General features: G+C 61.2%; 51 protein-coding genes (2 of these 51 running past the window's edge). 28 read left to right on the top strand and 23 right to left on the bottom strand.

The features are described from left to right. From I6L40_RS01550 to I6L40_RS01540, 3 genes are all read right to left on the bottom strand, one after another. Positions 1–82: the 5' portion of a LysR family transcriptional regulator gene (locus I6L40_RS01550; RefSeq protein WP_216994899.1), read on the bottom strand. The gene continues 848 nt to the left of window position 1, outside the view; 82 of the gene's 930 nt are visible here — the first part of the coding sequence; the start codon lies at positions 80–82; the stop codon falls past the left edge of the window. A 186-nt stretch (positions 83–268) separates the two neighbouring features. Continuing rightward, positions 269–1105 carry an S-formylglutathione hydrolase gene (fghA, locus tag I6L40_RS01545; protein ID WP_216994898.1) on the bottom strand — a complete coding sequence of 279 codons (837 nt, stop codon included), beginning with the start codon at positions 1103–1105 and terminating at the stop codon, positions 269–271. 48 nt (positions 1106–1153) lie between these two features. Further along, the gene (locus I6L40_RS01540) at positions 1154–2281 is read right to left on the bottom strand and encodes an S-(hydroxymethyl)glutathione dehydrogenase/class III alcohol dehydrogenase (protein ID WP_216994897.1); all 1128 of its coding nucleotides are present in this window, start codon (positions 2279–2281) and stop codon (positions 1154–1156) included. Between the two features lie 120 nt (positions 2282–2401). Between I6L40_RS01540 and I6L40_RS01535 the strand changes: the two genes are divergently transcribed. Continuing rightward, a complete protein-coding gene (locus I6L40_RS01535; RefSeq protein ID WP_005342034.1) occupies positions 2402–3307 on the top strand; it encodes a LysR substrate-binding domain-containing protein in 906 nt (301 codons plus the stop codon). 120 nt (positions 3308–3427) lie between these two features. Here I6L40_RS01535 and I6L40_RS01530 read toward each other — a convergent pair whose 3' ends face one another. Beyond that, complete coding sequence (locus I6L40_RS01530; protein WP_216994896.1) at positions 3428–4291, bottom strand: YicC/YloC family endoribonuclease; 864 nt, start codon at positions 4289–4291, stop codon at positions 3428–3430. A gap of 146 nt (positions 4292–4437) precedes the next feature. Between I6L40_RS01530 and rph the strand changes: the two genes are divergently transcribed. The 9 genes from rph (at position 4438) to I6L40_RS01485 (ending at position 13924) form a co-directional block, all read left to right on the top strand. Next, positions 4438–5154: a ribonuclease PH gene (rph, locus tag I6L40_RS01525; RefSeq protein WP_026080315.1), complete on the top strand. Its 717-nt coding sequence runs from the start codon at positions 4438–4440 to the stop codon at positions 5152–5154. Positions 5155–5229: 75 nt separating this feature from the next. Further along, the gene (gene pyrE, locus I6L40_RS01520) at positions 5230–5883 is read left to right on the top strand and encodes an orotate phosphoribosyltransferase (protein ID WP_216994895.1); all 654 of its coding nucleotides are present in this window, start codon (positions 5230–5232) and stop codon (positions 5881–5883) included. Positions 5884–6063: 180 nt separating this feature from the next. Then, complete coding sequence (locus I6L40_RS01515; protein ID WP_216994894.1) at positions 6064–8496, top strand: heavy metal translocating P-type ATPase; 2433 nt, start codon at positions 6064–6066, stop codon at positions 8494–8496. 10 nt (positions 8497–8506) lie between these two features. Further along, positions 8507–8896: a Cu(I)-responsive transcriptional regulator gene (gene cueR / locus I6L40_RS01510; protein ID WP_041209465.1), complete on the top strand. Its 390-nt coding sequence runs from the start codon at positions 8507–8509 to the stop codon at positions 8894–8896. An 83-nt stretch (positions 8897–8979) separates the two neighbouring features. Next, on the top strand, positions 8980–10134 hold the full coding sequence (locus tag I6L40_RS01505; protein WP_041209466.1) for a diguanylate cyclase: 1155 nt from the start codon (positions 8980–8982) through the stop codon (positions 10132–10134). Between the two features lie 30 nt (positions 10135–10164). Further along, positions 10165–10428, top strand: a complete 264-nt coding sequence (locus I6L40_RS01500) for a YihD family protein (protein WP_005339598.1) — start codon at positions 10165–10167, stop codon at positions 10426–10428. A 155-nt stretch (positions 10429–10583) separates the two neighbouring features. Continuing rightward, on the top strand, positions 10584–12035 hold the full coding sequence (ccoG, locus tag I6L40_RS01495) for a cytochrome c oxidase accessory protein CcoG (RefSeq protein ID WP_042031955.1): 1452 nt from the start codon (positions 10584–10586) through the stop codon (positions 12033–12035). A 74-nt stretch (positions 12036–12109) separates the two neighbouring features. Further along, the gene (locus I6L40_RS01490; RefSeq protein WP_208737576.1) at positions 12110–13099 is read left to right on the top strand and encodes a serine/threonine protein kinase; all 990 of its coding nucleotides are present in this window, start codon (positions 12110–12112) and stop codon (positions 13097–13099) included. A 216-nt stretch (positions 13100–13315) separates the two neighbouring features. Next, complete coding sequence (locus I6L40_RS01485) at positions 13316–13924, top strand: thiol:disulfide interchange protein DsbA/DsbL (RefSeq protein ID WP_041209469.1); 609 nt, start codon at positions 13316–13318, stop codon at positions 13922–13924. A 72-nt stretch (positions 13925–13996) separates the two neighbouring features. Here the strand turns inward: I6L40_RS01485 and pncB are convergent, their stop codons facing one another. Together pncB and I6L40_RS01475 are read right to left on the bottom strand one after the other, a co-directional pair. Then, complete coding sequence (pncB, locus tag I6L40_RS01480; protein ID WP_041209470.1) at positions 13997–15175, bottom strand: nicotinate phosphoribosyltransferase; 1179 nt, start codon at positions 15173–15175, stop codon at positions 13997–13999. A 1-nt stretch (position 15176) separates the two neighbouring features. After that, positions 15177–15812 (bottom strand): nicotinamidase, encoded by a 636-nt coding sequence (locus tag I6L40_RS01475; protein ID WP_216994893.1) that lies wholly within the window; start codon positions 15810–15812, stop codon positions 15177–15179. Positions 15813–15886: 74 nt separating this feature from the next. On the opposite strand from I6L40_RS01475, the gene I6L40_RS01470 reads away from it, so the two are divergent. Further along, a complete protein-coding gene (locus tag I6L40_RS01470) occupies positions 15887–16537 on the top strand; it encodes a DNA mismatch repair protein MutT (RefSeq protein WP_216994892.1) in 651 nt (216 codons plus the stop codon). Continuing rightward, positions 16534–17037 carry a DUF523 domain-containing protein gene (locus I6L40_RS01465; RefSeq protein WP_071913704.1) on the top strand — a complete coding sequence of 168 codons (504 nt, stop codon included), beginning with the start codon at positions 16534–16536 and terminating at the stop codon, positions 17035–17037. Before I6L40_RS01470 ends, I6L40_RS01465 begins: the two co-directional genes overlap by 4 nt. Here I6L40_RS01465 and I6L40_RS01460 read toward each other — a convergent pair. From I6L40_RS01460 to I6L40_RS01450, 3 genes are all read right to left on the bottom strand, one after another. Beyond that, complete coding sequence (locus I6L40_RS01460) at positions 16962–17927, bottom strand: acyltransferase (RefSeq protein WP_071913706.1); 966 nt, start codon at positions 17925–17927, stop codon at positions 16962–16964. The genes I6L40_RS01465 and I6L40_RS01460 overlap by 76 nt on opposite strands. Before the next feature lie 6 nt (positions 17928–17933). Beyond that, positions 17934–18833 (bottom strand): acyltransferase, encoded by a 900-nt coding sequence (locus I6L40_RS01455; protein WP_071913708.1) that lies wholly within the window; start codon positions 18831–18833, stop codon positions 17934–17936. A gap of 126 nt (positions 18834–18959) precedes the next feature. Continuing rightward, a complete protein-coding gene (locus tag I6L40_RS01450) occupies positions 18960–20474 on the bottom strand; it encodes a YifB family Mg chelatase-like AAA ATPase (protein ID WP_071913710.1) in 1515 nt (504 codons plus the stop codon). Between the two features lie 384 nt (positions 20475–20858). Between I6L40_RS01450 and ilvG the strand changes: the two genes are divergently transcribed. The 6 genes from ilvG (at position 20859) to ompA (ending at position 28570) form a co-directional block, all read left to right on the top strand. Continuing rightward, entirely contained in the window at positions 20859–22505 is a 1647-nt protein-coding gene (gene ilvG, locus I6L40_RS01445) for an acetolactate synthase 2 catalytic subunit (protein WP_071913712.1), read from the top strand. After that, on the top strand, positions 22502–22780 hold the full coding sequence (gene ilvM / locus I6L40_RS01440) for an acetolactate synthase 2 small subunit (RefSeq protein ID WP_005342011.1): 279 nt from the start codon (positions 22502–22504) through the stop codon (positions 22778–22780). The genes ilvG and ilvM overlap by 4 nt, the downstream gene beginning before the upstream one ends. A gap of 12 nt (positions 22781–22792) precedes the next feature. Next, positions 22793–23737, top strand: a complete 945-nt coding sequence (locus I6L40_RS01435; protein ID WP_216994891.1) for a branched-chain amino acid transaminase — start codon at positions 22793–22795, stop codon at positions 23735–23737. 143 nt (positions 23738–23880) lie between these two features. Beyond that, complete coding sequence (ilvD, locus tag I6L40_RS01430; RefSeq protein WP_071913716.1) at positions 23881–25722, top strand: dihydroxy-acid dehydratase; 1842 nt, start codon at positions 23881–23883, stop codon at positions 25720–25722. Positions 25723–25725: 3 nt separating this feature from the next. Further along, on the top strand, positions 25726–27246 hold the full coding sequence (gene ilvA, locus I6L40_RS01425) for a threonine ammonia-lyase, biosynthetic (protein WP_071913718.1): 1521 nt from the start codon (positions 25726–25728) through the stop codon (positions 27244–27246). A gap of 232 nt (positions 27247–27478) precedes the next feature. Next, positions 27479–28570 carry a porin OmpA gene (gene ompA, locus I6L40_RS01420; protein WP_216994890.1) on the top strand — a complete coding sequence of 364 codons (1092 nt, stop codon included), beginning with the start codon at positions 27479–27481 and terminating at the stop codon, positions 28568–28570. 373 nt (positions 28571–28943) lie between these two features. On the opposite strand, the gene I6L40_RS01415 is transcribed toward ompA, so the two are convergent. Next, on the bottom strand, positions 28944–29246 hold the full coding sequence (locus tag I6L40_RS01415; RefSeq protein WP_071913722.1) for a hypothetical protein: 303 nt from the start codon (positions 29244–29246) through the stop codon (positions 28944–28946). A gap of 438 nt (positions 29247–29684) precedes the next feature. Between I6L40_RS01415 and mgtA the strand changes: the two genes are divergently transcribed. Then, complete coding sequence (gene mgtA / locus I6L40_RS01410) at positions 29685–32444, top strand: magnesium-translocating P-type ATPase (RefSeq protein ID WP_216994889.1); 2760 nt, start codon at positions 29685–29687, stop codon at positions 32442–32444. A 128-nt stretch (positions 32445–32572) separates the two neighbouring features. On the opposite strand, the gene I6L40_RS01405 is transcribed toward mgtA, so the two are convergent. From I6L40_RS01405 to I6L40_RS01380, 6 genes are all read right to left on the bottom strand, one after another. Beyond that, positions 32573–33682 (bottom strand): YeeE/YedE thiosulfate transporter family protein, encoded by a 1110-nt coding sequence (locus I6L40_RS01405; RefSeq protein WP_201908947.1) that lies wholly within the window; start codon positions 33680–33682, stop codon positions 32573–32575. Positions 33683–33812: 130 nt separating this feature from the next. Further along, positions 33813–35432 (bottom strand): methyl-accepting chemotaxis protein, encoded by a 1620-nt coding sequence (locus I6L40_RS01400; protein WP_071913726.1) that lies wholly within the window; start codon positions 35430–35432, stop codon positions 33813–33815. A 142-nt stretch (positions 35433–35574) separates the two neighbouring features. Next, positions 35575–36477, bottom strand: a complete 903-nt coding sequence (rarD, locus tag I6L40_RS01395; protein ID WP_071913728.1) for an EamA family transporter RarD — start codon at positions 36475–36477, stop codon at positions 35575–35577. A gap of 113 nt (positions 36478–36590) precedes the next feature. Further along, on the bottom strand, positions 36591–36761 hold the full coding sequence (locus I6L40_RS01390) for a hypothetical protein (protein WP_005341999.1): 171 nt from the start codon (positions 36759–36761) through the stop codon (positions 36591–36593). Between the two features lie 125 nt (positions 36762–36886). Next, entirely contained in the window at positions 36887–38383 is a 1497-nt protein-coding gene (locus I6L40_RS01385) for an aldehyde dehydrogenase (RefSeq protein WP_043850693.1), read from the bottom strand. 124 nt (positions 38384–38507) lie between these two features. Further along, positions 38508–39050 carry a cupin domain-containing protein gene (locus I6L40_RS01380; protein ID WP_041209486.1) on the bottom strand — a complete coding sequence of 181 codons (543 nt, stop codon included), beginning with the start codon at positions 39048–39050 and terminating at the stop codon, positions 38508–38510. A gap of 186 nt (positions 39051–39236) precedes the next feature. Between I6L40_RS01380 and I6L40_RS01375 the strand changes: the two genes are divergently transcribed. The 6 genes from I6L40_RS01375 (at position 39237) to I6L40_RS01350 (ending at position 45815) form a co-directional block, all read left to right on the top strand. Continuing rightward, positions 39237–40568, top strand: a complete 1332-nt coding sequence (locus I6L40_RS01375) for an aspartate aminotransferase family protein (protein ID WP_204384684.1) — start codon at positions 39237–39239, stop codon at positions 40566–40568. Between the two features lie 91 nt (positions 40569–40659). Next, positions 40660–42156 (top strand): CoA-acylating methylmalonate-semialdehyde dehydrogenase, encoded by a 1497-nt coding sequence (locus tag I6L40_RS01370; RefSeq protein ID WP_201913327.1) that lies wholly within the window; start codon positions 40660–40662, stop codon positions 42154–42156. 83 nt (positions 42157–42239) lie between these two features. Continuing rightward, positions 42240–42968, top strand: coding sequence for a glutamine amidotransferase (locus I6L40_RS01365; protein ID WP_216994888.1), 729 nt, complete (start codon positions 42240–42242; stop codon positions 42966–42968). A gap of 155 nt (positions 42969–43123) precedes the next feature. Further along, a complete protein-coding gene (locus tag I6L40_RS01360; RefSeq protein ID WP_216994887.1) occupies positions 43124–44095 on the top strand; it encodes a LysR substrate-binding domain-containing protein in 972 nt (323 codons plus the stop codon). 106 nt (positions 44096–44201) lie between these two features. After that, positions 44202–45041 (top strand): PfkB family carbohydrate kinase, encoded by an 840-nt coding sequence (locus tag I6L40_RS01355; protein WP_019445767.1) that lies wholly within the window; start codon positions 44202–44204, stop codon positions 45039–45041. A gap of 321 nt (positions 45042–45362) precedes the next feature. Continuing rightward, positions 45363–45815 (top strand): Rrf2 family transcriptional regulator, encoded by a 453-nt coding sequence (locus I6L40_RS01350; RefSeq protein WP_033114760.1) that lies wholly within the window; start codon positions 45363–45365, stop codon positions 45813–45815. A 53-nt stretch (positions 45816–45868) separates the two neighbouring features. Here I6L40_RS01350 and I6L40_RS01345 read toward each other — a convergent pair whose 3' ends face one another. Further along, positions 45869–46390 carry a ferredoxin-type protein NapF gene (locus I6L40_RS01345; protein WP_033114761.1) on the bottom strand — a complete coding sequence of 174 codons (522 nt, stop codon included), beginning with the start codon at positions 46388–46390 and terminating at the stop codon, positions 45869–45871. A 141-nt stretch (positions 46391–46531) separates the two neighbouring features. On the opposite strand from I6L40_RS01345, the gene I6L40_RS01340 reads away from it, so the two are divergent. Continuing rightward, positions 46532–46747, top strand: coding sequence for a hypothetical protein (locus I6L40_RS01340; RefSeq protein ID WP_033114762.1), 216 nt, complete (start codon positions 46532–46534; stop codon positions 46745–46747). Then, entirely contained in the window at positions 46744–48084 is a 1341-nt protein-coding gene (gene rmuC, locus I6L40_RS01335; protein ID WP_216994886.1) for a DNA recombination protein RmuC, read from the top strand. The genes I6L40_RS01340 and rmuC overlap by 4 nt, the downstream gene beginning before the upstream one ends. A gap of 149 nt (positions 48085–48233) precedes the next feature. On the opposite strand, the gene add is transcribed toward rmuC, so the two are convergent. The 5 genes from add to glnA form a co-directional block, all read right to left on the bottom strand. Next, positions 48234–49235, bottom strand: coding sequence for an adenosine deaminase (gene add / locus I6L40_RS01330; RefSeq protein WP_216994885.1), 1002 nt, complete (start codon positions 49233–49235; stop codon positions 48234–48236). 141 nt (positions 49236–49376) lie between these two features. Next, positions 49377–50795: a nitrogen regulation protein NR(I) gene (gene glnG / locus I6L40_RS01325; protein WP_041209491.1), complete on the bottom strand. Its 1419-nt coding sequence runs from the start codon at positions 50793–50795 to the stop codon at positions 49377–49379. Between the two features lie 9 nt (positions 50796–50804). Continuing rightward, complete coding sequence (glnL, locus tag I6L40_RS01320; protein WP_043850701.1) at positions 50805–51860, bottom strand: nitrogen regulation protein NR(II); 1056 nt, start codon at positions 51858–51860, stop codon at positions 50805–50807. 80 nt (positions 51861–51940) lie between these two features. Beyond that, a complete protein-coding gene (locus tag I6L40_RS01315; RefSeq protein ID WP_071913742.1) occupies positions 51941–52522 on the bottom strand; it encodes a DUF4124 domain-containing protein in 582 nt (193 codons plus the stop codon). Positions 52523–52636: 114 nt separating this feature from the next. Continuing rightward, entirely contained in the window at positions 52637–54046 is a 1410-nt protein-coding gene (gene glnA, locus I6L40_RS01310; RefSeq protein ID WP_041209494.1) for a glutamate--ammonia ligase, read from the bottom strand. A 351-nt stretch (positions 54047–54397) separates the two neighbouring features. On the opposite strand from glnA, the gene typA reads away from it, so the two are divergent. Continuing rightward, entirely contained in the window at positions 54398–56209 is a 1812-nt protein-coding gene (gene typA, locus I6L40_RS01305) for a translational GTPase TypA (RefSeq protein WP_041209495.1), read from the top strand. 475 nt (positions 56210–56684) lie between these two features. Here typA and I6L40_RS01300 read toward each other — a convergent pair whose 3' ends face one another. Continuing rightward, positions 56685–57671 carry the 3' portion of a TrkH family potassium uptake protein gene (locus I6L40_RS01300; RefSeq protein ID WP_041209496.1) on the bottom strand. It continues 456 nt past the right edge of the window, so the window shows 987 of its 1443 coding nt (coding positions 457–1443); the start codon falls outside the window, past its right edge — the gene reads right to left on this strand; the stop codon is at positions 56685–56687.

Raw genomic sequence — 57671 nt, 5'->3', positions numbered from 1 at the left:
GACGCGCCACATCTGAAAAGCTGCCAAACCGGGTGGTCATCAGAAACAGCTTTATCTCCAACAACGAAACGTCGTAGTTCACGGGATACCTCCTCCATCGCAATCCTCAAGGGTAATCGGCTGACCTTGGCCAGGGCAAGCCGGTATCATGCGGAGGCCGCTGCCACTGATGCTCTGCTCTGGCATGCCGTTACCACGGGCAGCAAGGCTAATCTTGTCCGATCACCATAACTCCAACTGAAACAGGCCCGTCACGGGCCTGTGTTGATCAGAGGTGGCGGGCGTGAAAGCGCAGGTGCGCCTCGATAAAGCTCGCCACGAAGTAGTAGCTGTGGTCATAGCCCTCATGGCGGTTGAGCTCGAGCGGCCACCCCTTGCTGGCGGCCACTTCGGCCAGCGCATCGATATGCAACTGCTCGGCGAGGAAGGGATCATCCAGCCCCACATCTACCAGGGTGGGCAGCGGCGTGACCGGCTGGTGGCGCAGCAGCTGGCAGGCATCCCACTCCTGCCACAGCAGAGGATTGCTGCCGAGATACGCCCCGAGCGCCTTCTGGCCCCAGGGGCAGCGGCTCGGGTGACAGATCGGGCTGAACGCCGAGACCGAGCGGTAGCGACCGGGCTCCCGCAACGCAGCGATCAGCGCACCGTGACCGCCCATGGAGTGGCCACTGATGGCGCGTCGGGTCGAGACCGGGAAGTGGGTCTCTATCACATCGGGCAGCTCGCGGGTGACGTAGTCATACATCTGGTAGTGCGCCTGCCAGGGGCTCTGGCTGGCATTGACGTAAAAGCCTGCTCCCATGCCGAGGTCATAACCGGGGTCGTCGGCTACGCCGTCGCCGCGGGGGCTGGTGTCCGGCGCCACCAGTGCTATGCCCAGCTCGGCGGCGATACGCTGGGCACCCGCCTTCTGCATGAAGTTCTCATCGGTGCAGGTGAGGCCGCTGAGCCAGTAGAGTACTGGGACTTTCTGGCCGGTGAGGGCCTGAGGTGGCAGATAGATGGCAAAATTCATCTCGCAGCCGAGCACGCTGGCGTGGTGGCGATAGCGCTTGTGCCAGCCGCCGAAGCTCTTGTTGCTGCTGATAATCTCCAGATTCATCGAAGGACTCCTGCACCCCGCCCACGATGGCGGGCGGGGTGATCATGCTCAGTAGTGGATGACGGTGCGGATGCTTTTGCCTTCGTGCATCAGATCGAACGCCTCGTTGATCTGTTCCAGCGGCATGGTGTGGGTGATGAAGTCATCGAGGCGGAACTCACCCTGCATGTAGCGCTGCACATAGCTCGGCAGCTCGCTGCGACCGCGTACCCCGCCGAAGGCGCTGCCGCGCCAGACCCGACCGGTCACCAGTTGGAACGGACGGGTGCTGATCTCCTGACCCGCTCCGGCGACGCCGATAATGACCGACTCGCCCCAACCCTTGTGGCAGCACTCCAGCGCCGCACGCATCACCTTGACGTTGCCGATGCATTCGAAGGAGAAGTCGACGCCGCCGTCGGTCAGCTCGACGATCACCTCCTGAATCGGTTTGTTGTAGTCGTTCGGGTTGATGCAGTCGGTGGCACCCAGCTTGCGGGCAAGCGGAAACTTGCTCTCGTTGATGTCGATGGCGATTATGCGACCGGCCTTGGCCAGACGGGCACCGATCACCGCCGAGAGGCCGATGCCCCCCAGCCCGAAGATGGCGACGCTCTCACCCTCTTTCACCTTGGCGGTGTTCATCACGGCGCCGATGCCGGTGGTGACGCCGCAGCCGAGCAGGCAGACCTCCTCCAGTGGGGCGGCCGGATCCACTTTGGCGATGGAGATCTCCGGCAGTACCGTGTATTCGCTAAAGGTGGAGGTGCCCATGTAGTGATAGATGGGCTGGCCATCCTTGGAGAAGCGGGTGGTGCCGTCCGGCATCAGCCCCTTGCCCTGGGTGGCACGGATCTTCTGGCACAGGTTGGTCTTGCCGGATTTGCAGAATTTGCACTCGCCGCACTCGGGGGTGTAGAGCGGGATCACGTGATCCCCCACCTTGACGCTGGTGACCCCTTCGCCGACGGATTCGACGATGCCGCCTCCCTCGTGGCCGAGAATGCAGGGGAATACCCCTTCCGGATCCTCACCGGAGAGGGTGAAGGCATCGGTGTGGCAGACGCCGGTGGCGACGATGCGCACCCGCACCTCGCCCGCTTGCGGCGGCATGACTTCTACTTCTTCGATGGAGAGGGGCTGACCCGGGCCCCAGGCGATGGCGGCTTTACACTTGATGCTTTGAACCTGTGCCATGAATGACATCCTTCTTGTTGAGCAGGGTGAACAGAGATGAGTTCGGGCATTCAGTGTAGTTTCCTGCCGATTTGGTGATAATGAGGGCGAATCTCAAATCACTTTTACACACAGGTAATAATGTTCGGCTGGGAAGGGATCTGTGAATTTGTCAGCGTGGCGGAGCAGGGGGGCTTTACCCCGGCGGCGCGCAAGCTGGGAGTGTCGGTGGCGCAAGTCAGCCGTCAGGTGGCACAGCTGGAGGATCGGCTGCAGGCCAAGCTGCTGCTGCGCACCACCCGTCAGGTGCGGCTCACCGAGCTTGGCGAGATCTACTATCGCCACTGCCGTCAGCTGCTGGACAACCTCTACGAGGCGGAGCTGGCGGTGGGGCGTCATCAGGCGGTGCCGCAAGGCACCCTGCGTATCACGGCCCCTGTCTCCTACGGCGAGAGCCGCATCGCCCCGCTGGTGAACGACTTCATGGTGCGCTTCCCCCAGCTGGAGGTGACCCTCAACCTCACCAACCAGCTGCTGGATCTGGTGCACGAAGGCTACGATCTGGCGCTGCGGCTCGGCCATCTCAAGGATTCGACGCTGGTGGCGCGTAAGCTGGCGCAGCGGGTGCCCTATGTCTGCGCCTCCCCGGCCTACACCGCCCGCCACGGTATACCCAACAGCCTCTCCGAGCTGACTCGCCACACCTGTTTGGTGGGCAACAGCGACGAGTGGCACTTCACTCTGGATGGTCGTCCCCACAGCGTGCGGGTGCGCGGCCTGTTGCAGTGCAACAGCGGCCACGCTCTGCTGGATGCGGCGCTCAAGGGGATCGGCATCATCCAGCTGCCGGACTACTACGTGAGCGACCATCTGGCCCGGGGGGAGCTGATCGAGCTGCTGCCCGAACTGCGGGCTCCGGCAGAGGGGATCTGGGCCCTCTATCCCCATAACCGTCACCTCTCCCCCAAGGTGCGACTGCTGGTGGACTATCTGGCCGAACGGCTGAGCGACCCGCACCAACCGGCGCTGGTGATGCCGATAGGCTAGGGCGTTCCCCGCCCGTTGACTCACCGGCGGCGGGCGACAGGTGCGATGGCCGGAAAATAAAAGAGCCCTTGAGGAATCAAGGGCTCTTTTGCAGGTAACAACCGGAGAGTCAGCGACCCATCACTCGATGTTCTGAATTTGCTCGCGCATCTGCTCGATGAGGACTTTCAGCTCGACGGCGGACTGGGTCACTTCGGCGTTGATGGACTTGGAGCCAAGCGTGTTCGACTCGCGGTTGAACTCCTGCATCATGAAGTCGAGGCGACGGCCACAGGCGCCACCCTTCTTCATGATCTTGTTGGTCTCGCTGATGTGCATCTCCAGACGATCCAGCTCTTCGGCCACGTCGATCTTCTGGGCCAGCAGCACGATCTCCTGCTCGATGCGGGCCGGATCCAGCTCGACTTTGGCTTCGGCCAGCCGGTCGGTGAGCTTCTGACGCTGCCATTCGATGATCTGCGGCAGGTGGACGCGCACCTTCTTCACTTCCACCTGAATACCGGCCAGACGCTGTTCGATCAGCGCCTTGAGGTTGGCCCCTTCGCTGGCGCGGGAGGCGAGGAAATCTTCCATGGTCTGGTCAAAACCGCCGAGCAGCTCGGTGGCGACCGCGTCCATGTCCTGCTCGGCGGCAGCCATGACGCCCGGCCAGCGCAGTACATCGACCGGGTTGAGCTGGCCCTGGCCCGCCTCTTTCATTACCCAGCCGGCGCTGTCGATAATCAGCTTGGCCAGCTCTTCATTGATATGGAGCTGGCTGGCTGCGGCCTGAGCGGCCTCGAAGCGCAGGTTGCACTCCACCTTGCCGCGCTGCAGCTTGGCGCGGAAACGCTCACGCAGAACCGGCTCCAGGCTGCGCAGTTGCTCCGGCAGGCGAATGTAGGTCTCCAGATAACGCTGGTTGACCGAACGAATTTCCCAAACGGCTGTGCCCCAGTCGCCCTTGAGTTCCTTGCGGGCGTAGGCGGTCATGCTGTGAATCATTGATTGTTCCGGGCTTGATGAAGTGTGGCGGGATTATACCCAGCGGGGGCCGGTGCGTCAGCCGAAGTGTTGGTTTTAGCGGCTGATATTTGGGCCGCGATGGCTTATACTCCTGCGCCAATTCAGCCAGCCCAGAGGTCCGTCCCATGTCACGTCCAAGCGATCGCACTGCCGCGCAGCTTCGTCCGGTCACCATTACCCGCCACTTCACCAAGCATGCTGAAGGGTCCGTGCTGGTGGAATTCGGCAACACCCGCGTGCTCTGCACCGCCAGCGTTGACACCAGCGTGCCGCGCTTCCTGAAAGGGAAGAATCAGGGCTGGGTCACCGCCGAATACGGCATGCTGCCGCGCTCCACCCACTCCCGGATGAACCGTGAAGCGGCCTCCGGCAAGCAGAGTGGCCGCACTCTGGAGATCTCCCGTCTGATCGCCCGCTCCCTGCGCGCGGCGGTGGACCTGACAGCGCTGGGCGAGCACTCCATCACAGTTGACTGCGATGTGCTGCAAGCTGATGGCGGCACCCGTACCGCCTCCATTACCGGTGCCTGTGTGGCGCTGGTGGATGCGCTGAACTGGATGGTCGAGAAGGGCATGATCAAGCAGAGCCCGCTCAAGCAGATGATCGCCGCCGTTTCCGTCGGCATGTATCAGGGCGAAGCCATCTGCGATCTGGAGTACATCGAAGACTCCGCCGCCGAGACCGACATGAACGTGGTGATGACCGAAGATGGTCGCATCATCGAGGTGCAGGGCACTGCGGAGGCCGAGCCCTTCACCCATGAGGAGCTGCTGGAGATGTTGGCGCTCGCCAAGGGCGGCATCGCCGACATCATTGCGCTGCAGAAGCAGTCGCTCTCCTGATTTTAAAAACGCGGCATTGACCGCGTTTTTTTATACCCCCACACAAGACAACGACAAGCCAAGCAAGGAGCCAGAATGAAAGCCTACCAGCGTCAATTTATCGAGTTCGCCCTGGAGAAACAGGTCCTCAAATTCGGTGAATTTACCCTGAAATCCGGTCGTAAAAGCCCCTACTTCTTCAACGCCGGTCTGTTCAACAGCGGCCGCGACCTGGCCCGTCTTGGGCGTTTCTATGCCGCCGCCCTGATGGATGCCGGCATCAAGTTCGATGTGCTGTTTGGCCCGGCCTACAAGGGGATCCCCATCGCCTCCGCCACGGCCGTGCAGCTGGTGGAGCAGCACGATGTGGACGTGCCCTGGTGCTTCAACCGCAAGGAGGCCAAGGATCACGGCGAGGGCGGCAATCTGGTGGGCAGCCCGCTCAAGGGGCGCATCATGCTGGTGGACGACGTCATCACCGCTGGCACCGCCATCCGTGAATCCATGGATCTGATCCAGGCCAACGGCGCCTCGCTGGCGGGCGTGCTGATCGCGCTGGACCGTCAGGAGAAGGGCAAGGGCGAGCTCTCCGCCATTCAGGAGGTGGAGCGTGACTACGGCGCCCACATCATCGCCATCATCCAGATGAGCGACTTGATCCAGTATCTGGAAGAGAAGCAGGCCGAGCAGCCGGAGCTGGCAGCACAACTGGCGGCCATGAAGGCTTATCGCGCCCAGTACGGTATCTGAGTTCCGCTCACACCGCGCAATACCTGAATGCGGCGCCCGTTTGCTCTCTGGCAGCAAACGGGCGCCGTTTTTTTCATCTGCAAAAAAGTGGATCATGTGGCTTGAGCTTGCCCTTACAGTAAAGGTTAGGGTTTGCCAGTCGGCGTTTTGTGGTGCCGACGGGTTCCGGGGAGGAACAACATGACCACTCATCTTCAATTACCCATTCATCTGCAGTTGCCGCTGAGCGGCATGAGCTGCGCCAACTGCGCAGGCCGCATCGCGACCAGTCTCAACAAACTTGACGGGGTATCGGCCACCGTCAATTTCGCGCTGGAGCAGGCGGCCATCGAGCTGGCCAGCCCTGACCGCCTGCCTGCGGTGCTCGAAAGCATCAAAAGTCAGGGTTATGACTACGGTAGCGAGACCTTTTTGTTTCAAATTACCGGTATGACTTGTGCCGGTTGTTCGGCTCGACTAAACAAGATGCTGGTCACGCTGCCCGGCGTTATCTCGGCCGAGGTCAACTTCTCCATCGAACAGGCCCGGATCGTGCTGGTCCCCGGGATGCAGACTCCGGCCGCTTTGCGCGAGCAGATCGAGGCGCTCGGCTTTGGCGCCCAGCTGGCACAAGGCTCGGCCAGCGGCCGCCGCCAGCAGTTGCTGGAGCGGGAAGCGCAGGAGGCCGCCACTGCCCGTCAGGCGCAAACCCGGGTCATCGTCTCGGCGCTGCTGACGTTGCCGCTGCTGGTGGGTATGCTGGCCATGGCCGGGCTATTCCCCTGGCATCTGCCCGCCTGGCTGGAGCTGCTGCTCGCCACCCCGGTGCAGTTCTGGATCGGCGCCCGCTTCTATCGCGGCGCCTGGCTCGCCATCAAGAACCGCGCAGCCAATATGGATGTGCTGGTGGCCACCGGTACCAGCGCCGCCTACTTCTACAGCCTCTATCTGTTGTTGACGCTGGGGATGGCCGCCAGCGGCAAGCTCTATTTCGAGGCGAGCGCCATCATCATTACCCTGATCTCCCTCGGCAAGTTGCTGGAGGCTCGGGCCAGACGCAGCACCCAGTCTGCCATTCGCGAACTGATGGCGCTGCGGCCGGAAACCGCGACCGTCTGGCGTGGCGAGAGCTGGCAGAGCGTCGCCATCGACGAGGTGCTGCGCGGTGATCGGCTGCGGGTGCTGGTGGGTGAGCGGGTGCCGGTGGACGGCAGAATCGTGAGCGGCGCCAGCGAGCTGGACGAGTCGATCCTCACCGGTGAGAGCCTGCCGGTGCCGCGCAGTGCGGGCGATAAGGTGCTGGGCGGTGCCATCAACCGCTCCGGCGTGCTGGAGATCGAGGCCACCACGGTGGGGGAGGACTCCAGTCTCAGCAAGATCATCGCACTGGTGGAAAGCGCCCAGATGGGCAAGGCGCCGCTGCAACAGCTGGTGGACAAGGTCTCTGCCGTGTTCGTGCCGGTGGTGATGGCCATCGCCCTGTTCACCCTGCTGGTGTGGTACGCCATCAGCAATGATTTCGGTCAGGCGCTGCTGGCAGCGGTGGCGGTGCTGGTGATCGCCTGCCCCTGTGCGCTGGGGCTGGCGACACCGGCGGCCATCGTCACCGGTACCGGCGTCGCGGCGCGTCACGGCATTCTGATCAAGGATGTCGATACCCTGCAGAAGGCCCACGCCATCAAGGCGCTCATCTTCGACAAAACCGGCACGCTCACTCAAGGCAAGCCTGTGCTGGCCAGCTGGAGCGGCAATGACGAGCAGTTGCGCCTCGCTGCCGCCCTGCAGCAGGCGAGCGAACACCCGCTGGCGCTGGCGATGCGTGAGGCGGTCGGCAAAGAGGCCGTGCTGCCCCAGCCGGAGGCGATCGAGGTGCGGGTCGGTGCTGGCATAGTGGGGCAGGTCGCCGGTCACGCGGTCGCCATCGGCAATGGCTCCCTGCTGGCCCAGCTCGGCATTGAGGTGCCACAACAGGATGAACAACCCGCCGACGGCGCGACCCGGGTCTGGGTCGCCATTGACGGTGTGGTAGCGGGGATCGCGGCACTGGCCGATACCCTGCGTCCCGAGAGCCCGGAAGCCATCGCTACCCTGCGTCAGCGCGGCATCGCCAGCTGGCTGGTGAGCGGCGATGCGCCGGCGCCGGTGGCCCATATCGCCGCCAAGCTGGGGCTGGACGGGGCCTTTGACTCCGTGCTGCCGGCCGGCAAGGTGGAGAAGGTCGCGGCGCTGCGGGCGCAAACCCGCGGGTTGGTGGCCATGGTGGGGGACGGGGTGAACGACGCCCCGGCGCTGGCGGCGGCGGATGTCGGCATCGCCATGGGCTCCGGTTCCGACGTGGCGATGGAGACCGCTTCCATCACCCTGATGCGATCCGACCCACGGCTGGTGGCCGATGCCATCGATATCTCGGCGGCGACCTGGCGCACCATCCAGCAGAATCTGTTCTGGGCCTTCGTGTTCAATATCATCGGCATTCCGCTGGCGGCACTGGGCTACCTCAGCCCCGAGCTGGCGGGGGCGGCCATGGCCCTGAGCAGCATCACAGTTTTGAGCAATTCCCTGTTACTGAAACGCTGGCGGCCGCGGGCTCTCGCCCAGGTCAGCCACAATGTCAGCACTGAATCGAACCGTTAAGGAGTCATCCATGAACATCAGCAAGGTAGCCAAGGCCACGGGACTGACCGCCAAAACCATCCGTTACTACGAGAGCATCGGCCTCATCTCGGCACCGGTGCGCAGCGACAACGGTTACCGCAGCTACACCGAATCGGCCCTGCGCGAGCTGCGTTTCGTCAAGCGGGCGCGGGAGACCGGCTTCAATCTGGAGGAGTGTCAGGAGCTGCTGGCGCTCTATCGGGACGAGCACAGAACCAGCGCCCAGGTGAAGAAGCTGGCGCAGGAGAAGATCGTCGATCTGCGCGCTCGCATCGCCGGGCTGCAGGCCATGCTCAGTTCGTTGGAGGGGCTGGTCTGCTGCTGTCACGGGGATGAAAACCCCGAGTGCCCGATCCTCGACGAGCTGGAGCGCGGTTGAGTAACTGCTTAATAAAAAACGCTTTATTGTTGCTCAATGAGGGGTAGTGGTAGACTGCTTGGCTCTTGTACAGGAGTACTCAGTTGACCCAGAGTGTGACACGCCAGGTCAGGCAGGCCATCATGGTCCAGCTCTACACCCATGCTTCGTTCAGTCTGCCCTGTCTGGGCTTGCTGGCGTTTGGCTGGAGTCTGCTTTTTCACGACTACCTGCCCGCCAGTGAAGCGCTCGGGTGGCTGGTCGGGGTGTTGTTGTTGCTGCTGTGCCGCGGCTGGCATCTGCGCTGGCGCCAGCCCAGATTGCACCAGACGCCGCTGCCCCTGCTGGAGCGGGAGCTCTTTATCGGGGTGACCATCACCTCCATCAGCTGGGCACTGGGTGTGCTGCTCTACATGGACAAGCTGCCCGACACCTATCGCGCGGCCATGATGATGCTCACCAGCCTGATCCTCACCGGCAGCGCCATCATGCTGTTTGGCAGTCGCCGCTCGCTCTACGGTGCCGTGTTGCCGCTCGGGTGCGCCATGCTGTTCGAGCTGGGGGCGGGCAACGAGCAGGAGCGGATCGTCTCCTGCATGCTGGCGGGCTACCTCTTCGTCTTTTTACCGACCCTGCTGCGCCGTCTGCGGCGGGATCAGATCGCCTCGCTTCACCACCGCTTCTCCAACGCCGAACTGGTGGCAGAGCTGAAAGCGGTTTCCGAACATCTGCGCCTCACCTCCCGTCTCGACGGCCTGACCGGTATTGCCAACCGTGCCCATCTCGACGACTGTCTGGAGCGTGCCTGGCGCCGCTGCCACCGGGCCCGGGCACCGCTGTCGCTGGTGCTGGTGGATGTGGATTACTTCAAGCAGTTCAACGATCTCTATGGTCACCAGCTGGGGGATGACTGCCTGCAACAGGTGGCGGGGTTGCTGGCCGAGGTGGAGCGGCGCGAGGACGATCTGGCTGCCCGTTACGGTGGCGAGGAGTTTGCGTTGCTGCTGCCCTGCACCGGCATGCAGGGGGCGCTGCAGGTGGCGGACAATGTGCGGCAATCCCTCAAGGAGCTGGCTATTCCGCACCAGAAATCACTGGTCTCCGGTCGGGTCACATGTAGCTTTGGTGTTGCCACTCTGATACCGGACAACAGCATGAAAATCGCCGATTTGATCCAAAAAGCGGATGCGGCCCTCTATCAGGCCAAGCATAATGGGCGGGATCGAATCGAAGTAGCCTTGATGGGTAAGGTTGCCTGAGTTAATACAGACAGATTAAAGAGGTTGTCTATGCAATGTCATCGTATCGAAGAGCTGCTGGAGTTGTTGCAGCCTGCCTGGATCAAGGAACAGGATCTCAGCCTGGTGCAGTTTGTTGCCAAACTGGCCCAAGAAGCGGGTTTTGAAGGTCCCCTGTCCGAGCTGACCGACGACATGCTGATCTATCACCTCAAGATGCGGGAATCCGACAAGCAGGCGATGATCCCGGGTCTGGCCAAGGATCACGTGCCCGATTTCAAAGAGGCACTGCTCAAGGCTCGCGGAATCAAGTGAATCTTGAATAGAAGCACATCACCGCAAGGTGATGTGCTTTTTTGTTGCCGAAATTTGCGATCCAACCCCAATATTAGATACATCTAATCCACACAATTAGCAGGTTGTTTAAGATATAATCCGCTCCATAACAAATAAGGGAGCGATGTCTTGCAATGGCCGATCACGAGAAAATCGATATCAAGGATGTCACCGACAAGAGCGTAACCGGGACTTTCAACCCCAATACGTTCAAAGCCAGCGATGACAGATTCAACCCCGGCAACCGTATCTACGTCCGAGCCCAGACCGGTTACTGGCAGCGGGTGCGCAAAGGGATGGGCTGGTTCTTCGTTGCCCTCTTCGTGCTGCTGCCCTGGCTGCGCTACGAGGGGCGACAGGCGGTGCTGTTCGACCTCGGCCATCAGCAGTTCCACGTCTTTGGTGCCACCATCTGGCCGCAGGATCTGACCCTGCTCGCCTGGCTCTTCATGATCGCCGCCTTCGGGCTCTTCTTTATTACCACCTTCCTCGGTCGGGTCTGGTGTGGCTATCTCTGCCCGCAGACGGTCTGGACCTTCATGTTCATCTGGTTCGAAGAGAAGCTGGAAGGGCCGGCCAACAAGCGGCGCAAGCTGGACGAAGCACCCTGGAGCGGCGAGAAGCTGGCTCGCAAGGGGGCCAAGCATCTGGCCTGGCTGCTCATCTCGCTGGTCACCGGCCTGACCTTTGTTGCCTACTTCCAGGATGTGACCCGGCTGGTGCCGGATGTGCTGACCCTCAAGGCGAGTGGCTGGGTGCTGTTCTGGGTGAGTTTCTTCACCATCATCACCTACGGTAACGCCGGCTGGATGCGCGCCATTATGTGTATCCACATGTGCCCCTATGCCCGCTTCCAGTCCGCCATGTTCGACAAGGATACCTTCATCGTCGGCTATGACCCCAAGCGGGGCGAGACCCGCGGAGCTCGCTCCCGCAAGGCCGATTACAAGGCGCTGGGGCTGGGTGATTGCATCGACTGCGACCTCTGCGTGCAGGTCTGCCCGACCGGTATCGATATCCGTGACGGTCTGCAGTACGAGTGCATCAACTGCGGCGCCTGCGTCGACGCCTGTGACCAGACCATGGAGCGGATGGGTTATCCGAAGGGGCTCATCAGCTACACCACCGAGCACAAGCTGGCCAACGACTCTACCCATGTGGCGCGGCCCAAGCTGATTGGTTATGGCCTGGTGATGGCCACCATGCTGGGGGTGTTTGCCTACAACGCCATGTCCATCATGCCTATGGGGCTCGATATCCTGCGGGATCGCAACCAGCTGTTCCGCGAGAACAACGACGGGCTTATCGAGAACACCTATACCCTCAAGATCCTCAACAAGACCCTGCAACCCCAGACCTACCAGCTGGATGTGGAGGGGCTGCCCGAGTATCAGTGGTTCGGCCCCCGTGAAGTGACTCTTAAGGCGGGCGAGATCTACACCCTGCCGGTCAGTCTGGCGGTGGATCCCTACAACCTGAAGCGGCCGACGCTGGATATCCAGTTCGTGCTGAAACGGGAGGGGGCGGCGCCTGATGACAGCAAGGGTAACCTGCGTCAGGGCAGCAAGTTTATCGGCCGGTTGTAACGGTCTGGCCTACCGCCATGCACGGCAATGGTGGGCAGTAGTGATAGAATGGGGCGCAACGGCGCCCCTTTCTTATGGTGGATGACATGCGTTTCAACTATTCCGATCTCACTCCCGACCTCATCATGGATGCGCTGGATCTCAGCGGTCTGCGGCTCGACTCCGGTCTTATCGAGCTCAACAGCTACGAAAACCGGGTCTACCAGTTTCAGGATGAGGATCGTCGCCGCTATGTGGTGAAGTTCTACCGACCCGGCCGCTGGAGCCGGGCCCAGATCCTCGAAGAGCACGAGTTTGCCGCCCGCCTCTGTGAGGCGGAGATCCCGGTCGCTGCGCCGCTCGCTTTTGCCGGCGAGACCCTGCTGGAGCATGAGGGCTACCCGTTTGCCATCTGGCAGAGCGTCGGGGGACGCCAGTTCGAGGTGGACAACCTCGACCAGTTGGAGTGGGTGGGGCGCTATCTTGGCCGCATCCATCAACTCGGAGCCAGCAAGCCGTTCCACCATCGGGTTCGTCTCGACGTGGATAGCATGCTGCACGAGCCGCGTCAGCTGTTGGCGTCTGGCGAGTGGCTGCCAAGCGGGCTGGCCAAGCAGTTCTTCGGGGTGCTGGATGAGCTGATCAAGCATGTCAGCGACGCCATGACCCTCGATGTGGCGCAGATCTCCCTGCATGGTGACTGCCACCCGGGCAACATCCTCTGGCGCGATGGCCCCATGTTTGTCGACCTCGATGATTGCCGCACCGGCCCTGCCGTTCAGGATCTCTGGATGATGCTGAATGGCGAGCGCAACGAGCAGCTGATCCAGCTCGACACCCTGCTGGCTGGCTACGAGGAGTTCATGGAGTTCGACACGCGCGAGCTGGCGCTCATCGAGCCGCTGCGGGCGATGCGCATCGTCCACTACATGGCCTGGTTGGCACGGCGCTGGGAAGACCCGGCCTTCCCCCGTCACTTCCCCTGGTTCAACACCGATCACTACTGGCGCCAGCAGATAGCGACCCTGCACGACCAGCTGGAGGCGCTCAAGGCTCCGCCGCTCACCCTGACACCCGGCTGGTGAGCCAGCTGGCCGGAGTGGCAGGGGATGAGTCAGCAGAGGTTATGCGCGGGCTGTCGCCGTTCCTGATCACCGGTCGGCAGCGAAGGGAGGAGATGAGCGGCAAGAGGGACTCAATCTCCTGTTCTGGCCATTGACTGGGCAGAGGTGACGCAATAGGCTTGGCACTGCTTCGGTTCGCCGGGCGTGCCTCACAGTGATCCCTTAACAGGAAACATCATGAAAAAAATCCTATTTTTCCTTGCTGCCATGCTGATGATCCCCATGGTTCACGCCGCCCCCGAGTTCAAGGAAGGCGTCAACTACGATGTGGTGAAACAGACTGGTACCGCCCAGCCGGAAGTGATGGAGTTCTTCTCCTACTACTGCCCGCACTGCGCCACCTTTGAACCGATCGTCGAGCAGATGAAAGCCGAGCTGCCCAAGGGCGTCACCCTGAAGAAGAACCCGGTCGGTTTCCTCGGCCGTGAAATGGGCCCGGAGATGCAGCGTGCCTACGCCGTTGCCAGCCTGCTCAACGCCGAAGCCAAGCTGACCCCGGCCATCTTCAACAAGATCCATGTTCAGCGTCAGCCGCCGATGAGCCGCGATGACGTGAAGCAGCTCTTCGTCGCTAACGGTGTACCGGCCGAAGAGTTTGACGGCGCCGTTGACAGCTTCGCCGTGTCCGGCATGGTCTCCCAGTTCGATCGCAACATGGAGAGCTACAACATCCGTGGCGTACCGGCCTTCCTGGTGAACGGCAAGTACATGATCAAGATTGAATCCATCTCCTCTCAGGAGCAGTTCAACCAGCTGGTGAAATTCCTGCTGGCCAAGAAAGACTGATCACTCTTGAGTCGATAAAAAAGCCCGCCGGTGCAAACCGGCGGGCTTTTTGTTTTCTGGCAATCTGGCAGGTCAGACCCCGACGTGGAAGGCCTGCTTGAGATTGCGGATAAACTCCGCATCCCGGCAGAGGGTCTTGCCCGGGCTGTCGGAGATCTTGGCAACCGGGCCGCCATTGCACTCGATCAGCTTGAACACGATGTTCATCGGGCTGACGCCGGGCAGGTCGCAGGTGAGCTTGGTGCCGATGCCGAAGCTGGTGTTGATTCGGCCGCGGAAGTGGCGGAACAGTTCGACCGCCTTGTCGAGATTGAGGCCGTCGGAGAAGACCAGGGTCTTCTCGGCAGGGTCGATACCGAGGCGCTGATAGTGGCTGATCGCCTTCTCGCCCCATACCACGGGATCGCCGGAGTCGTGGCGCAAGCCCTGATAGCGGCTGGCCAGCTCGAAGTCGAAGTCGCGCAGGAAGGCATCCATGGTGATGCAGTCGGTCAGGGCGATGCCGAGATGGTCGGTGAACTCGTCCAGCCAGCTGGTGAGGGCGGCGCGCTGGCTGTGTTCGAGCGGGAAGCCGAGCTGCTGGTGAGCCTGGAACCACTCGTGGGCCTGGGTGCCGACGGCTGGCAGCTGGTACTTCTGGGCCAACATGTAGTTGCTGGTGCCGCGAAACGCCGGCAGCCGCTCCTTGAGGCGACCCACCACGGCATCCTGTACCGCGTGTGAGAAGCGGCGGCGGGTGCCGAAGTCGATGAGGTTGAACTCGCTCATCTCGTCGCGACTCAGCTCCCGCTCCAGCTTGTCGAGCTTCTGATCGAGCCGCTCCAGCGCGTGGCTGACGCCAAACTGGGGGTAGCGGAAGCGGTTGCGCATCTCGCTGATGATGGCGAGCACCGGGATCTCCCACAGGATCACATCCTGCCACGGCCCCTCGACCCGCACATTGATGCGGCCATCCTGTTCGAACACCTTCAGCAGGGAGGCGTCGAGCGGCTTGCGACGCAGATGGTCGAGGTAGTCGGGAGTGAAGAAGGGGCGCTCGGCCAGAAAGTGGTGCTCGGATTTGGTCAGCCGCAGGGAGCCGGCGAGGCGCAGTTGCTCCTCGATCTGCCCCATCATGGGCAGCAGGTCCTCTTCGTTGCGGCTGTGGAATTCAGCCACCACCTCGGCATCCGGATAGCGATGAAACACCGCTTGCTGCATATGCAGCTTGTAGGCATCGGTGTCGAGCAGGCTGGTTAGGATAGGGGGCATATCAGGCGTCCAGCAGGCGTTGAACATCGGTCAGGGTCTGGGCCAGTTCGGCGCCAGCCTCGATCATCTGGGTGTGGGCGCTGGCAATCGTCTCGGGCGCAATGCCACGGCAGGCATCGAGGTGGACGATCACCCGGAAACCGGCGCGGCGCAGTTGCAGCACGCTGGTCTTGACGCAGTAGTCGGTGGCGAGGCCGCCGACCAGCACAGTGGTGACATCACGGGCTTGCAGGAATTCGATGAGGCCGGTACTGCGGCGCTCGGCCAGATCGTGGAAACAGGTGCCATAGGGATGCAGGTCAGGCTCGACTCCCTTCCAGATGAAGAAGTCGTAATCGATAGGGGCGGGCAGGCCGTCGAGCAGCTCGAACCCCTTGCTGCCGGGGACGCAGTGTACCGGCCAGGTGAGATCGGCGTTAGGAAAATCAAGCGGTTGCAGCATGGTAGCAGGCTCGCTGGCCACCCAGACCGCATTGGCGGGGTGGGCATCCTTGCTGCCGATGCGCAGGCTGGCGAGGGTGGCCTGAGCGTTGAGGGCCGCCACAATATCATCCCCGCCCGCGACGGGCAGTTCGTTCGGGCAGAGAGGGGTAAAGCCCTTCTGCGCATCAATATCCAGACTGGCGACGGTTCCCATGATTGGCTCCTGCACATACTATTCGTGTGATATTATCTACCAAACATTAATGGAAGGCGAGCAGGGCGATCGGGATGCTGAGAATGAGTCTGGATATGGTGGTGCTGCGGTTGCATGAGGAGCGGCTCGAACTGCTGCTCGAGACCCGCGATCGCCCCCCTTTTGCCAACTGCTGGCAACTGCCTGCCCTGCGCATCGACGAGACGCTGGACTGGGATCTGGACGCCGCCCAGCGCCGCCTGCTGGCGGAGTGGGGGCTGGGTGACTGCTACAGCGAGCAGGTCTGCACCCTCGGCAATCTGGAGCGGGATCCCCGTGGCTGGTCCACCACCCTGGTTTACCTCTGTCTGGTGGCGCCTGAAGTGGAGACCCGCCACGGTTGCTGGCATCCGGTTTCGACCCTGCCGGGCATGAGCCTCGCCTTCGACCATCTCCAGCTCATCGCCAAGGGGCTGGAGCGGCTGCGCATCAAGAGCCGCTACAGCACTCTGCCGCTGCAACTGCTGGGTACCGAGTTCACCCTCTCCGAGGTGCAGCGTGCCTTCGAGATCATCCTGCAAACACCCATGAATACGGCCGCCTTTCGCAAGCGGATCCACCGCGCTGACATCCTGGTGGACACCGGCCGCAAGCGTACCGGCAAGCAGCGCCCCGCCATTCTCTACCGGTTGGAAAGCCCCTGCTGCGTGATGTTCGATCAGGTGATGCATGGAGCGGAAGCATGAGCGCATCCCCTGTTCGTGTGCTGGTCAGCGCGTGTTTGCTGGGCCAGCCTGTGCGCTACGACGGTCAAAGCAAGGGGATCGTCAGCGACTGGCTGAGTGAGCTGGGTGCCGAGGGGCGGGCTCTGGCGTTTTGCCCCGAAGTGGCGGGTGGTCTGCCGACCCCGCGTCCTCCTGCCGAACGGCAGGGAGATCGGGTAGTGACGGCGAGCGGGCTGGATGTGACTGAAGAGTTTGACCGCGGCGCCGAGCTGGCGCTTAAAATCTGTCAGGCGCAGGGTATTCGCTTCGCCTTGCTGAAAGAGGGGAGCCCCTCATGTGGCAGCGGCCGTATCTATAACGGCCGCTTCAAAGGGGTTTCTGTGGCGGGCGAGGGCAAGACCACCGCCCTGCTGCGCCGCCACGGTATTGCAGTGTTCTCGGAGGATCAATTGGCTGAGTTGGCTTCTGCGCTCTCTTTGGATGCATCCCCGGATTTGGCGGCCACCGGCAGCGGCTCCTGACCGCTCTGCCACCCCTCCAGCACCTCGTCCTTCTCCTGCCAGCGCTGGTTTAGCCACTCCTGAAAACCGCGCTTGAACTGCTTGTCATTGAAGTAGTCGCCAACCAGCGCCTCATCCACCGGCAGCTCTTCGATCCGTACCTGAATGCGTTGTACCCGTCCCATCAGGAAGTCCTTGAACGGGGTCTCGGCGTTGTCCGGATAGCGGATGGTGACGTTGATCAGGCTGTCGAACTGCTCCCCCATGGCTGCCAGCGTAAAGGCCAGTCCTGCCGCTTTGGGCGGCATCAGGTGGCGATAGCGGGAGCGGGCAGCATCCCGTTTCTGCTCGGTGAAGCGGGTCCCTTCCACGAAGTTGATGACGGTGGTGGGGATGTGGCGAAACTTCTCGCAGGCATTGCGGGTGGTCTCGATATCCTTGCCGCGCAGGTGCGGATTTCTTAACAGAAATTCTCGCGAATAGCGGCGCATAAAGGGCATGTCGAGCCCCCAGCAGGCCAGCCCCAACAGCGGGATGTAGATGAGCTCGTGCTTCATGAAGAACTTGGGCATCGGCAGCCGATCCCGGAACAGGTGGCCGAGCACCACGATGTCGGTCCAGCTCATGTGGTTGCTGATGATGAGATACCAGCCATCCTTGCGCAGCCGGGTGCTGTCCTCCACCTGCCAGTCGATGCGGGTGGTGAGGCGGATCACCAGCGCGTTGCAGGCCAGCCACAGGCGCATGAAGCGGTTGTTGAGGCGGCTGCAGGCGCGGCCAAAGGCTGGCACCGGCAGCAGCAGTTTTGCCAGCGAAACCAGCAGGATCAGGCTGGCGCACAAGGCGGTAAAGAGAATGGTCAGGCCGGCGCTGATGATCAGCACCAGCGGGCCGGGAAGCATGGATAACATGAGTATTTACTGCGCCTTGGTTGCCAGCAGCTGGTTCAGGGTCTGGTCTTTTTCGTGCCAGATCCCGTTCAGCCACTGCTGAAACTCTTGTTGGAACTCGGGGTCATTGAAGTAATCCCCCACCAGTTTGCGGTCGATCGGCAAATAGCGGATCTGAACCTTGATTTGCCCGACCCGGCCACACATGAAATCCCAGTAGCTGGGAATGCCGTCCGGATAGGCGATGGTGACATCCACCAGTTGATGCAACTGGTCACCCATGGCGGCCAGAGTAAAGGCGATGCCGCCTGCGCGCGGATGGAGCAGGTGACGATAGGGCGAACCCTGCTTCTGATGTTTGCCCTTGGTGAAGCGGGTACCTTCGACGAAGTTCATCACACTCACTGGAATGTGGCGGAACCGGGCACAGGCTTTACGGGTTGTCTCTATGTCTTTTCCCTTCAGATGGGGATGCTTTTCCAGAAATTTCCTGGAATATCGCCGCATGAAGGGGAAGTCGAGCGCCCACCATGCCAGACCGAGAAAAGGTACCCAAATCAGCTCTTTCTTGAGGAAAAACTTCAGGAAGGGAATTTTTTGGTTAAAAACCCGCTGCAGTACCAGTATGTCGACCCAGGATTGATGGTTGGCAATCACCATATACCACTCATTCCGGCGCCCTTTGTCCACTCCGACCACATCGAAAGGGGTTCTGATGATGGTTTTCTGGATCAGATTGTTGAAACCGATCCAGCAGCTGGCACAACCATCCAGCAGCCAGTTGCAGAGGGTACGCCACCCCTTGATGGGGAGCAGAAGTTTGAGCAGACCCAGCGAGAAGATGGGAACAAACCAGAAGAGGGTGTTGAAAAAATAGAGCAGGGTGGAGAGGCTGCCGCGCAGTCGCTCTATCAGCTTGTTGGGCATGAGTCGGGTCCGTCTTGCTGTCGATAAAGGGCCATCAAGTGGTCAGATCTGTGGCCATAATATCAGCCGATGGCCCGTGAGACCATTCAGAGCCGTTACGGGGTTGGACTCACCCTTTCCCTTCTGTCAGCTGCTGCGCAGTCGCGATAGCAGCCGATCCATGGCCCGGTAGCCGAGCGCCTCGATAAGATGCTCCTTGCCGATAGCGGGTTGCCCGACCAGATCGGCGATGGTACGCGACACCCGCAGGATGCGGTGCCAGGCCCTGATGCTGAGCCCCAGCTTCTGGATAGCACTTTCCAAAAATTCGGCATCTTGCGGTGATAGTCGGCAAATATCCTCTATTTCGCGACTATCCAGCAGGTTGTTGAGCTTACCGTTGCGGCTCAGCATCCGCTCCCGTGCCGCCAGCACCCGATCACGGATCTGCTGGCTCGACTCCCCCCGCTCCGCCTTGCCGGTCAGGCTCCCCTTGGGCAGCAGCGGCACTTCCACCGTCAGGTCGAAACGGTCGAGAAAGGGGCCGGAGAGTTTGCCGAGGTAGCGCAGGATCTGATCCGGGCTGGAGCGGGTCTGGCCGTCACCATAGTGGCCGCAGGGGCTGGGGTTCATGGCGCCGACCAGCTGGAAGCGAGCGGGGAAATCCACCTGACGGGCGGCCCGGCTGATGGTGATGTGGCCCGTCTCCAGTGGCTCGCGCAGGGAGTCGAGCACCTTGCGCTCGAATTCGGGTAGCTCGTCGAGAAAAAGCACTCCGTTGTGGGCCAACGAAATTTCGCCGGGCCGCGGGTGGCTGCCGCCGCCCACCAGCGCCACCGCCGAGGCGCTGTGGTGGGGTGTGCGGTACGGTCTGTGGTGCCAGTGGCCGGCGCGCGGAGTGAGGCCCCCGATGGAGTGGATGGCGGCGGTCTGCTGCGCCTCCTGCTCGCTCAGCGGCGGCAGAATGCCGGGCAGACGGCTCGCCAGCATGCTCTTGCCGGTTCCGGGCGGGCCGATGAACAGCAGGTTGTGGCTGCCGGCGGCGGCGATCTCCAGCGCCCGCTTGGCCTGTGACTGGCCGATCACATCCTGCAGATCCGGTACATCGGGCAGGCTCTCCGCGCTTTGTTGATCCGGCAGCGGCAGTTCGTACTGGCCGGCCAACCAGGCGGTGACGGCCAACAGTTGGTGAGCGGTGCGCACCTCGGCATCCTGGATCAGCGAGGCTTCGGGGCCGTTCTCCCGCGGTACCAGCAGGGTACGCCCCGCATCCCGGCAGGCGAGCACGGCGGGCAGCACACCGAGCACGGGGCGGATCTCGCCGGTCAGGGCCAACTCGCCTAAAAATTCGTGATCAAGCAGGTATTTTGCAGGTATTTGTTTTGAAGCTGCGAGAATGCCGATGGCGATGGCCAGATCGAAACGGCCCCCCTCCTTGGGCAGATCGGCGGGGGCCAGATTGACCGTGATGTGTTTGCTCGGGAACTCGAAGTTGCCGTTGAGCAGGGCACTGCGCACCCGATCCCGCGACTCTTTCACCGAGGTTTCCGGCAGGCCGACCATGTTGAAGGCGGGCAGGCCGTTGGAGAGGTGGACTTCCACTGTAACTTGCGGGGCCGCGATCCCGAGGCTGGCACGGCTATAAACCACAGCTAATGACATAAATCCCGTCCTTGAGTTGATATATGTTCTGACTAACTGCTTATTGTTGGTTTTTTATTCCATAGTTCCGGCTGAGGAATAGCCAAAATCAGTGGGTTGTCACAGAAAAAAGGCTTGCCCAATAAAAATCACCGTGCTAGTTCTAATAGCCATTCGCGGTAGAAACCGCCCCAATTTCACAGGATTTCCGGTTGTAACTATGAACATGGCCTCCCGTTTCGTCAGCATTATTGTGGTCCTAGTGGTGATTATTATCTCACCGCTCGGGGCTCGTTTAGCTGCACGGAACAAGGGATAGACCCACCACCGGACAGAACGAAACAAGCGACCCCCGAGCCTCACAGCCCGGGGGTTTTTTTTCGACCAAAGGACAGGATTTTCCACATGAACGGCGCGCAGTTTTTGGTACAGGCTCTCAAGAAACAGGGTGTGACCCAGGTGTTTGGTTACCCGGGCGGGGCCATCATGCCGGTCTACGATGCCCTGTATGACGGTGGTTTGGCCCATCAGCTCTGTCGCCACGAGCAGGGCGCCGCCATGGCTGCGGTCGGTTATGCCCGCGCCTCCGGTCAGGTGGGGGTCTGCATCGCCACCTCCGGCCCCGGCGCCACCAATCTGGTGACCGGTTTGGCGGAGGCGCTGCTCGATTCGGTGCCGCTGGTGGCCATCAGCGGTCAGGTGCCCTGTTCCGCCATCGGCACCGATGCATTTCAGGAGGTCGACGTGCTCGGCATGTCCCTCTCCTGCACCAAGCACTCCTTTATGGTGACTGATGCCGCTGATCTGGGGCGGGTGTTGGCAGAAGCTTTCGCCATCGCCACTGAAGGTCGCCCCGGGCCTGTGCTGATCGACCTCCCCAAGGATGTGCAGCTGGCTGCCGTGCCGCCCCAGAGCCCGCTGTTTGCGGTGGAAGAGCCGGAAGCGCTCACCCCCTCGGAGCTGACCGCAGCCCGCACCCTGCTGGCTGCCGCCGAGCGTCCGGTGCTCTACGTCGGTGGCGGAGTGGGCATGGCCAATGCCGAGCAGCAGTTGCGTGACTTTGCTGCCGTCACCGGCATGCCTGCGGTCACCACCCTCAAGGGGATTGGCGCGCTCGACCCCGACAGTACCGTTTATCTGGGCATGCTCGGCATGCACGGCACCAAGGCGGCCAACTATGCGGTGCAGCAGTGCGATCTGCTGCTGGTGGTGGGCGCCCGTTTCGATGATCGGGTGACCGGCAAGCTGGAGGAGTTTGCCCCCGAGGCGAAGGTGATCCATCTCGATGTGGATGCCGCCGAGTTCGGCAAGCGCCGTGCCGCCGAGGTGGGGATCACCGCGGATCTCAAACAGGTGCTGCCGCGCCTCGCCATGACTCTCGACATCGCCCCCTGGCGTGAACACTGCGCCGCCATGGCCCGCGAATACGCATTTCGCTACGACCACCCGGGTCAGGCCATCTATGCCCCAGCTCTGCTCAAACAGCTATCTGCCAAGTTGCCGGAGAGCAGCGTGGTCGCCTGCGACGTGGGTCAGCACCAGATGTGGGTGGCCCAGCACATGCGCTTCACCAGCCCGCGCAACCACCTCTCCAGCGCCGGTCTCGGCACCATGGGGTTCGGTCTGCCCGCCGCCATCGGCGCCAGGATGTCGCGCCCAGAGGATGAAGTGGTGCTGGTAAGCGGTGACGGCTCTTTCATGATGAACGTGCAGGAGCTCGGCACCATCCGCCGCGCTCAGCTCAAGGTGAAGATGGTGCTGCTGGATAACCAGCGCCTCGGCATGGTGCGCCAGTGGCAGGAGCTGTTCTTCGACGGCCGCTACAGCGAGACCATCCTCTCCGACAACCCCGATTTCGTCGCCCTGGCTGCCGCTTTCGGCATTCCGGGTGAGACCATCACATGCAAGGAGCAGATAGCCGGAGCCCTCGATCGCCTGCTGGCAAGCGAGAGTGCCTACCTGCTGCATGTGGCCATTTCAGAGGAAGAAAACGTCTGGCCCCTGGTTCCGCCGGGAGTCGCCAACCACCAGATGATGGAGCAACGCCCATGAACCCGCACACCCTTGCCCAGCCAGCATTTGCACAACACACCCTGCATATCCATGCCCAGCCCAGACCGGAAGTGATGGAGCGGGTGCTGCGGGTGGTGCGTCACCGCGGCTTCAATCTCTGCGCCCTCAACATGGAGCAGGATTGCCAACAGCTGCGGATCACGGTTACTGTCGAGTCGGTGCGTCCCATCCAGCAGTTGTGGAGCCAGCTGGTGAAGCTGGTGGACGTTTCCCGGGTCGATGCACTGGAACAGCAACCCCGGATCAGAGCTTAAGGAGCCAAGCCAATGTCACAGCCTTCCCAATCCGCCACTCACCCCCAATACATCTGGTTCAACGGCAAACTGGTGCCCTGGCAGGATGCCCAGATACACGTGATGAGCCACGCCCTGCACTATGGCTCCTCGGTGTTCGAGGGGGTACGCGCCTACGATACCCCCAAGGGCACCTGCATCTTCCGTCTGCAGGAGCATACCCGCCGCCTGTTCGACTCCGCCAAGATCTACTGGATGGATGTCCCCTACAGCGAGTCCGAAGTGAATGAAGCCTGCCGCACCGTGGTGCGCGAGAACGGCCTGAAGAGCGGCTACCTGCGCCCGCTGGCCTTTGTCGGCAACGTGGGGCTGGGGCTGCATCCGCCGCTGGATGCCAAGGCAGATCTGATGGTCGCGGCTCTGCCGTGGGGCGCTTATCTGGGGGAGGAGGGGCTGAAAAACGGGGTGGATGTGTGCGTCACCTCATGGAACCGGCTCGCTCCCAACACCATTCCCACCGGCGCCAAGGCGGGCGGCAACTATTTGTCCTCCCAGCTGATCAGCCGCGAGGCCAAGCGCAACGGCTTCGCCGAGGGGCTGGCGTTGGACGTGAACGGCTATCTGAGCGAAGGGGCGGGTGAGAACCTGTTCCTGGTGAAGAATGGCGTGCTGTTCACCCCGCCCGCTACTGCCGCCATCCTGCCCGGCATCACCCGTGACACCATCATGACGCTGGCCCGCGATCTCGGTTATGAGGTGCGCGAGCAGGCGCTGCCCCGCGAGGCGCTGTACGTCGCAGACGAGATCTTCATGACCGGTACCGCCGCCGAGGTGACCCCGGTGCGCTCCGTCGATCGGATGAAGGTAGGCGCTGGCAGCCGTGGCCCGGTGACCGAGCAGCTGCAGAACGCCTTCTTCGGCCTTTTCAATGGCAAGACCGAGGACAAGTGGGGCTGGCTGACGCCCGTCAATGACTGATGAGAGAGGGGAGGCGCTGTGCCTCCCCGAGTCGCTTCCGGTGAGTGCTTCCCATAGGAGTCTTCACCAGGATCGATTCCGATCCACTCGTATCATTACCGCATAACGCATCGAGCCCATATGGGCATTCAGGGAGTAGAGACATGCCGAAGTTGAGATCCGCCACCACCACCCACGGACGTAACATGGCCGGGGCCCGCGCCCTGTGGCGTGCCACCGGAATGACCGATCAGGATTTCGGCAAGCCCATCATCGCCGTGGTCAACTCCTTTACCCAGTTCGTGCCGGGCCACGTGCATCTCAAGGACTTGGGGCAACTGGTGGCGCGCGAGATCGAAGCTGCGGGCGGCGTCGCCAAGGAGTTCAACACCATCGCCGTGGATGACGGCATCGCCATGGGCCACGGTGGCATGCTCTACTCCCTGCCATCGCGGGAGCTGATTGCCGATTCGGTGGAGTATATGGTCAACGCCCACTGCGCCGACGCCATGGTCTGTATTTCCAACTGCGACAAGATCACCCCGGGGATGCTGATGGCGGCCCTGCGCATCAACATTCCGGTGATCTTCGTCTCCGGCGGCCCGATGGAGGCGGGCAAGACCAAGCTCTCCGACCAGATCATCAAGCTGGATCTGGTAGATGCCATGATCCAGGGCGCCGACCCCAAGGTGTCGGACTCCCAGAGCGAACAGGTGGAGCGCAGTGCCTGCCCCACCTGCGGCTCCTGCTCCGGCATGTTTACCGCCAACTCCATGAACTGTTTGACCGAGGCGCTCGGCCTCTCCCAGCCGGGCAACGGCTCCATGCTGGCGACCCACAGCGACCGCGAGCAGCTGTTCAAGCTGGCGGGTCAGCGCATCGTGACTCTGGCCAGGCGCTGGTATGAGCAGGACGATGCTTCGGCACTTCCGCGCAACATCGCCACCAAGGCGGCATTCGAGAACGCCATGGCGCTCGACATCGCCATGGGTGGCTCCACCAATACCGTGCTGCACCTGCTGGCAGCGGCGCAGGAGGCGGGCGTCGACTTCACCATGGCTGATATCGACCGCATGTCCCGCAAGGTGCCGCAGCTCTGCAAGGTGGCGCCCTCCACCCAGAAATACCATATGGAAGATGTGCACCGCGCCGGTGGCGTGGTCGCCATTCTGGGCCAGCTGGAAAAAGCGGGTCTGGTGCATGGGGATGCCCGTACCGTGCTGGGTTGCTCTCTCGTCGAACAGCTCAATGAATATGATGTCAGCCGCCAGCCCAGTCAGGAGGTGGTGGACTTCTACCGCGCAGGCCCAGCTGGGATCCGCACCACCAAGGCGTTCAGTCAGGATTGTCGCTGGCCGGAGCTGGATCTGGACAGAGCCGAAGGGTGCATCCGCTCGCTGGATAACGCCTACAGCCAGGAGGGGGGGCTAGCGGTGCTCTCTGGCAACCTCGCGGTCAATGGCGCCATCGTCAAGACTGCCGGAGTGGATGAGGAGAACCTCACCTTCCGTGGCCCGGCCCGTGTATTCGAGAGCCAGGAGAGCGCGGTAAACGGTATCCTCGACGGTACCGTGAAAGCAGGCGAAGTAGTGGTGATCCGCTACGAAGGGCCGAAAGGGGGCCCCGGCATGCAGGAGATGCTCTACCCCACCACCTATCTCAAATCCATGGGCCTCGGCAAGGCGTGCGCCCTGATCACCGATGGCCGCTTCTCTGGCGGTACCTCGGGCCTCTCCATCGGTCACGTCTCGCCGGAAGCAGCCTCTGGCGGCACCATAGGTCTGGTGGAGGATGGCGACATCATCAGCATCAACATCCCGGCCCGCAGCATGGTGCTGGAGGTGGCCGACAGCGTGCTGGCTACCCGCCGTGTCGCCGTCGAGGCTCGGGGCTGGAAGCCGCTCGATCGTCAGCGTCAGGTCTCCTTTGCCCTGCGCGCCTATGCCATGTTCGCCACCAGCGCCGACAAGGGCGCGGTGCGCGATCGCTCGATGCTGGGGGAATAAACCATGGTCTCTGCGGCTGATTATCTACGCAAGGTGCTGCTCTCACCCGTCTATGAGGCGGCGCGAGTCACCCCCTTGCAAACCCTGAAGAAACTCTCCGAGCGGCTCGGCAATCACGTCAGCCTGAAGCGAGAGGATCTGCAACCGGTCCACTCCTTCAAGCTGCGCGGTGCCTACCACAAGATCGCTACCCTGACCGAGGAGCAGAAGGCGCGCGGCGTCATTGCCGCCTCTGCCGGCAACCACGCGCAGGGGGTCGCTCTGTCGGCCGCCAAGCTCGGCATCAAGGCGATCATCGTGATGCCCAAGACCACGCCGGACATCAAGATCGACGCGGTACGTCGTCAGGGCGGCAACGTCATGCTGTTTGGCAACAGCTTCGATGAGGCTTATGGCGAGAGTCGCCGCCTCTCCGAGCTGGAGGGCTACACCCTGATCCCGCCGTTTGACGACGTCGAGGTGATCGCCGGGCAGGGCACTATCGGCAAGGAGCTGTTGGAGCAGGATACCCACCTCACTCACGTCTTTGTACCGGTGGGCGGTGGCGGGTTGGCAGCCGGGGTGGCGGTCTATATCAAGCAGCTGCTGCCGGATGTGAAGGTGATCGGGGTGGAGGCGGAGGGCTCCGCCTGCCTCAAGGCCGCGCTGGCGGCCGGCGAGCCGGTCAATCTGGAGCGGGTCTCGCTGTTTGCGGACGGGGTGGCGGTCAAGCGCATCGGCGAGGAGACCTTCCGCCTGTGCAACCAGTATCTGGACGAGGTGGTGACAGTCTCCAACGACCAGATCTGTGCCGCGCTGAAAGACATCTTCGACGACTGCCGCGCTATTGCCGAGCCGTCGGGGGCGTTGTCGCTGGCGGGTCTGAAAGCCTACAGCGAGCGGGAGCAGGTCAAAGGGGGGCGGATGGCGGCCATTCTCTCCGGCGCCAACGTCAACTTCCACAGCCTGCGCTACGTGTCGGAGCGCTGCGAGATTGGCGAGAAGCGCGAGGGCATGCTGGCGGTGACTATTCCCGAGCGCAAGGGGGCCTTCCTCGACTTCTGCCGTCAGCTCGGCCCCCGCATGGTGACCGAGTTCAACTATCGCTACGCCGATGCCGAGCAGGCGTCGCTGTTCGTCTCGGTGCGCCTCACCGGTGGTGACGAAGAGCTCGGCCAGATCATCGATCAGCTCGGCGGCAACGGCTACCCGGTGGTCAACATGACCGAGAGCGAGCTGGCCAAGAACCACGTGCGTTACATGATTGGCGGCCGCCCGGCCCGGCCCCTCGGTGAACGGCTCTATAGCTTCAAGTTTCCGGAGCAGCCGGGCGCCCTAATGCGCTTCCTCGAGACCCTCGGCTGTCGCTGGAACATCAGCCTGTTCCACTACCGCAACCACGGTGCCGACTATGGCCGGGTGCTCTGCGCCTTCGAGCTGCCGGACGAGGACGTGGCCGCCTTCCACGACTACCTGCACGAGATTGGCTACGGCTGGAAAGAGGTGAGCGACGACCCCGCCTACCGGCTGTTTCTGGCCAGTTGATGGCGTGATCGCGATAAAGAAGGAGGGAGGCGTCGGCCTCCCTTTTTTATTGGCAGGCCGCTAACTGGCTGTTTTTAGCGCAGATATTGCAGGCAAGCTCACACTCCTGATGGCTTGGTCATTTGAGGCTGCCTGCGGATGGGATAACCTGAATGCGGCGAGGCCGCCTGACGGCTTCACACAGGGAGAGTGCGCATTCAGGCGCCTAAACGACTTATTGCAGAGGCTGAACATGAATAAATCGATGCTTGCCGTGTTGGTCGGCGGATTGCTGGCTGCGGGCGCCGTGCAGGCGGCTGCTCAGGACAACACCTGGTATGCCGGTGGCAAGGCCGGTTGGTCCAACTACTACGGTGTAGATAAAAACCAGGATATCGCCAGTGACTTCAATGCTGTAGGCAACAACAGCGAGGACAAGAACGATCTGGGGCTGGGTGCATTCGCCGGTTACCAGCTCAATCCCAACCTCGGTTTTGAACTGGGCTACGACTGGCTCGGGAAGTACAAGATGAGCGGCGGCAGCGGGGCGACGGCACTCGATGGCGAGGTGAAGAGCCAGCTGGTGCAGGCCACCATGAAGATCAGCTTCCCGGCGACCAGCACTCTTGATCTCTATGGTCGTCTGGGTGGCGGCTATGCCTGGGCCGACAGCAAGATCAGTGGTGCAGCAGGCAGTGCCACCGGCAAGAAACATGGCGCCGCCTTTGTCGGGGCGCTGGGGGCCGAGTACACCATCGACCAGAACTGGGCGGCGCGGCTGGAGTACCAATACACCACCCCGCTGGGCGACACCTCCATCGATCGTTCAGGCATCGAGCTGGACAACGGCTTGCTGGCGTTCGGCATGCTCTATCGTTTCGGCCAGCAAGGGGAGGCCGCCTCGGCTCCAGCTCCGGTAGTTGCCGCGCCGGCTCCGGCCGTGGTGGTAGCACCCAAGGAGTTCAGCCTGAGCTCCGACGTGCTGTTCGAGTTCAACAAGGCGACCCTCAAGCCGGCCGCCAGCGAGGCGCTCGACGCTCTGTTCAGCCAGATCGTGGCAGCCAATCCGAAGGACGGGGTGGCAACGGTGATCGGCTACACCGACCGAATCGGTTCCGACAATTACAACCTCGCCCTCTCCGAGAAGCGGGCCCAGAGCGTGGCCAGCTATCTGGTGGCCAAGGGACTCTATGCCGACAAGGTTCGGGTCGAGGGGCGTGGCAAGGCCAATCCGGTGACTGGCAACAGCTGTGCCAGCCACTCCAAACAGGCGCTGATCGCCTGTCTGGCACCGGATCGCCGGGTCGAAGTCCATCTGGAAGGGGTTTCCCATCCGGCTCAATAAGATGACAAGAAAAGCGGGAGGCCTGGCCTCCCGTTTTTTTATGGACAACAGGTCGTGCAAGGCAATGAATCAGCGAATATTTTCGATATGGAAAATATCGGTGATATGGGAGGTAAATAAATAGATGAAAAAATATCGATTTAAACTTTGCTCCCGCAGAGCCTTTTGGTTAGAATCCCTGCGTGTTATCAACAGATGGATGAATATTATGGACTGCGACAGTTGTAGCCGATTGCAAATTGCGATGCGGGTTTACCAGAGCTGAGGCCGAATATTCTCTCTTTTCCTCCTCACTCTGATTGCTCGAACGTAGCATTAGAGTGCAGCATTTCAATGAGTCACCACTGACTCCCGCAACAGCCAAGGCCCCGTTTTAACAGGGTTTGTCGTTGCAAACCGGATTGTTCCGCTCATCTGCGAGCCGCACCGCCTCGCGAATCATGTAATCGTACGCTTCATCGTCGCCCCTGTTGCGCCGCAAGTCCGTGTTGCCGTCGAGCAGCATCTGACTGGCCGTTGTGCAGCCGGAGCGCGAGCGGGCGTCGAAGAACAAGATGAATTCCACCATATTGAAAACGGCTCTGTTTTCGATAGGCGTGGTTGCGAACAAATATATCTTGGATGTGTGTGAAATATATATTTGGTGGTTTTGATTTTCCGCTGAAATATATTTCATGGCCTGTCACTTTTCTGTGAATGGCCAAATGAAACACGCCTGACATTATTTGACTCGCGCAATTATCTTGTAGTTCGCAATTGTTATCCTGATTTTCGTTATCACTTACTGGCACTGCTGGCGGATACCCGTATCCGGTATGCGCCCTGGCAAACTCGGAGGAAAACCGATGACCGAAGAGCCCAAACCTCGACCCTCGGGGTCCACGCCTCCCCACTCCTGATCCCCCAGCGGGGACGGGATGCGGTGTCCTGACCCCTGATCTGACCCAACCATGCTGGTTAGCGCGACGGCAGACATTTGTCTGACGGGCCGCCCCGTGCGCGGCGATTGAGCGCATCGGTAGCGTGTTGGGTTCACAGCCTTTGATATCAGCACTGACGTCAGGCCAGGCCCGCGACGGGGCCCGCCTGTGCGTAAAAATCAGGATAAATAGTCATGAAACAACATACCGTCAGCCGGCACAAGCAGAAGGGCTTTGTTGCGCCGGGTACGCAGAGAGAGAAAATCCCCTCCCGGGTGCTCGACGAGGCCGACAAATCCCTCGAGTACACCCTCACCGCCGTGCGCAGCAACATCGACGGTCTGACCGCGACCGAGGCAGCCAATCGGCTGGCCGAGTTCGGTCTCAACGAGGTGAATCACGACAAGCCGCCCCATGCGCTGATCCAGCTGCTGCAGGCGTTCAAGAACCCCTTTGTAATGGTGCTGATCGCGCTGGGTCTGGTCAGCTACGTCATGGATGTACTGATGGCCGAGCCGGGTGACGAGGATTGGGTCAAAGTGATCATCCTCGGCGTGATGGTCAGCCTGAGCGGCCTGCTCCGTTTCTGGCAGGAGTATCGCTCTGCCAAGGCGGCCGAGGCGCTCAAGTCACTGGTACGCAATACCGCCACCGTGCAGCGCCGTCCCTCGCCGGGGGCGACACCCCAGCGCAAGGAGGTGGCGATGACCGAGCTGGTGGTCGGTGACATAGTGCACCTGCAGGCGGGGGACATGATCCCGGCCGACATCAAGCTGATCGAATCCCGCGATCTCTTCATCAGCCAGGCTGTGCTGACCGGCGAAGCACTGCCGGTCGAGAAGTACGACACTCTGGGCGCTGTGGCCGGCAAGTCGGCGGAAGGCTCCGGTGCTGGCGATGGCGGGATGCTCGATCTGCCCAACATCTGCTTTATGGGGACCAACGTGGTGAGCGGTACCGCCCGCGCCGTGGTGGTGGCCACCGGCAGTGACACTTACTTCGGTTCGCTGGCCCGCAATGTGGTGAGCCACAAGCGCATCGAGACCAGCTTCGATCGCGGGGTGAACAGCGTCACCAGGCTGCTGATCCGCTTCATGCTGGTGATGGTGCCCATCGTCTTTATGCTCAACGGCATCAGCAGTGGTGACTGGATGTCGGCACTTACCTTCGCGCTGGCGGTGGCGGTGGGTCTCACCCCAGAGATGCTGCCGATGATTGTCTCCGCCAACCTGGCGCGTGGCGCGGTGGCCATGGCCAAGCGCAAGGTGGTGGTGAAGCGGCTCAACTCGGTGCAGAACTTTGGTGCCATGGACGTGCTCTGCACCGACAAGACCGGCACCCTGACCCAGGACAAGATCATCCTCGAGCACCACTACGACGTGCGTGGCAATCGGGACGACCGGATCCTGCAGCTGGCCTGGCTCAACAGCTTTCATCAGAGCGGCATGAAGAACCTGATGGATATCGCGGTGATCGAACACGCCGATGCCCTGGGTGAGAGCTGCAAGCCGGCCAACTATGGCAAGGTGGACGAGCTGCCGTTCGACTTCGTGCGCCGTCGCCTGTCAGTCATTGTGCAGGACGATCTGGGCCAGCAGCTGATGGTCTCCAAGGGGGCGGTGGAAGAGATGCTGGCCGTCTCCGGCCATATCGCCGATGGCAAGGAGATCCGCGCACTGACCGACGCCGATCGCCGTGCCTTGCTGCGCCAGAGCGAGGAGTTCAACGCCGAGGGCTATCGGGTGCTGATCGTGGCAACCCGCGAGATCCCGGCGGGCGAGCGCAAGCAGAGCTATCGCACCGGTGACGAGGTCAATCTGGTGGTGCGCGGCTTCCTCACCTTCTTCGATCCGCCCAAGGATTCGGCTGCACCAGCCATCCGCGCGCTGAACGACTATGGCGTGGCGGTCAAGGTGCTGACCGGTGACAACCCCATCATCACCAGCAAGGTGTGTCGCGATGTGGGGCTGGAGCCCGGCGTGCCGCTGCTCGGCAAGGATATCGAAGGGATGGACGACGTGGCGCTGTGCGAGGCGGTCAAACAGACCACCATCTTCGCCAAGCTCACCCCGCTGCAGAAGTCGCGGGTGGTGAAGGCGCTGCAGGCCAACGGCAATACCGTCGGTTTCCTTGGTGACGGCATCAACGATGCGCCGGCGCTGCGGGATGCGGACGTGGGGATCTCGGTGGATAGCGGTGCCGACATCGCCAAGGAGACCGCCGACATCATCCTGCTGGAGAAGAGCCTGATGGTGCTGGAGGAGGGGGTGATCAAGGGGCGCGAGACCTTTGGCAACATCTTGAAGTACCTCAACATGACCGCCAGCTCCAACTTCGGCAACGTATTCTCGGTGCTGGTGGCCTCCGCCTGGTTGCCCTGGGCACCCATGCTGGCGATGCAGATGCTGATCCAGAATCTGGTGTATGACGTCTCCCAGATGCTGTTGCCGTGGGACAAGATGGACCCCGAGTTCCTCAAGCGGCCGCGCAAGTGGGAGGCGAGCAACATCAAGCGCTTCATGCTGTGGCTTGGCCCGACCTCGTCGGTGTTCGATATCAGCACCTACTGCCTGATGTGGTTCGTGTTCGGTGCTGGTGCCCTCTATGCCACCGCCAACGGCAGCATGGATCCGCTGGTCAACGGTCAGGCCATCATGAACTCCGGCTGGTTTATCGAGGGGCTGGTGTCGCAGACGCTGGTGGTGCATATGCTGCGTACCCGCAAGATCCCGTTCCTGCAGAGTACCGCTACCCTGCCGGTGCTGCTCTCCACCTCGATCGCCATTGCTATCGGCTGCTACCTGCCGTTCTCGCCTGTGGCTGAGCACTTCGGCTTCATCACTCTGGATGGGCCCAAGTACTTCATGTGGCTGGTGATCACCATGCTGGCCTACATGGGGCTGACCCAGACCGTCAAGACCATCTACATCAAGCGCCACGGCCAGTGGTTCTGATGAAGAGTTAGCAAAAGGCCGGAGTGATTCCGGCACGACAGAAAAAAGAGAGCCAGTCCGCGCAAGCGGACTGGCTCTCTCTATTTGGTGTGACCCGACTCCCTTGTTGGCGAGTACCGGCCTGTGGCTCAGAGCTTGAACAGCGGGCGCAGGCGGATGCCGATCAGGCTGCCGGCGAGGGCCATCAGCATCCAGACCCAGCCGTGCAGGCTGCCGGAGGCTGTGCCGTCGAAGAAGCCGCCGAGGTTGCAGGCGCTGTACATGGCGCCCATCCCCATCAGCAGGCCGCCGAGGATGGATGCCAGACTGTTGCCGATCCGCATCGGGGCGAAGTTACCGCCACCGCTGATGCAACGCGCCAGCATGGCCCCCAGAATGCCGAGCCAGAACATGCCGACCATGGGATTGATGAAGAGTGGCTGGGCCAGCTTGGGGTTGCCCTCGAACAGGCCGAACAGGGAGGCGCCGCGCAGCGCCATGTCATAGACGGCGCCTGTGATGGTCCAGGCCGAGCCGTGCAGGGCGACGACAGTGGAGTTGAGTATGGCGATGATGATGCCGCCGGTCAGCACGGTGAAGCGGCCATCGCGCCAGAACAGATTGCCGCCGCTGAAGAGGGGCTTGAGCTCGCCGGTGCGCTTGAGTTCGCTCTTGCGAAACAGCAGGAACAGCGCGGCGACCAGCGCCAGGTTGAGCAGCATACCGCTCCAGATATTGCCGGTCAGATCCTTGGCCAGCACCACATGGCTGGAGAAGGTGGCCTCCAGTTCGGGGCGGAACTGGTTGCTGATTAGGGTGCCGATGCCGTAGCAGATCAGCACCAGCCAGAAGCGGGGTTGTCCCTCGCCGCAGCAATAAAGAGTGCCGGTGGCGCAGACGCCTGCCAGCTGCATGCCGATGCCGAACAGGAAGGCACCGACGATGAAAGGAATGCCGATAGCCATCACGTTACCCACCATGGCATCGCCAAACAGGGCGTGACTAAAGGAGAGGAAGGTGGTGAACAGCAGAATTTCGATGGCGATGGTGAGCAGGTGAACCCGCACGTAGTAACTGTTGCGCTTGGTCAGCATCTCGCGCCAACCGAACACGATGCCGAAGCGGCTGAAGGAGAGGGTGAAGCCGAAGCCGAATCCGATCAGGGCCATCAAAGCCCATTTCATACCAAAGGTGTTGCCGAGCCAGAGTAACGCTCCCCCCGCGATTGCCACGATGGGGAGCGACCATTTTCGATTCATGCCAGTTGATCCTTGTAGTTGGTTATTGAAGGGGCGGATCCTATTCCCTCATGGAGCCCAACACCACCCATTTTGCCAGTGATTGAAAAGATGGGTGGTGGAGTCGCTCGACTATGGCCGGCCGGGTGATTCAGTGCTGCAGGGTGTCGAGATGGAAATGACGGGTCTGTTTGGTCAGGATGCGGGCATGCTGGGCCACCATGGTCGCCTCTTCGGCGGCGTGGCTGGCGTTTTGATTTACCTCGGTTGCCAGTCGGGACAGTTCGCTAACCTGATGATGGATCCCCTGCACAAGCCGGGTTTCATCGCCTATCAGTTGATCGACCTGAGCGATGCGCTGATTGACCTCCTCGCAGCTCTGTTCTATCTGGGCGACGCTCTGGCGTGCTGTCACCGCGTGGGTGACTGCCTGTTCGACCCGGGCCAGTTCGGTATCCATCTCGTTGGCGGCGCGCTGGCTGACATCCTGGATCTTGCCGATGATGGTATTGATCTCGGTAGTGGCGCTGCCGGTGCGGGTCGCCAGCGAGCGGACTTCATCGGCCACGACGGCAAAACCGCGCCCCTGTTCGCCTGCCCGGGCTGCTTCAATCGCGGCGTTGAGCGCCAGCAGATTGGTCTGCTCCGCAATATCGTGAATGGCGCCAGCCAGCCCGGCAATCTGCTGCGAAAGGCCAGCCAGATCTGAAATGGTGCTGGATACCCGCTTTACTCCAGTGGCTTGCTCATCGATCACCTGCTCCACGGTGCGCATGGCGCGCGATGCTTCTTGTGCCCGCTCGGCTGACTGGAGGGTTCGCTCCCCCACTTGATGGAGTTGGTTACCCGCCTGCTCAATGGAGTGAGTGAGCTGTTCGATAGCCTGTTCGATATGTTGAGCTGCCCCGACCTGCGCCTGGCTGTCATCGGTGTACCGTTGTGCCATCGACGTCAGGTTGGTGGCACGATCATCGAGAGTGCTGGCGCTGCGCTGCAGCGACTCGACCAGGGTGGCAAGCTGATCGCGCATGGTTCCGATCTGGCGGATTAGCTCGCCGATGGCATCGAGGCCAGGTTCCGGCATGGGACGGTTCAATTCCCCTTCGGCAATGGCGGCGGTGGCCTTGCCGGCGGCCATCAGTCGCTGCTGGGTGGGGCGCCCCAGCCAGAAGATGAGTCCGCCGCCCAGCAGAGCAGCGCACAGCAACAAGCCATAGCAGAGCCGGGTTGTACTGGCGAGATGGGCCATCTGCTCGGCGGCATACTGGTTGCCGCTGATGACGGTGGCATCCACTCCGATCCGGTGGGCGTTATAGAGGGTTCGCAGGCGTGCGGCGATGGCACCCGCCTGTACCAAATCGCCTGTCTTGATTGCGGGTACAAATTGCGTATTGAGCAGTTGCCAGAACAGCTCCCCCTGCTGTTTCTGTTCCCCCAATAGCAGCAGCTTGAGTGGCTCGTTCAGGTTGCTCTCCTGCCAGAAGCGGTTGCGCTCTTCGAACTCCTTTTGCAGGCGAGCGAGAGTCTGTAGCAACCCCTCCCGCTCCTCCGGTTTGGCATGGAGCAGGGTATAGACCTGCAGTTGGGATTCGATGAGGTAGAGCGGAGGTGGCAGGATGTCGGCGACCACGTCCTTGCCTTGTCCCATCTGGTCGGCTGCACTCCTGAGCGAATAGAGACCAAAAAAACTGATTGATATCAGTACGATAATGACCAGCACCCCAAGCAGCTGGCTAAAGAGCAGTGAACGGTCGTGAATTTGCCTGAACATGATGCCTCCATGCGGTGTTGTCCATGGATAGCATAGCGTCATTATCAGGAAGGTGATTCAATCGTGACTGGCGTGAGATGATGAGAAAAGTTCTGCTGCCGAGGTTTGCCCCGGCACGACGGCCGGGGCAGGATGACAGGGTTTACTCTTTGGTCGGTGCAGACTTGGTGTTGCCGCTGCGCAGCCCATCCAGCGTAAAAATCACCAGCGCGCTCCAGATGCAGGCGAAGGTGATGAGCTTGTCCATTGCCAGCGCCTCACCGTAAAGGGTGACGGCCAGGATGAACATCATGCTGGGGCCTATGTACTGGAAGAAACCCAGGGTGGAGAGCTTGAGCCGGGTGGCCGCCGCGGTGAAGCAGAGCAGTGGAGCCGTGGTGACGGCGCCGGCGGCGATCAGCAGCAGGTTGAGCTGCCAGCCGTTCTCCGTCATGTGGCTGGTCGGGCTGTCGGCGATGCCCCACAGGTAGAAGGCGGCCGCTGGCAGCATGATGAGTGTCTCCAGCAGCAGGCCGGTGAGTGCATCGAGGGCCAGCTTTTTGCGCACCAGACCATACAGAGCAAAGCTCGAGGCCAGCACCAGCGCGATCCAGGGCAGGGAGCCGAAGGCGATGAGCTGGATTGCCACCCCGATAAAGGCGAGGGCGACCGCCCACCACTGCAGGCGGCGCAGCTTCTCGCTCAGGAACAACATACCCAGCAGCACGTTGAACAGCGGATTGATGTAGTAGCCGAGGCTGGCATCCAGCATATGGCCATTGTTGATGGCCCAGATGAAGAGCAGCCAGTTGCCCCCCACCGTGAAGGAGGTAAAGGCGAGGGTAAGCAGCACTTTCGGCCGACGCAGCACCGCCTGCACCTTGTGCCACTGGCGGCCCAGCAGTACCAGTACCATCAGCAGGGCGCAGGACCAGATCACCCTGTGGGTGAGGATCTCGATGGCCGGCACGGCGGCAATGGTTTTGAAATAGATCGGGGCTATGCCCCATAGGGTATAGGCGCTCAGGGCGTAGATGATCCCCTCGCGCTGGGTCTGTTGCGACATGCAGATAGCCTTCACTGGAGTGCAGATGTTGGAAAAACATCGCAAGAAATCAGTGTAGCGATCCTTGTGCGGGGAAAGAAGCGAATAAAGCGAAGTCTGGGGGAGGAGGGGGATCAGCCTTTACCGCGGCGGATCTTGTCCACATCCATCAACAGCCACAGCATCAGGGCGATAGCGGAGATCCAGGGGCCCCAGGTCACGTAGGCCTCGCCGTGCCCCAGCACGAAGAAGAGCAGGGGCAAACCGATCACCAGAAACAGGACACTTCCCAGAAAAAATAGCATTTTTGTCTTTATATTTAATGGCTTGCTTATTTGATGATTATATCGATTGTGCCGCCTGATGGAAGACCGAAATGCAAAAGGGGGGATTTCTCCCCCCTAGCTGATGATGATGGCTGTTTATCCCCTTATTCGAGCTGGATCCAGGTACTTTTCAGCTCGGTATATTTCTCCAGCGCGTGCAGCGACTTGTCGCGACCGTTGCCGGACTGTTTGAAGCCGCCAAACGGCATGGTCATGTCGCCGCCATCCCAGTTGTTGACGAAGACGGTGCCGGCGCGCAGGGCGCGTGAGCCCTTGACCGCCTTGTTGAGATCCGCCGTCCAGATTGCCGCGGCCAGTCCGTAGTCAGTATCGTTGCCGAGCGCGATAGCCTCCTCCAGCGTATCGAAGCCGGTCACAGCCAGCACCGGGCCGAAGATCTCCTCGCGGAAGATACGCATCTGCGGAGTGACTTCATCGAAAATAGTGGGTTCGATATAGAAGCCGCCGCTCACTGTGTTGGTGCGGTTGCCCCCCAGCAGCAGCTTGGCCCCCTCCTGTTTGCCAATTTCGATATAGCGCAGCACCTGCTCCATCTGGATGTGATCCACCATGGCGCCGATGCGGGTAGCGGGGTCGAGCGGGTTGGCCGAGATCCACTCGCGGGCATGGGCCAGCAGTCGCTCCATAAATTGCGGCTTGATGCTGTTTTGCACCAGCAGCCGGGAGGCGGCGGTACATACCTCGCCCTGGTTGTAGAAGATGGCACCTGCGGCGCTTCTGGCGGCAGCGTCCAGATCGGGCACGTCAGCCAGAATGATGTTGGGGCTCTTGCCGCCGCACTCCATAAAGGCGCGCTTGAGGTTGGACTTGCCAGAGCACTCCACCAGATGCTTGCCGATTTTGGTGGAACCGGTGAAGGTGATGCAATCCACATCCATGTGCATGGCCAGCGCCTCGCCTACGGTATGGCCAAAGCCGGGCAGCACGTTGAATACGCCGTCGGGAATACCCGCCTCCTTGGCCAGACCCGCGATGCGCAGGGCGGTCAGGGGGGACTTTTCGGAAGGCTTGAGGATCACCGAGTTGCCGGTGGCGAGCGCCGGGCCCAGCTTCCAGCAGGCCATCACCAGCGGGAAGTTCCACGGCACGATGGCGGCGACCACCCCGAGTGGTTCGCGGGTTACCAGCGCCAGTGCCGATTCCTCGACCGGTGCGACCTGATCGTAAATCTTGTCGATCGCTTCGGCGTTCCAGGCGATGCAGTTGGCAGCGGCCGGAGCGTCATAGCCCATGGCATCGCCGATAGGTTTGCCCATGTCCAGCGACTCCAGCAGCGCCAGCTCCAGTTTGTTGAGGCGCATCAGTTCGGCGAAGCGCTGCATGATCTGCTTGCGCTGTTTCGGTGGCAGGCCGCTCCAGCGTTTATCATCGAATGCGGCACGAGCGGCCTGTACCGCCAACTCGGCATCGGCGGCGTCGCAGGCGGCCACTTTGGTCAGCAGCTTGCCGTTGGCCGGGTTGATGCAGTCGAAGGTGGCGCCATTGATGGCATCCCGATAGCTGCCATCGATAAAGGCTTGCGAGGGCAGGGTCAGGTGGGAGGCCTTGTGTTGCCACTGGGCCAGGGTCAGGTCACTCATGTTCACTCCTTGAACCGGCAAAAGTCACTATCCGCGTATCAATATGCTAAACATCCTGCCGCTTGTAAATCCATTTTGTAACAATTCATTAAACATTGGGCTGTTTTTAACCGATGCCAGTCAGTTAGAAACTGGCGGGAGTATTGGCTGAAATCAGCACGCACTCCTGCTCGCCCACGTTGCGAAAACGGTGGGGGGTTCGGCTGTCGAAGTAGTAGCCATCGCCCGGCGTCAGCAGGTAGATCTGCTCGCCGACGGTCACCTCAACCTCGCCCTTGATGACGATGCCGCACTCTTCACCCTCGTGGCTCAGCATGTCGTCACCGGTGTCGGCTCCGGCAGGCAGGATCTCCTGCATCATGCCGATGGCGCGGTTGGCACGGCTGTGGCCTACCAGTCGGTAACTGATGGGATGGGTGCCGAGATCCGGCATATCGGCGGCGCGAAAGACCACTTCGGAGTCCATTTCGGTCTCGTCGGTAAAGAAGCTGGCCAGCGACATGGGGATCCCTTCCAGCACCTTGCGCAGGGAGGCAACCGACGGGCTCACCTGATTTTTCTCGATCTGGGAGATGAATCCGTTGGTTACGCCGGAGCGTTTGGCCAGCTCGCGCTGGGAGAGGCCGGCTTTGGTGCGAACCGCCTTGAGGCGGTGGCCGATATCCATCGATAGACACTCCTTGACTGTTTACTATTATTAAATTTGTGTTAAATATCTTATACCACCCCGTTTAGCACAGCTAGTTGGGGTGAGATCAGATAGGGCCATAATGAGCCCTTTTTTAAGGATTCAGGTGTTTAATTTAATAGGCAATGGCCGATAGTTGCTAAACACCTTAAGGATGAGGTGACCATGAAACCGATCAGCGACATCAATACCCCCTCCGACATGTCCGCCTTCTGGATGCCGTTCACCGCCAACCAGCAGTTCAAGGCGGCGCCGCGCATCCTGAAGTCGGCGGAGGGGATGTATTATCACTCAGAGGATGGCCGCAAGATACTGGATGGCACTGCCGGACTCTGGTGTTGCAACGCGGGCCATGGTCGGCGCGAGATTGCCGAGGCGGTCTCCCAGCAGATTTCCCACCTCGATTTTGCCCCCACTTTCCAGATGGGCCACCCCCTGCCGTTCGAGCTGGCCAACAAGCTGGTGGAGATCGCCCCCAAGGGGTTCGGTCACGTCTTCTATACCAACTCCGGCTCCGAGTCGGTCGATACCGCGCTCAAGATTGCGTTGGCCTGGCAGCGGGCCCGCGGTCAGGGCACACGCACCCGGCTGATTGGCCGCGAGCGTGGTTACCACGGGGTCGGTTTCGGTGGCATCTCGGTGGGGGGCATTCCCGGCAACCGCAAGTGGTTCGGCTCCCTGCTGACCGGGGTGGATCATCTGCCCCATACCCTCAACATCGCCAAAAACGCCTTCACCAAAGGGCTGCCCGAGGAGGATGTGGCGCTGGCCGACGAGCTGGAGAAGATCGTCTTTCTGCACGATGCCAGCAATATCGCGGCGGTGATCGTCGAACCCATCGCTGGCAGTACTGGCGTGCTGATGCCCCCCAAAGGCTACCTCAAGCGGCTGCGGGAGATCTGTACCAAGCATGGCATCCTGCTGATTTTTGACGAGGTGATCACCGGTTTCGGCCGCCTCGGCTCCCCCTTTGCCGCCCAGGAGTTCGATGTCATCCCCGACATGATCACCTGCGCCAAGGGGCTCACCAACGGCGCTATCCCGATGGGGGCGGTGCTGGTGCAGAAGCACATTTATGACGACATGATGACGGCAGGCAAGGGGGCCATAGAGCTCTTCCACGGCTACACCTACTCCGGCCATCCGGTGGCTGCTGCTGCGGGTCTGGCGACCCTCGAGATCTATCGCAACGAGAACCTGCTCAGCCGCGCCGCCGATCTGGCGGGCTACTGGGAGGAGGCGGCCCATTCGCTGAAGGGCTGCAAGCATGTGAAGGATGTGCGCAATTATGGGCTGGTAGCGGGCATCGAGCTGGAGTCCATGCCGGATGCGCCTGGCAAGCGCGCCTACGAGGTGTTTGTCCGCTGCTTCGAGAAAGGTGCGTTGATCCGGGTCACCGGCGACATCATCGCCCTGTCGCCACCCCTCATCATCGAGCGCAGCCAGATCGACGACCTCTTCACCCTGCTGCAGGATGCCCTGCAGGCCCAACCCTAACCCATTTGGTGGCCCTGCTCTGGCGGGGCCTTGCGTTGCCTCGTGTTGACGAGCGCTGCGCCACCACGACATCAGTCATCACGGAGGATACATGACATACAGGGTCAGCAACTTCATCAACGGCCAACCGCAGGAGAGTCGCAGCGAGCGGCAAGGGGCCATCTTCAATCCCGCCTGTGGCAAGCAACAGGGGAGCGTGGGGCTTTCCAGCGCCGCCGAGTGTCAGGAGGCGATCGCCATCGCCGAGCGCGCCTTTGCCGACTGGTCGCAAACCCCGCCGCTGGTGCGGGCCCGGGTCTTTTTCCGCTTCAAGGAGTTGATGGAGCAGCACAGAGATGAGCTGGCCCAGCTCATCAGTCGCGAGCACGGCAAGGTCTTCTCCGATGCGCAGGGTGAGCTGACCCGCGGGCTGGAAGTGGTGGAGTTTGCCTGCGGCATCCCCCATCTGCTCAAGGGGGAGCACTCCCTCAACGTCGGCCGCGGGGTGGACAGCTACTCCATGATGCAGCCGGTCGGGGTCTGCGCCGGTATCACCCCGTTCAACTTCCCGGCCATGGTGCCGCTCTGGATGTTCCCGGTCGCCATCGCCTGCGGCAATACTTTTATTCTCAAACCCTCCGAGAAGGATCCCTCCCTCTCGCTGCGGATGGCCGAGCTGCTCAAGGAGGCCGGTCTGCCGGACGGCGTGCTCAACGTGGTGAACGGTGACAAGGAGGTGGTGGATGTGCTGCTTACCGACCCGCGAGTAGGTGCCGTGTCGTTTGTCGGCTCCACCCCCATCGCACAGTACATCTATGCCACCGCCTCTGCCCACGGCAAACGGGTGCAGGCGTTGGGCGGCGCCAAGAATCACATGGTGGTGATGCCGGATGCGGACCTCGATCAGGCGGTCTCCGCCCTGATGGGGGCTGCTTATGGGGCGGCGGGTGAGCGCTGCATGGCTATTTCGGTGGCCGTGGTGGTGGGTGACGAGACCGCCGATGCGCTGGCGGCCAAGCTGACGCCGCTGGTGGAAAAACTGCGGGTGGGTCCGGGGCTGGGCCAGAGCCCGGAGAACGAAATGGGGCCGCTCATCAGCAAGGAGCATCTGGCCAAGGTGCGCGGCTACGTGGATCAGGGGGTGGCCGAAGGGGCCGCGCTGCGGGTCGATGGTCGCACGCTGAGCCACGACGAGGGTTACTTCATCGGTGGCTGCCTGTTTGACCAGGTGACCCCCGAGATGCGCATCTACCGCGAGGAGATCTTCGGCCCTGTGCTCTCCATCGTGCGGGTGCCGGACTACGAGACGGCGCTGCGCCTTATCAACGAACACGAGTATGGCAACGGTACCGCCATCTTTACCTGTGATGGTGACACCGCGCGGGACTTCACGGCGCGGGTGCAGGTCGGTATGGTAGGGGTGAACGTCCCCATTCCGGTGCCGATGGCGTTTCACAGCTTTGGCGGCTGGAAGCGCTCCATCTTCGGGCCGCTCAACATGCACGGGCCGGATGGGGTTCGCTTTTATACCCGGATGAAGACGGTCACGGCGCGCTGGCCACAGAGCCTGCGCAGTGGTGCCGAATTCTCCATGCCAACCATGAAGTGAGCCCAAGGCTCGCTACCATGACTTGATTCTCTTGCCCCCGCAGATCGCTGGTCTGCGGGGGCACTTCTGTAAAGGAGCAACAGATGCGATTGGGAATTCTCGATTGTGACCGGCTGGATCCCGATCTGGCGGATTGTTTTGGCCCCGTCTACTCCGAGATGTTTATCAGGGGGTTTCAGCCGCTGGCACCCGAGCTGGAGTTTCGGGTCTGGTCAGCCATCGATGGCGAGTTGCCGGAGGATATGCATGAGTGCGATGCCTGGCTCATCACTGGTTCGCGCCACGACGCCTACAGCGATATCCCCTGGATCCAGGCGCTGCGCGGCTGGATCCGCCGTGCCCATGATGCCGACGTCAAGCTGGCCGGGATCTGTTTCGGCCATCAGGTGATCGCCCAGGCGCTGGGGGGTGAAGTGGTGAAATCCACCAAGGGGTGGGGGCTGGGGGTATCGGTTCACCCCATGCTGGAAGATGCCCCCTGGATGGCGCCGGCGCGGGATCATATCCGCATTCTGGCGAGCCATCAGGATCAGGTGGCGCTGCTGCCACCCGGAGCAACCCGGCTGGCGGGCAACGATTTTTGTCCCAACTTCATGTTCCTGCAGGGGGACAACATAGTGGCCATTCAGGGGCACCCGGAGTTCTCGGTGGAGTACAACCGGGCGCTGATCGAACGGCGCCGTGGCCTGCTGCCCGACGAGCGTTACCAGAGCAGCCTCTCCTCGCTTGAGGGGGAGGTGGATTCGACCACCATGATGCAGTGGTTGCTGCAGTTTTTGGGGATCCTGCCGCTGCGGGCCGGCGCGGCCTGAGCCCGGTTTGTCAGCGACCCCCTTCGGGTGCTAGATTTTGTAGCAAAATGAAGGATCAAGCGCTGCGATGTCGGGTTCGGATGATACACTGGCCGCCCTTTGTGGCGGCCTGTTTGTCTGGCGTGATCGCCGCACCAGCTTGAGAGGGTGAAGCCTTGAAACTACAGCAATTGAAGTACTTGATCGCGATCCGGGACCACAACCTCAACGTCTCGGTGGCATCCGATGCGCTCTATACCAGCCAGCCCGGGGTCAGCAAGCAGATCGGCCTGCTGGAGAGCGAGCTGGGAGTGCGGATCTTCGAGCGCCGTGGCAAGCATCTGCACCGCATTACCCCGGTAGGCGAGGAGATCATCAAGTGTGCCGAGGCGATGCTCAACATCGAGAGCAAGATCAAGGCGATCTCCCGCGAGTATCTGGATCCGACCGTGGGCACCCTCAACATCCACACTACCCACACCATCGCCCGCTATCTGCTGCCCAAATCGGTTACCTACTTCACCAAGAAGTACCCCAAGATCTCGTTCCACCTCCATCCGGTGATGTCGGCGAGCAAGGAGCAGATCAGCAAGGGCTACTCCGATTTTTCCATCGTTGCCCACGAGATTGGCTTCGACAAGGAGCTGATCGCGCTGCCCGCCTACCTTTGGACCCTCTCGCTGGTGGTGCCGCAGGATCACCCGCTGGCCAAGGTGAAGACGCCGACGCTGGAGCAGCTCTGCCACTACCCGATCCTCAGTTACGAGAGCGGAGCCACCGGTCGGCAGGTGCAGGACGAGGTGTTTCAGGCGGCGGGGCTGACCCCGAGCTACTACATGACGGTAATGGATGCCGGAGTGATCAAGCGCTATGTGGAGCTGGGTTTTGGCATCGGCATCATCTCCTCGCTGGTGGCCAACGACACCGACAGCCCCGGGCTGGTCTCCATCAATCTGGAGCACCTGTTCAAGCCCTGCCCTGCCCAGATCTGCTTCAGCAAGAGCATCCTGCTGCAGAACTACATGTATGACTTCATCAGCTCCTTCTCGCCCCACCTCACCAAGGAGGTGATCCAGAGCGTGATGCAGCAACCGACCCAGGCGCGCATCGACGAGCTGCTGGCCGGGGTAGAGCTGCCCATCTATTGATCCCGATCGGATTCCCGATCGCTGCCGGTTGTCTCTTCTGTCAGGCTGGGCTCTACTCGGGGTTCAGCCTGTCTCTTTTGGGCTATCTCCATCGTCCGAGGTCTCTATGTCCCGCATTCTGCTGCTTGCCAATCTCAACTGTGATCATGTGCTATCCCTCTCCGAACCGCTGGTGGCGGGGGCCCGGCTGCAATATGTGGATCAGGGGCGCAGGTTGGGGGGCGGCGCAGCCAATACCGGCATCGGGCTGGTGTGGGCAGGTCACGAGGTGACCATCGCCTCCCGCATCGGGTTGGACGAGACCGGCGACTGGCTGCTGGAGCAGGCGGCCGGTTACGGGCTGGATTGCAGCCATGTGGAGCGCTTTGGCGGCGAGACCGGTGAGCTGCTGATCCTGGTGGACTCCACCGGCGAGCGCACCATACTGCGCCGCCCACGACGCCCCGATCTGCCCGGTGATCTGCCGCTGGAGGGGATCGACTGCCTCTACGTGAACTATCCCGGTACCGCCATCATCAGCTACATGCGCCAGATGCTCGGCAAGAGCTTCGTGGTGGCCCAGTATCCCAAGGGTGGCCAAGCGCGCCGTCCCTGCCACGTGCTGGTGGCCTCTCGCTCCGATCTCGGCGAGGTGAGCGACCCCTGGCAACACGCCCGTCAGCTGGCGGGGGAACAGCTCGAGTGGCTGGTGTTGACCGAAGGCAAGGCGGGCGCAGTGGCCATCCATGGTGAGGAGCAGATCAGGGTCGCCGCCCGGCCAGTCTCGGTGGTCGATACCACGGGGGCAGGGGATGCTTTCGCTGGCGGATTGATCCATGGTCTGGCACGAGGCATGGCGATCAAGGATGCCTTGCAGTGTGCGGTGGACTGGGGCGCGTTTGCTGTCGCCTCCGAGAGTTCCATCCCCTCGGTCGCGCTGAAAAACTGGCTGAAGCAGCCCCACTGATGCCCTGTTCATTCACTGTTCGAAGGGGGATTTCCCCTCTTGTGTGTTGGGGGCGGCAGCGAGGAATTTCGGGAAATTTAGCCGCCAGAATGGAGGCAAACGCCGGGCTAACCCGGCAAGTTTGCGATCAATCAAAGAAAGTGTCGATTTATGTGCATCTTCATCGACACCCGGTTGTGCTGCTCTTAACCTTGTCACTCCGCAACTCAGATTAAGAGACAGGCCCCCCTCTGGTGGACAGAGGCAAACCGGTTGTCTCCTGCCTCTTAGCTCAATGTTGTCGTCCTTATTCCTGGCTTGTAGTAAGAGGCAAGTGCGACCATGCAACTGACACGATTTACCGACTACGCCCTGCGTACCCTGACCTTCCTGGCGGTGCAGCCGGGCGATCGCCTGTCGACCATTACCGAAGTGGCCGATACCTTCGGCATCTCTCGCAACCACGTGGTCAAGATAGTGCACCAGCTCGGCATCAAAGGGTACATCGAAACGGTGCGTGGCAAGCATGGCGGTATCCGGCTCGGTCGCTCCGCGGTCTCCATCAACCTGCGCGATGTGGTGATGGACATGGAGCACGTGCTCTGTCCGGTCGACTGCAAGCGCGAGAACTGCCGTCTCTCCGGTGGCTGCCGCATTCAGGGCATTTTGCGCCGCGCCATGAACGCCTTCCTCGAAGTGCTGGGTGAGTACACCCTGGCCGATGCGGTACGCGATCCGAACCGTCTTTGCCATCTGCTGGGCATCGAGCAGGAGTCCATTCTGGCGATGGCCTGATGGGCTGGAAGCAAGAACAGAAAGGAAAGGGGCCTGATGGCCCCTTTTGTTTGTCAGCGATTGCCCGGCTGGCGGATCAGGGTGATGGCGCCGTGCAGACAGGCGAGGCCGCAGGCACCGCAGCCATTGCAGGCATCCATGTTGACGTTGATGCCATCGGCTGTGGCCTTGATTGCCTGCTGGGGGCAGGCATCTTCACAGAGCAGGCAGTAGAAGCCCTGACGGGCCTGACAGCTCTCTTCAATCTGGACCCGGGTCTGCACCTGACGGCCCAGTTGCAAGTCGAGTGCTCCGGTCGGACAGGCTCTGGCGCAGCTGCCGCAATAGCTGCACTGGCCGCAGGCGAGATCGAGCACCGGGGTGCCGGCAATCGGGCTCCCCTCGTACTCCTCCTGGGTGGCCGGTTTGAGCAGACCGCGCGGACAGGCCTTGAAACACTCGCCACAGCGGGTGCAGAGGGTGAGGTACTGGGACTCCTCGATCGCCCACGGCGGGCGCGCTTCATGGCAAACCACCGCGGGTTTGCGTGAAGCTTGCCAACCTTGTGTCAGCCAACGGAGGAAATAATGAGTCATGCCCACCCCTGATACCTATTAGGGGTTAATTTTATCGAAGTTTGCGAGGGCAGGCCAGAGAATAGCAGCCGTCAGGATCGCAAGGGCTGTTGCCCTTGTGTAAGCTAGGCGGGTCTCTTTTCCGTGATTGAATGAAAACATATGTGGTTATTTCTCTGGCGTTCGTCCCTGCTCTATATCTTTCCCCTGCTGATGTGGGGCTACTGCCGCATCAAGGGCATCGAGTTCGTTGAGCTCGATACCGGGGTCAACAGCCACAAGTGGGTGGTGCTCGCCGCCTACCTCATCTACGTGCTGCTCTGGCTGCTGGCCAACCGCTATCTCGAACTCTTCCTGCGTCAGCGGAGCCGTAAATGATCGAGCCCGGGCTCTGGGTCATCCTGCTGCCAGCCGCCCTGCTGGCACTCGGAACAGGCTGGCTGATTGGCCGGCGCAGCAGCACGGCGCAGACTCAGGAGCTGCTGCTGGCACAGGAGCGTTATCAGGCGCTGCAGGAGCGTTTTGACGAGTTGCAGGATGAGCGGCAACAGGGGCAGCAGAAGCTGGATCAGCAGCAGACCCTGCTCATCAAGCTCACCGCCCGTCTCAAGGATGCGGAAGCAACCCTGCGCAGCGAACGGTTGGCCGCCGCCGAGAAGCTGCAACTGCAACAGGAGGCGGAGCTGCGCCTCAGCCAGCAGTTCGAGAACCTTGCCAACCGGATCTTCGAGCAAAACTCCGGTAACTTCCGTGAACTCAACCAGAACAGCCTCGATCTGCTGCTCACTCCACTCAAGGAGCAGCTGGAGGGTTTCCGCCGTCAGGTAGGGGAGACCCACGCGCAGGAGACGGCCCAGCGCCACAGTCTCAAGTTCGAGCTGGAGCGCCTCGCCGAGCTCAATGCCCGCATGACCGAAGAGGCCGCGGCCCTGACCCGCGCCCTCAAGGGCGACAGCAAGCAGCAGGGCAACTGGGGTGAAGTGGTGCTGGCGCGGATCCTCAGCGAGTGCGGTCTGCGCGAAGGTCACGAATACCACACCCAGGTCAATATCGAGGTGGAGAAGGGCAAGCGCTACCAGCCCGACGTGATCGTCCACTTGCCGCAGGAGAAGGACATCATCATCGACGCCAAGGTGTCGCTGACCGCCTACGAGCGCTGGTACAACGCCGATGACGAGCTGGAGAAGGCGGTGGCGCTGAAAGAGCACGTCGCCTCGGTGCGCAATCATATCCGCGAGCTGGGCCGCAAGGATTACCAGCAGTTGCCCGGGGTGCGTACCCTCGACTATGTGCTGATGTTCGTGGCGGTGGAGCCCGCCTTCCTCACCGCGATGGAGGCCGATCCCTCGCTGGTGCGTTACGGTCTCGACAACAATATCCTGCTGGTGAGCCCCACCAATCTCATGGTGGCGCTGCGCACCATCGAGAACCTGTGGCGCTACGAGCGGCAGAACCAGAATGCCCGCCAGATTGCCGAACGGGCCGGTCGCCTCTACGAAAAGCTGCGGCTGTTTGTCGAGGAGATGCAGCAGATGGGCGGCAGCCTGCACAAGGCGCAGGAGAGCTACGACAAGGCGATGGGGCGGCTGGTCAACGGCCGTGGCAACCTGATTGCGCAGGTCGAGCGTTTCCGCGAGCTGGGGGTGGAGGTGACCAAGAGCCTGCCCGAGCCGCTGGTGGAGCGGGCGCTGGAGCGTGACAAGGAGCGGGAGTAGTTTTCCCCTGTACTGCCATCAGCCAAGGCCCAAACACGGTTTGGGCCTTTTGCTATCTGCCAGCTCGCCCCTGCTGACTCATCATCAGAAATCCGCAAAGCAAACGGCCCACCGAAGTGGGCCGTTTTTATTTGCAATACCGATGTTAATCAGCGGCTGGCGGCGCGGGCGCTCAGTTCTGCTTTCTCGCTATCGCTCAGGAAGGCCAGGGTCAGGCCATTCTGCTGAGCGGTGCGGATTTCGCTGGCGGTCATGCCCGCGGCCGGAGCGGCCACTTCATATTCGTGGGGCAGATCGATCCCTTCCACCGCCGGGTCGTCGGTGTTGAGGCAAGCCAGCACGCCGGCAGCCAGGAACTGGCGGATCGGGTGTTCGGTCAGGCTCGTCACCGTGGTGGTCTGGACGTTGGAGGTGAGGCAGGATTCGATGCCGATGCGGTGCTCGGCCAGATAGGCCATCAGGGCCGGATCCTGAATCGCTTTGACACCGTGGCCGATACGCTCGGCACCCAGCTCGCGAATGGCCTGCCACATGCTCTCGGGGCCAGCCGCCTCACCGGCGTGCACGGTGACGCGCATGCTTGCATCGCGCACCTTGCGGAAGTGATCGACAAAGAGTTCCCCCGGGAAGCCCAGCTCGTCACCGGCCAGATCGATGGCGACCAGCTTGTCGCGGTGGGCCAGACAGGCGGCCAGCTCCTGATTGCACTGCTCGGTGCCGAAGGTGCGGCTCATGATGCCGATCAGATTGGCCTTGATGCCGAAGTCACGGCTGCCCGCGGCCACGCCGTCGATGATGGCTTCCACCACGCCTTGCGGGTGCAGCTTGTGGGTCATCGCCATATAGGCCGGGCTGAAGCGCAGCTCGGCATAGTCGATACCGGCGCGCAGCAGGTCTTCCACGTTCTCGTAGGCAACCCGGCGGCAGGCGTCATAGTCGGCCAGCACGGCAACACCCCAGTCCAGCTTCTTCAGGAAGGCGACCAGGCTCGGCTCGTTCTCGACGATCTGTACGTGAGGGCGCAGTGCCTCCAGCTCGAAGGCGGGCAGCTGGATATTGTGTTGGCGACCCAGCTCGAGGATGGTTTGCGGACGGATGTTGCCGTCCAGATGGCGGTGCAGGTCGGTCAGGGGGAGAGATCTGTCAATCATGATGGCGCCTTCTTCGAGTCGGGTTTGAAAGCCTGCCATTCTAGGCGGGGCTTTCAAAAAAGATACCCCGTTTGCTGGCAAACGGGGTCTTATTGGTCGGTGATTTATCAAGGCGTGATGGGAATCGTTTTTCCCCGGGACTCAGGAGAGATCGAGTTCCTTCAGCTTGCGGGTGAGGGTGTTGCGACCCCAGCCAAGCAGACGGGCCGCCTCCTGCTTGTGGCCGTGGGTATGCTCCAGCGCCGTCTCCAGCATGATCCGCTCGAACTGCGGCATGGCATCGGCCAGGATGTCTGTCTCTCCCAGCGCCAGCTTGCTGGCCACCCACTCCTGCAATTGCTGTTGCCAGCAACCGGGCAACGCCGGTTGACCGGGCTCGGCGTTGTGGGTGATGGGGGTAAGCAGCTCGGGGGGAAGATCGCTCACCAGCACCTCCTGCCCGGAGGCCATCACGGTGAGCCAGCGGCAGACGTTTTCCAGCTGGCGCACGTTACCCGGCCAGGGCAGGCGGCTGATATAGGCCTGGGTATCCGGATGCAGGCTCTTGGCCTCCACGTTTAGCTCCTTGGCGGCGCGCAACAGGAAGTGACGGGCCAGCTGGGGAATATCCTCACGGCGCTCCTTGAGGGCAGGAATATGGATGCGAATGACGTTGAGGCGGTGGAACAGATCCTCGCGAAACTCGCCATCGGCGACCCGCTTCTCCAGATTCTGGTGGGTGGCTGCGATGATCCGTACATCCACCTGCACCGGCTGGTGGCCACCGACCCGGTAGAACTGGCCATCGGCCAAGACCCGCAGCAGCCGGGTTTGCACATCAAGCGGCATGTCGCCGATCTCGTCGAGAAACAGGGTGCCGCCGTCGGCCTGCTCGAAGCGGCCGTGGCGGATGTTGTTGGCGCCGGTGAAGGCCCCCTTTTCGTGTCCGAACAGCTCCGATTCGATGAGATCTTTCGGGATGGCCGCCATGTTGAGGGCTATAAAGTTTTTGTGGGCGCGCGGGCTGTGCTTGTGCAGGGCGTGGGCGACCAGCTCCTTGCCGGTACCGCTCTGGCCGTTGATCAGCACCGAGATGCTGGAACGCGAGAGACGGCCGATGGCGCGGAATACTTCCTGCATCGCCGGCGCTTCACCGATGATCTCCGGCGTAGCGGTGGCTTCTTGCTGGCGAGACTTGCGCTTGGTGCGCTGCTCTTTGAGGTGATTCTCGGCGCGGCGCACCAGGGTCACCGCTTCGTCGATGTCGAACGGTTTGGGCAGGTACTCGAAGGCGCCGCGCTGGTAGGCGTTGACCGCGCTGTCGAGATCCGAGTGGGCGGTCATGATGATGATGGGCAGATCGGCCTGACGGCGGTGGATCTGCTCCAGCAGGCTCAGGCCGTCGATACCGGGCATCCGGATATCGGAGAGGATGACATCGGGCGAGCGCAGCTCAAGGGCGTGCAGCAGGGCTTCGCCATCGGCAAAGCTCTCGCAGTTGAAGCCTTCGCTGCCTAGGGTGCGTTCCAGCACCCAGCGGATAGAGCTGTCATCGTCGACGATCCACACTTTGGCTGTCATGGTGTTCCCTTACTTGCGAAGCGGTAGAAAAATGGTGAATTCGGTGTGGCCCGGCCAGCTGATGCAGTCGATTTTCCCCTTGTGCTGGTCGATGAGGTTCTGGGCGATGGAGAGGCCAAGCCCGGTGCCGCCCTCTTTGCCGGTGATCATGGGATAGAACAGGGTGTCGCGGATGGCATCGGGAATACCGGGGCCGTTGTCGATGATCTTGATCTCCGCCGCCAGCCGGTAACGCTGGCCGTGGATGGTGATCTGGAACGCGGTGCGGGTCTTGATGCGGATAAGCCCGGTTTGATCGCCCAGCGCTTCGGCGGCGTTGCGCACTATGTTAAGAAACGCCTGCTGCAGCTGATCCGGCTCCATCTCGAATTCGGGGATGCTGGGGTCGTAATCCCGTTCGATGCGCACCGTCGGTGGCAGCTCCAGCTCCACCAGTCGGCGTACCTGCTCCAGCACCGAATGGACATTGTGCATCTGGTGGCGGCCTGGGCGCTGGGGGCCGAGCAGCCGATCGACCAGTACCCGCAGCCGGTCGGCCTGTTCAATGATGATGCCGGTATATTCGCGCAGGGCCGGGTCGGGCAGCTCCTTTTGCAGCAGCTGGGCCGCGCCGCGCAGGCCGCCGAGGGGATTCTTGATTTCGTGGGCGAGACCGCGCACCAGCTCCTTGGCTGCCAGCTGCTGGGCATGCTGCTGCTGCTCCTGACTGATCTTTTTCTGCTGGTCGATCTTGCGAAGCTCCACGACCAGCAGACGCTGTTCGTGGTCGGCCATGGGAGTAGCACTCAGCTCTACCAACCGCGGTTCTCCCTCTACCACCAGAGTCACTTCGCTATCGGTAAAGCCCTGCCCTGAAACGAGGCACTGTTTCAGTCGTTGCAGGTCGAGGGAGATATGTTCCAGCAGATGGGGTAGTTCGATGCCGATCAGCCGTCGTTCACTGAGAGAGAGCAGCTGCTCGGCGGCGGGATTGACGAACTGGATGCAGAGCCGTTCATCCATCAGGATCACGGCGGTCAGCAAATTATCCAAGAGTGTTTTGGCGTTGTCCGAGCGGGTTGGCACTGGTTTCTCCCTAAAACGGTGCTGTGCACCTGCAACGCACCGATATGGTGCATTGAGTTTACCCGCATCGGTGCGCTATATCACCCCTGGTTGGCTTTGGGGGTGGGTTTGGGAGCCGGATCCACGCTTGCTCTATGCAGGTAAAAGGTGACTGGAGTCGATTTAGCAAGGATCGTACCGTCTTTGGCGAGCAGTTCTAGCTGGGCTTCGTGGGCGCCACGATCGACGTTTTCGATCCGGATCGAGAGGCTGTTGCTGACAAGGGGAGCCGCTTTGCCATCCAGTGTCAGCCGGACATCATACTGGGTGGGTGGTTTGGGGCTGATCTGGCCCTGAAAGACGATATTGCCGGTGTTGTCGCGCAGGGTGCTGCCCTGTTCCGGTGAAAGCAGGGCGATTACCAGTTTGGCTGCCTCTTTCTTCTTGCTGGCATCGACACCGGTCAGGGAGTTGAAGTTCTCTACCTGTACCGAACGGGGGGCTCCGCTTAAGAAGGGGGCCGTGCGCAGATCGACTTCCTTTACCTTCTTGCCGGGAGGAGGGGCATCCGTGTAGTGGGTGACGCCATTGCCATCGACCCAGGAGTAGACCTTGGCGGCATGCGTACCAAACGAGGTCAGCAACAGGAGGGCGACAAGCCCGATGCCATACTTGTTGTTCATCCATCTCTCCTTGACGGTATCTTGCTTAATCCTATCAGAGAAAAAACCCGCCAGATGGCGGGTTTTGTCACGATTGGGCAAGCTGGTCCGATTAACCGGACAGCTGTTTCCGGCTTAGACGGAGTAGTACAGCTCGAACTCCAGCGGGTGCGGGGTCATGCGCACACGGTCAACATCCTGCTGTTTCAGTTCCAGGTAGGAGTTGATGAAGTCATCGCTGAACACGCCGCCACGGGTCAGGAACTCGCGGTCAGCATCCAGAGCTGCCAGTGCTTCGTCCAGAGAGCCGGCAACGGTCGGTACTTCTGCAGCCTCTTCCGGCGGCAGGTCGTACAGGTTCTTGTCCATGGCATCGCCCGGATGGATCTTGTTGATGATACCGTCCAGACCGGCCATCAGCTGGGCCGCGAAGGCCAGGTACGGGTTGGCTGCCGGATCCGGGAAGCGCACTTCGATACGACGGGCTTTCGGGCTCGGTACCACCGGGATACGGATGGAGGCAGAGCGGTTGCGGGCAGAGTAGGCCAGCATGACCGGTGCTTCATAACCCGGAACCAGACGCTTGTAGGAGTTGGTGGTCGGGTTGGCGAAGGCGTTGATGGCCTTGGCGTGCTTGATGATACCGCCGATATAGTGCAGCGCCATCTCGGACAGACCGCCATACAGGTCGCCGGCGAACAGGTTGACGCCGTTCTTGGCCAGAGACTGGTGGCAGTGCATGCCGGAGCCGTTGTCTCCGAACATGGGTTTCGGCATGAAGGTGACGGTCTTGTTGTAGGCGTGGGCCACGTTGTGGATCACGTACTTCAGCACCTGCACTTCGTCCGCTTTCAGGGTCAGAGTATTGAAGCGGGTCGCGATCTCGTTCTGACCGGCAGTCGCCACTTCGTGGTGGTGAGCTTCAACAACCTGGCCCATCTCTTCCAGCACCAGACACATGGCGGCACGGATGTCCTGGGAGGAGTCAACCGGCGCAACCGGGAAGTAACCGCCTTTCACGAACGGACGGTGTCCCTTGTTGCCATGCTCATAGGCAGTACCGGAGTTCCATGCAGCTTCTTCGGATTCGATCTTCACGAAGCTGTGGCCCATGGTGTTGGAGAAGGTGATGTTGTCGAACATGAAGAATTCCGGCTCCGGCCCGAACAGCACGGTGTCAGCGATACCGCTGGACTTCAGGAAATCTTCGGCGCGCTTGGCGATGGAGCGCGGGTCGCGGTCGTAGCCCTGCATGGTGGCAGGCTCCAGCACGTCACACACGATGTTCAGAGTGGTCTCTTCGGTGAAGGGATCCAGCTTGGCTGAGGCGGCATCCGGCATCAGTACCATGTCGGATTCGTTGATGCCTTTCCAGCCACCGATGGAGGAGCCGTCGAACATCTTGCCGTCTTCGAAGAAATCTTCATCAACCTGATGGGCAGGGATGGATACGTGCTGCTCTTTGCCCTTGGTGTCGGTAAAGCGCAGATCAACAAACTTGACTTCGTGTTCCTGGATCAGGGCCAAAACGTTCTGGACTGACATGCTAAATAACCTCCGGTGTTAAAACTCTCTGGGTGAATGCGTCGTCGTATTCACATAAGCCAGTATCGTGCCAAGTTTGTGACAGCCTGATTTCAGGGCAATCCCGTCTCGGTGGTTCCCCAAAAGCAGGCAATCTCGACTGGTGTTGCATCAAAATAGTGCGACCGCGGATCGTTTTGGTGCACTGAAATAGTGCGCAAGATGCGGTCGCACCCCATATAAGCAGGCTTTACAGACGAGGTCTATGATCCAGATCCGTTGTCATGCGCGAATGTACTGCAATTCTGCTAGGCAGATCACAAAGGCAAGAGTACAATTAGCGCCCAATTTTACCCGGTGATTGAGGCGAGAATGTTAGAGAATTTACGCAATATTGCGATTATTGCGCACGTTGACCACGGCAAAACGACGCTGGTGGACAAACTGCTGCAGCAGTCCGGTACCCTGGACCGCTCCACGGAAGGCCAGGAACGGATCATGGACTCCAATGATCTGGAACGGGAACGTGGCATCACCATTCTCGCCAAGAACACTGCGATCCGCTGGAATGACTACCGCATCAACATCGTTGATACCCCGGGTCACGCCGACTTCGGTGGTGAAGTTGAGCGCGTACTGTCCATGGTTGACTCCGTGCTGCTGCTGGTTGACGCCGTTGACGGCCCGATGCCGCAAACCCGTTTCGTGACCCAGAAAGCGTTCGCTCAGGGTCTGAAGCCGATCGTGGTCATCAACAAGGTTGACCGTCCGGGTGCTCGTCCTGACTGGGTAATGGATCAGGTATTTGACCTGTTCGACAACCTGGGCGCGACTGACGAACAGCTGGACTTCAAAGTGGTTTACGCCTCTGCACTGAACGGTTGGGCCACCATGGATCAGGACGTCGAGTCCGAGAACATGGAGCCGCTGTTCCAGGCCATCGTCGACAACGTGGAAGCCCCGAAAGCTGACACCGAAGGCGCGTTCCAGATGCAGATCTCCCAGCTGGACTACAACTCCTATGTGGGCGTTATCGGTATCGGCCGTATCACTCGTGGTCGCGTCAAGACCAACCAGCAGGTCACCATCGTTGGTGCCGACGGCAAGACCCGCAACGGTAAAGTCGGTCAGGTGCTGGGCTATCTGGGCCTGTCCCGTACCGAAGTTGCCGATGCGCAAGCTGGCGACATCATCGCCATCACCGGTCTGGGCGAGCTGAAGATCTCCGACACCATCTGCGACAACGGTGCTGTTGAAGCGCTGCCGCCGCTCTCCGTTGACGAGCCGACCGTGAACATGACCTTCCAGGTCAACACCTCACCGTTCGCCGGTAAAGAGGGCAAGTTCGTGACCTCCCGCAACATTCTGGAGCGTCTGAACCAGGAGCTGGTCCACAACGTGGCCCTGCGCGTGGAAGAGACCGACGATCCGGACAAGTTCCGCGTATCCGGTCGTGGTGAACTGCACCTCTCCATCCTGATCGAAAACATGCGTCGCGAAGGTTACGAGCTGGCGGTATCCCGTCCGGAAGTAATCCTGCGTACCGTTGACGGCGAACTGCAAGAACCGTTCGAAACCGTAACTGTGGACGTGGAAGAAGCGCACCAGGGTTCCGTGATGGAGCAGCTGGGTCTGCGTAAGGGCGAAATGACCAACATGACCCCGGATGGCAAGGGTCGTGTCCGTCTGGACTTCATGATCCCGAGCCGTGGCCTGATCGGCTTCCAGACCGAGTTCATGACCATGACTTCCGGTACCGGTCTGCTGTACCACACCTTCGACCACTACGGTCCGCACAAGGGTGGTAGCATCGGTGAGCGTCAGAACGGCGTGCTGATCTCCAACGCTACCGGTAAGGCACTGACTTACGCCCTGTTCGGTCTGCAAGACCGCGGTCGTCTGTTCATCGGTCACGCGACCGAAGTGTACGAAGGCCAGGTGATCGGTATCCACTCCCGTTCCAACGACCTGACTGTTAACTGCCTGAAAGGCAAGCAGCTGACCAACATGCGTGCCTCCGGTACCGACGAAGCTCAGGTGCTGACCCCGCCGATCCGCATGACTCTGGAACAGGCTCTCGAGTTCATCGACAACGATGAACTGGTAGAAGTGACTCCGAAGAGCATCCGTATCCGTAAGAAGCTGCTGACCGAGCTGGATCGCAAGCGCTCTGGCCGTGGTTAATCCCATGTGCTGAGTCTCGGTAGCCCTCGCGGTTGCTGACGATTCGCTGATAGAAAGGCCCAAACCTCAGGTTTGGGCCTTTTTTTATCTGCGTTGGGCTGGGCTGAACGGTTGCACCTTGCCTTGTGGATAAGCGCTGCTGCCGGGCGTGACAGGCTTTCAATGGGCGTTTGGCTTGCTATGGCTCGATGCAGAGGGCGTGTTCTGGAGGCTGGGCTCTGCAGATCGGAAGATGGTCTTACCGGGCCTGTTGGCAGGGGCGGGCTCTTATGGGTGAGCCAAAGCAATCGCTATAAATTTAATTTATGGATTTTGTCTTAATGACCCAGCTTTACCTTATGTGAGCAAAGTGGGCTGCCTGAAGCACTCTGTGGCTCATGCCAAGCCGTTACAGGGCGGTGCCCGATCAGGGGCATAAAAAACGACGCCCTCCACCGCGTGTTATCAACCGGTGGAGGGCGTCGCTACTTGCGCGTTACTGGCGCCAGAACGAGGGGAAGAAGAGTACTGCGACCGTCAGGATCTCCAGCCGTCCCAGCAGCATGCCGAACGACAGCAGCCACTTGGCCGAGTCGGGCAGGCTGGCAAAGTTGGTGCTGGGGCCGACCACCGGCCCCATCCCCGGCCCCACGTTGGCAACCGCAGTGATGGAACTGGAGATGGAGGTGAGGGGGTCGAGCCCGATGGCGGCCAGCAGCGCCGCGATCACCAGAATGATGGCGAAGTAGGCCAGCACGAAGGAGATCATCGAGCGGATGATGGCGTCGTTGACCGTCCGGCCGTTGTACTTCTGGGGAAATACGCCGGAGGGGTGCATCAGCTGGCGCATCTGCTTCTTGAACAGGGCAAAGGCCACCTGTACCCGGAAGATCTTGAGGCCGCCCGCAGTCGAGCCCGAGCAGGCGCCAAGCGCCAGCAGCACGATGAAGGTGATGCTGGCCAGCGGCCCCCAGGTACCGAAGTCACCGAGGCCAAAGCCCGTGGTGGTAAGCACCGAAACGATGTTGAAGCAGCTGATGCGCAGGGCATCCCAGAAGTCGAACAGGTTCCGCTCCCACAGGTAGAAGGTCATGATGGCGGTGACCCAGACCACCAGCCAGAAGAAGCCGCGCACCTGGGCATCCTTGAACAGGCTGTAATCCCGGTGGTTGAGGCTCTGCACGTAAAGCAGGAAGGGCAGGCCACCAAGGAACATGAACAGGGTGCCAATCCAGTGTGCCGAGTTGGAGAAGTGGGACATGGATTGATCGGAGGTGGAGTAGCCGCCGGTACTGAGGGTGGTCATCGAGTGGTTGATCGCCTCGAACAGCGTCATGCCGCTGGCCCAGTAGGCCATCATGCAGAGCATGGAGAGCACCAGATAGACCAGCACTATGTTGTTGGCCACCGTCTTGGCCCGTGGCGCACTTTTATCCGACCAGTCCGAGCTCTCGGTCTGGAACAGCTTCATGCCGCCGACGTT

This window comes from Aeromonas sp. FDAARGOS 1410 (assembly GCF_019048745.1).
GTDB lineage: Bacteria > Pseudomonadota > Gammaproteobacteria > Enterobacterales > Aeromonadaceae > Aeromonas > Aeromonas jandaei.
Note: the sequence above shows the minus strand (reverse complement) of the source record. Positions and strands in the feature narration are given on the sequence as shown.

Bases quoted from the DNA above. Each gene is read 5' to 3' on its own strand.
- I6L40_RS01455 (WP_071913708.1), bottom strand. From the start codon at position 18,833: ATGCCCAACAAGCTGATAGAGCGACTGCGCGGCAGCCTCTCCACCCTG.
- I6L40_RS01355 (WP_019445767.1), top strand. From the start codon at position 44,202: ATGTCCCGCATTCTGCTGCTTGCCAATCTCAACTGTGATCATGTGCTA.
- add (WP_216994885.1), bottom strand. From the start codon at position 49,235: ATGATTGACAGATCTCTCCCCCTGACCGACCTGCACCGCCATCTGGAC.
- I6L40_RS01475 (WP_216994893.1), bottom strand. From the start codon at position 15,812: ATGGGAACCGTCGCCAGTCTGGATATTGATGCGCAGAAGGGCTTTACC.
- I6L40_RS01315 (WP_071913742.1), bottom strand. From the start codon at position 52,522: ATGAACAACAAGTATGGCATCGGGCTTGTCGCCCTCCTGTTGCTGACC.
- I6L40_RS01500 (WP_005339598.1), top strand. From the start codon at position 10,165: ATGCAATGTCATCGTATCGAAGAGCTGCTGGAGTTGTTGCAGCCTGCC.
- ilvM (WP_005342011.1), top strand. From the start codon at position 22,502: ATGAACCCGCACACCCTTGCCCAGCCAGCATTTGCACAACACACCCTG.
- I6L40_RS01530 (WP_216994896.1), bottom strand. From the start codon at position 4,291: ATGATTCACAGCATGACCGCCTACGCCCGCAAGGAACTCAAGGGCGAC.
- cueR (WP_041209465.1), top strand. From the start codon at position 8,507: ATGAACATCAGCAAGGTAGCCAAGGCCACGGGACTGACCGCCAAAACC.
- rph (WP_026080315.1), top strand. From the start codon at position 4,438: ATGTCACGTCCAAGCGATCGCACTGCCGCGCAGCTTCGTCCGGTCACC.
- I6L40_RS01435 (WP_216994891.1), top strand. From the start codon at position 22,793: ATGTCACAGCCTTCCCAATCCGCCACTCACCCCCAATACATCTGGTTC.
- I6L40_RS01485 (WP_041209469.1), top strand. From the start codon at position 13,316: ATGAAAAAAATCCTATTTTTCCTTGCTGCCATGCTGATGATCCCCATG.
- I6L40_RS01365 (WP_216994888.1), top strand. From the start codon at position 42,240: ATGCGATTGGGAATTCTCGATTGTGACCGGCTGGATCCCGATCTGGCG.
- I6L40_RS01490 (WP_208737576.1), top strand. From the start codon at position 12,110: ATGGTGGATGACATGCGTTTCAACTATTCCGATCTCACTCCCGACCTC.
- glnA (WP_041209494.1), bottom strand. From the start codon at position 54,046: ATGTCAGTCCAGAACGTTTTGGCCCTGATCCAGGAACACGAAGTCAAG.
- ilvD (WP_071913716.1), top strand. From the start codon at position 23,881: ATGCCGAAGTTGAGATCCGCCACCACCACCCACGGACGTAACATGGCC.
- ilvA (WP_071913718.1), top strand. From the start codon at position 25,726: ATGGTCTCTGCGGCTGATTATCTACGCAAGGTGCTGCTCTCACCCGTC.
- I6L40_RS01465 (WP_071913704.1), top strand. From the start codon at position 16,534: ATGAGCGCATCCCCTGTTCGTGTGCTGGTCAGCGCGTGTTTGCTGGGC.
- I6L40_RS01540 (WP_216994897.1), bottom strand. From the start codon at position 2,281: ATGGCACAGGTTCAAAGCATCAAGTGTAAAGCCGCCATCGCCTGGGGC.
- I6L40_RS01350 (WP_033114760.1), top strand. From the start codon at position 45,363: ATGCAACTGACACGATTTACCGACTACGCCCTGCGTACCCTGACCTTC.
- fghA (WP_216994898.1), bottom strand. From the start codon at position 1,105: ATGAATCTGGAGATTATCAGCAGCAACAAGAGCTTCGGCGGCTGGCAC.
- I6L40_RS01345 (WP_033114761.1), bottom strand. From the start codon at position 46,390: ATGACTCATTATTTCCTCCGTTGGCTGACACAAGGTTGGCAAGCTTCA.
- I6L40_RS01450 (WP_071913710.1), bottom strand. From the start codon at position 20,474: ATGTCATTAGCTGTGGTTTATAGCCGTGCCAGCCTCGGGATCGCGGCC.
- rarD (WP_071913728.1), bottom strand. From the start codon at position 36,477: ATGTCGCAACAGACCCAGCGCGAGGGGATCATCTACGCCCTGAGCGCC.
- ompA (WP_216994890.1), top strand. From the start codon at position 27,479: ATGAATAAATCGATGCTTGCCGTGTTGGTCGGCGGATTGCTGGCTGCG.
- rmuC (WP_216994886.1), top strand. From the start codon at position 46,744: ATGATCGAGCCCGGGCTCTGGGTCATCCTGCTGCCAGCCGCCCTGCTG.
- I6L40_RS01380 (WP_041209486.1), bottom strand. From the start codon at position 39,050: ATGGATATCGGCCACCGCCTCAAGGCGGTTCGCACCAAAGCCGGCCTC.
- I6L40_RS01385 (WP_043850693.1), bottom strand. From the start codon at position 38,383: ATGAGTGACCTGACCCTGGCCCAGTGGCAACACAAGGCCTCCCACCTG.
- I6L40_RS01400 (WP_071913726.1), bottom strand. From the start codon at position 35,432: ATGTTCAGGCAAATTCACGACCGTTCACTGCTCTTTAGCCAGCTGCTT.
- glnG (WP_041209491.1), bottom strand. From the start codon at position 50,795: ATGACAGCCAAAGTGTGGATCGTCGACGATGACAGCTCTATCCGCTGG.
- I6L40_RS01340 (WP_033114762.1), top strand. From the start codon at position 46,532: ATGTGGTTATTTCTCTGGCGTTCGTCCCTGCTCTATATCTTTCCCCTG.
- I6L40_RS01535 (WP_005342034.1), top strand. From the start codon at position 2,402: ATGTTCGGCTGGGAAGGGATCTGTGAATTTGTCAGCGTGGCGGAGCAG.
- pncB (WP_041209470.1), bottom strand. From the start codon at position 15,175: ATGCCCCCTATCCTAACCAGCCTGCTCGACACCGATGCCTACAAGCTG.
- pyrE (WP_216994895.1), top strand. From the start codon at position 5,230: ATGAAAGCCTACCAGCGTCAATTTATCGAGTTCGCCCTGGAGAAACAG.
- ccoG (WP_042031955.1), top strand. From the start codon at position 10,584: ATGGCCGATCACGAGAAAATCGATATCAAGGATGTCACCGACAAGAGC.
- I6L40_RS01390 (WP_005341999.1), bottom strand. From the start codon at position 36,761: ATGCTATTTTTTCTGGGAAGTGTCCTGTTTCTGGTGATCGGTTTGCCC.
- typA (WP_041209495.1), top strand. From the start codon at position 54,398: ATGTTAGAGAATTTACGCAATATTGCGATTATTGCGCACGTTGACCAC.
- I6L40_RS01460 (WP_071913706.1), bottom strand. From the start codon at position 17,927: ATGTTATCCATGCTTCCCGGCCCGCTGGTGCTGATCATCAGCGCCGGC.
- I6L40_RS01375 (WP_204384684.1), top strand. From the start codon at position 39,237: ATGAAACCGATCAGCGACATCAATACCCCCTCCGACATGTCCGCCTTC.
- I6L40_RS01470 (WP_216994892.1), top strand. From the start codon at position 15,887: ATGCTGAGAATGAGTCTGGATATGGTGGTGCTGCGGTTGCATGAGGAG.
- ilvG (WP_071913712.1), top strand. From the start codon at position 20,859: ATGAACGGCGCGCAGTTTTTGGTACAGGCTCTCAAGAAACAGGGTGTG.
- I6L40_RS01370 (WP_201913327.1), top strand. From the start codon at position 40,660: ATGACATACAGGGTCAGCAACTTCATCAACGGCCAACCGCAGGAGAGT.
- I6L40_RS01515 (WP_216994894.1), top strand. From the start codon at position 6,064: ATGACCACTCATCTTCAATTACCCATTCATCTGCAGTTGCCGCTGAGC.
- I6L40_RS01405 (WP_201908947.1), bottom strand. From the start codon at position 33,682: ATGAATCGAAAATGGTCGCTCCCCATCGTGGCAATCGCGGGGGGAGCG.
- mgtA (WP_216994889.1), top strand. From the start codon at position 29,685: ATGAAACAACATACCGTCAGCCGGCACAAGCAGAAGGGCTTTGTTGCG.
- I6L40_RS01415 (WP_071913722.1), bottom strand. From the start codon at position 29,246: ATGAAATATATTTCAGCGGAAAATCAAAACCACCAAATATATATTTCA.